Raw genomic sequence first — 57,671 nt, forward strand, 5'->3', positions numbered from 1 at the left:
TGGGCGAACTAAATGTATATTGTCGGAAGATTTTTCAGATTAATTTAATTTAATTGTCACGAGATATGGTATATATAAAAATTACGGTAATCCTAGCAATTAGCCGTAGTTAGAGTTGCAGAGGTGCAGAACTTGTGGGCATAGTAGTTGAAAATGTATCCAAGCAGTTCGGAAGTTTTAAAGCTGTTGATCAAGTCAGCTTAGAAATCAAAAGTGGGTCATTAGTCGCTTTATTGGGGCCTTCTGGTTCTGGAAAGTCTACCTTACTGCGTCTAATTGCTGGTTTAGAAATGCCGGATAGTGGCAAAATCTTACTGACAGGTAAAGATGCCACCCATCAAAGCGTACAAGAACGAAATATAGGCTTTGTATTTCAACACTATGCCCTGTTTAAGCATCTGACAGTCAGACAAAATATTGCATTTGGTTTAGAAATCCGCAAAGCACCCGCGAAAAAAATTAAGGGTCGGGTAGAACAGTTGCTAGAATTGGTGCAATTGAGTGGATTAGGCGATCGCTATCCCTCACAACTCTCTGGTGGACAAAGACAACGGGTAGCTTTAGCTAGAGCCTTAGCAGTAGAACCCAGCGTCTTACTATTAGATGAACCCTTTGGCGCGTTAGATGCCAAAGTCCGCAAAGACTTACGAGCTTGGTTACGTCGTTTACATGATGAAGTTCATGTGACTACCGTTTTCGTCACCCATGACCAAGAAGAAGCAATGGAAGTTTCCGATGAAGTGGTGGTGATGAATCAAGGACGGGTTGAGCAGGTGGGGACACCAGCAGAAATTTATGATAATCCTGCCACGGCTTTTGTGATGAGCTTCATCGGCCCGGTGAATGTCTTACCTAGCACCTCCAAGATTTTCCAAAGTGCTGGCTTTGATTCAGCACACCCAGAGGTATTTTTACGACCCCAGGATGTGCAGATAGAAAAACAAGCAAACGGTACTACTGCGCCGGCGACAGTCACCAGATTAATACATTTGGGTTGGGAGATTCAGGTAGAATTAACCTTAGATGATGGGCAAGTTGTGACTGCTCATTTAACCCGCGATCGCTTCAATGAGTTGCAGTTAGAAGCACAGCAAAAAGTATATGTAAAACCAAAGGATGCAAAATCCTTTCCCTTGTACTATTCCATCTAGGAGAGCTAGGTAGGGAATCGCAATACATTAAAACCACATTTTTGTCAATATCTGAGGATATATATTAGCTTTTGCTGGTTTGTAGTAGGGGCGGGTTAAGCGATATCCGCGTTAGTAATGAATGATATCTGTGAACCCGCCCCTACTTTAGTCCTGAGACAATAAGGACTAAAGTCCTTACTACGAACTGGTTCTTCCTTCCCTTGTATATTCTGAATTGGTTGATGAAGAAGCGGGTAGGGTAGTCAACAATAAAAATCCCTCAGCAGTGAACTGAGAGACTAAAACGTTTTTATTATTTTTCACACGAAAAATATCCCACTTCCATAGGATAGCTATACTTTTCAATTCGAGTGTGCCAAAATGCCTAATTGTTGATGGTTGACGGTTGACGGTTGACTGGGGAATGGGTAAAAGTTATCCTCCCTCCGCTCCTTCCTCATTTCCCAAGCATTCTTGAATTTTGAATTTTGAATTTTGAATTTTGAATTCGGAGCGCAGCGACGTGAATTGGCTACCTGCACCTACAGATTTAAGCTTATTACCAGATGAGGTTCATGTTTGGCGAATTCACCTGGATATAGCAGAATCACAATTAGAAGAATTTGCCGCAACTTTATCTAGTGATGAACTGACTCGCGCTAACAGATTTTATTTTCCAGAACACCGAAAGCGTTTTATTGCGGGTCGTGGTAGTCTTAGAAGTATATTAGGTGGCTACTTGGGGATTGAAGCGCAACAAGTCAAATTTGATTATCAACCCCGTGGTAAACCAGTATTAGCAGAGGGTTTACAGCACAGTGGGTTATTGTTTAACTTGTCGCACTCGCAAAATTTAGCTTTGTGTGCGGTGAATTATCATCGGCTGATTGGGGTAGACTTGGAATATTTGCGTGATATTTCTGATGTAGAAGCCCTTGCTAAAAGGTTTTTTTTACCACAAGAATATGATGTAGTGCGATCGCTTCCTGAAAACCAAAAACAAAAAACTTTCTCTCGCTACTGGACTTGTAAAGAAGCGTATTTAAAAGCAACTGGTGATGGCATATCTCAGTTAGAACAAATTGAAATAGCACTAACTCCCACAGAACCCGCTAGGTTAAAAACATTACCCGATTGGAGTCTTTTAGAGTTAGTGCCTGATCATAACTATGTTGCTGCTCTTGCCGTAGCGGGTTGTGGCTGGCAGTTAAAATGTTGGCAGTATTAACCATCTAAGCCGCATCCCCAAATCAGCCGACTATTATTAGTAATAGCGTCCAACAGCTGCATCCTTGAGATTGGCTCTATTTTCCGAGCGTCTGTGGTTGAAATTGACTATTCCTAACCAGCGATACAGAGAATCAACCGAAGTGGGAGAAAATTGTCCCATAGCCAACATAAATTTTGTCAAACCTTCCGTAATTGGATTTTGATTGACAATGATTTCGGCTTTGTTACCTTTAATAGCACGCATCACAGCGTTGGTGATACCTTTAGGTGTAGTCATACCTGCTAATTTAGGTGCAGGTAAACGAGGATCGACAGTCATGCCAGTGTTAGAGACATATCCCGGACAAACCACCGAAATATTGACATTACTACCAGCTAATTCTTGACGGACGGCATCAGTCCACATAATCAAACCTGCTTTACTGGCGGAATAAATGCTATTAAAAGCAATACCCTTTTTACCAGCCAGAGAAGCAATGTTAACAATGCGGCCACTACCTCGTTCCATCATGTTGGGGAGGAGTAAACGAGTTAATTCCATAGCAGCCAATAAGTTAGTGTTGAAGACAGATTGAATTTCCGCGAGAGAGTAATTGGCAAACGCACTATTAATTTCGATGCCAGCATTGTTGATTAAAACATCAACGGGGCCGACAGTTGCGTGAACCTGCTCAGTGAGAGCCGATAATTGCGCTACATTAGCGATATCGAAAGGAATAGCGACAGCTCTACCACCTGCTGCTGTAATTGCATGACAAGTTTGCTCTAATCCTGAACGGGAACGCGAAACACATACGATAGTTGCTTGCTCTTTAGCTAAAGCACGAGCAATGTATACACCTAGACCGCGTGAGGCACCGGTCAACAGCACTGTCTTATCTGTGAGAGTTCTCATTGTAACCTGCTAATACCTGTATTCTGAACGGCAGGATTCACGCATCATACAGTTGGTAAACTCTGTGTAGCCTAATTCAGACCCCAGACAGTTCAAACCATCAAACTACCCACCTATCCGCAACTCAATGCGATAAAGACAGCTACATTACACACTTGCTTACATAAATTAAGCAGTAGACTGCACTGGTTGAAACAAAATTAGGAAAAATGACTCATAAAAGCGTTAATCGCCTTCCGTTGCAGAACAGGCATGAAGTCAAGGATTTGTTCAGAGAGGTTCGACTTTACGTCAACTTCATTTATAGCATTGATTGTATGAAGCTAGTGTTAATAGTAAACCTAATTTAATGTATGGAGACTGGGGACTGGGGACTGGGAAAGAGAAATGTCAGGAACTATCACAAGAAAGACCCAGCTTCTCAAAGAAACTGGGTGAATTGGACGCATAAAGCCAAACCTTGTTAAACTCTCCGCGTACCTCCGCGCTTCCTCCGCGTACCTCTGCGTTTAAACTCTTCTAACCCAAACTCAAAAAACCACTTTGAATTAAGTAAGCTGTATAAGTCATAAATAACTTGGCATCAATTGGCGCACAAGTCACACCACTACCAGCAAGAGCCTTAACAGTGGCTTCACAACTAATGTGAGGTCTTTTAGCCTTGAGATACAAATCAGGAATAGTGAGTTGTTCATCAGACCAACGTTCAAGGAGGAAAGGCCGCAAAGTGTATAAAGGATTATCAGTAGAAGTGGCACTTTCAATTAACTTAGCTTGCCATTCTTCATAGGGTATAATGTTAACTTCATAACCAAAAGAGCGCACCCAATCAACTAAAACACTTAAAGCAACTGGTTGGGGATGTTGTAAGTTAAAAGCCTTACCTAGAGATGCTTGTTGCATCGAGAGATAAACGATCGCTTTGCTGACATAATCTACAGGAGACATATCCAACATATATTCTACTGCCGGGAAATAGCCCATTTGCAGACAACCCTTAACCATCAAATTGATAAAGTCGTGGGTGTTACCGATACCTGTTTGACTGTCACCGGAGATTAAAGGGGGTCTATGAATAGTAACAGGCAGACCGCGATCGCGTGCAATCTTCACTAACTTTTCTGCTACCCATTTAGTTTGGGAGTAACCCAAATAAATACCTTCCCAGTGGCTAAAATCATCATCCTCTTTTACCACTTTACCAGCATAAAAAGGAGATTCAAACACCGCCACACTAGAAACATAATGCAGAGGCTTAACTTTCACTTGACAAGCCAAACGCAAAACCTCTTGAGTTCCTAAAACATTAGCCGCTTTCAGTGCCGAATAAGGAAACACATAATTTAACAAAGCAGCACTGTGATAAATAGTGTCAACTTCTGCGGCTAAAGTTTGAAACTGAGTAGAACTTAGACCTAACAATGGTTCAGATAAATCACCAAGAACAGGAATAAGACGAGATTCATACTCATCCTGCCAAATAGCATAACCAGCTAAATTCTTTTGCAGCTTGCTTTTACCTTCTTCCAAGTTAGCAGCACGCACCAAACAATAGATATCAGCCTGAGTCTGTTGGAGTAATTCCCGAATAATAAAAGCACCTAAAAAACCAGTACCACCAGTTACAAATACCTTTTTCGGTTGAGTGATAGGTAAAGCAACAGGAATAGCACCACCAGGGTGAATAGTGGGATCAAGAACAGCCTCAGCCTGTAAATCCAAAATAGGGGTATCAATGTTGACACTAGAAGTATTTGTTGGACGTACAGCACCAGTATCTTTTACCTCTGCTTTCTCCTCTAATTCCTCAGCCAAACGCTGAGATAATGATTCAATTGTGGGATAATGCCACAATAACAAAGGCGATGGTTGAAAGCCTAACAATTTTTCTAGTTGACTCACCATAGTCATCGCTTGGGCAGAGTCCAAACCATAACTTTCTAAATTCACACTGGGGTCAATTTCATCAGCATCTACACTCAGTAATTCAGCTAGGTGAGACACCATCCAAGCTTGAATATCTGCCGCACTATAAGATTGTGTTAGATTCATTTTGAAAACTCCAAATATTTACCGAACTCACGGTTAAAACTCAACAGTCAGCAATTTCCTAACGAACTGGGCGATATTGCAGGTAATAATCAGGGATTTGCATTCCTTGAATTTTCAAACTTTGAACGCGATATAAAAACGCTGCGCCCGTCATAATGTGATTAGCAACATCAACAACATGACGATTATTTGCATCTGCTAAATAAGAACCCCGCACCCAGTCATTAAAACTTCCCATTGCTGGGCCGCACCAAATTTGATAATCAACTTCTCGACCTTTTTCAGCAGCAGTAGACCAACGAGAAGATAATCCTAAATACCACCGGAAAATTAAAGCCATTTTCAACTTAGGATTATTAACAGCCTTACCTAACTTTTCAGGATTTTTTTGTGATAAATAAGCAGCCGTTCCTTCCCAGACTTCAGCAATAGTTTTCCGAAAAACTTGTTTTTCTAACTTCTCCCTTTCCGCCGCCGGAATTTCTTCAATAGAGTTATAACTGCGATACAATTCATATAGTTTTTGCGCCCGCATGGGGAACATAGTACCCCGTTTTAGAACCTGTACTTTTACCCCCATTTCAAACATATCACCGGCGGGGGCCATAGTCACATCAGCCATTTCCGCTTGTGCTAATAATTTTTTGGTATGTTCACAAGCACCAGATTCAAGACAAGCTTGATTCACTGAACCAGTAACTACATAAGCAGCACCCATCATAAAAGCTGCTAAAGCTGATTCTGGGGTAGCAATTCCCCCAGCCGCACCGACTCTAATCGGTTGATACCCCGCCCTTAAGGGCGAGGTTTTATATTGAGCTTGAATTTCATCCCTCAAAGCAATGATAGAAGAAAGCAAACAAACCAAGGGACGATTATCAGTATGTCCCCCAGAATCAGCTTCTACAGTAATATCATCAGCGATTGGAACTTGAGCAGCAAGTTTAGCTTGCAACTCAGTAATTAAACCTTGTTGCAACAATTCTTGGAGAATTCTTGGTGGTGCTGGCTGCATAAATTTACTCGCTACTTCTCGGCGAGAAATTTTGGCAATTACTTTATTTTTGATTTCAATTTGATTCGCATCATTTAAACTTAGCCCCGCAACTCGATAATAAACAATGTTAGGTGTTAAATCTAAAAATGCGGAAGCTTCAACAATTCGCACACCATATTTTAAATATAAATCCACAGCCCGGCGTTCAACTGCCATATCATTAGGGCTGTGAATTAAATTAAAAGCGTAGGGATGATGAGGTAAAGCTTGTTGAATTTTTTGAATAGCTGCTTCTAGTCTCTCAGGAGTTAAACCACCTGCACCAAAAGAACTTAAAATCTTTTCTCTACCCAATGCAATGACCATTTCTTCGGAAGCAATACCGCCAGCCATTGCACCAGTCATATAGGCATATTTCACACCATAACATGAGAGAAAACTGGAGTCGCCTAGTTGTTGGCTGGTGATGGGTGCAATTGATGTTAATAGTTCTAATTGTCCGACTGTAGCACTATCAGCAGTAGTTAAAAAACCATCATTAGTTACGCCAACTTTTTCTGCTACTTTGACAAAGTAACAAGGTTTATCTACAGCCAGTAATTTATTTTTGATAGCTGTTTTTTCAAAAGCTACACAATCTAAATTACCTTTCCAAACTAGATTGTGATTGTTGGTGTGGTTGGGAAAGCCCAGACCATTATCAGATTTATTTATAAGCGTATCCACAGTCGTCACAGTCGTTTCCTCGCACGATATGCAATAAATTATTAATGTTCGTAGTAAGGACTTCAGTCCTTCTTTTCTAAGGACTAAAGTCCTTACTACAAACTTGAATTACTTCGCCTCTTCATTCAATAAATCTGCGGCGCAAACCATTTGTAATTGAATGATTTCGCTCAGTTGTTTACTAAAATCTTGTCTGGCTTTTAAGAAGTCTGTGTGATTTTTAGTTATGCGTGCGTTGTTTGCGTTCAGTTTTTGATACTGAACTTTGTTTAGTTCCAACATATTGATGATGGTGGCAAATTCGTCGTCGGTTTCAGGTGAATTTAAAACTCTCTGAGGCGTTGCAGAGTCAGAAGTATTTGACTCAGAAAATTCTACTGGTTCTTCTATTTTAAAATTGTGTTCCATGATATCTTTCATGGAATCTTTTTCTGAGTCAACTGTGGGAGTAGGAATTTCTACAGTCGGGTTTTCACTATTAGTAACATCCTGAGATAAGTTCAGGGAATTTATACTCAGGTAATCACCAAATACTGGTTGTTTTGGCTGTCGTTTTTCTGCTATCTCTTGGAAGAGTTTACGGTTTTCTTCCGTTAAAATTTTGCTAGTAATTGAGTCACCACCAACTGTGACAGTCCGCAGCATGGCTTTATTTTGCTTGCTGGTTGTAACTGGGCTGTAAAGTGGTGATAAGTCTAAATTCACCCGATGACTAACGAGTTTACCTAACGCTTTGACAATGGAACTGTGATCATCCATCCCGCGACGGTTCAGGGATACTGTGATGTGTTCTTTGTCTTCGAGGATTTTGTCTATCCAGCGAGAACAAACACTACCAGCACCAGCTTCTATAAAGATTTTTGTTCCGTCGTCGTAGATGCGGTTAACTAATTTGGGAAAGTCTAATTCTTGAGATAACCCTGTGGCGATGCTATGAGCAATTATCTCACTTTCTAATTTGATGGTTTGATACTCAGCCGCCGAATAAAATACAATTCCGGGTATTTCCTGACTTGGTAGTGTATTTAATTTGACTAGCTCATCAAACTCCGATCGCATGGCTTGACAATGAATCACATGATCGAAGGGAGCAGGGAAAGCATTACAACCAATGGTTTTAATTACCCTTTGACAAGCTGCTGGTTCACCTGCAATTAATACTTCTTCGGGGGTATTAATCTGTGTCAAATAAACATGGGGTTCGTTTCTAATGGCATCCCGTACTTGTACAGGACTCGCCATTAACACATAATTACCCCATAAATTATCCTCTGAAGTTGTGGTAGATTTTGGTAATCCCCAATACTCACGCACAGCATTTTTTGGGCCTGATAAGCGATCGCCAAATAATGCTGATGAGTTGAAAGAACTACTACCTTCATAAAAATTGCTCCACACCCCCTGAGCAACCATCATACTGGTTTCACCCAAGCTATAGCCAAACACATATTTCGGTTTGACTTGAAAATCATCCCGAATCACGGTGGTTAGCAGTCTGGTGCAGAACATTTCCGCCTCAAACATGGCTAGAGAATCATCTAACAATTCCCTCTCTAGCTTTTCTAGTTGTCTGGTAGTTAACTTGCTCAAACTACGCGGAAATACCCGACGTTCCACATCAGCAGCCCGTTTGTAGATACTCTTGACGAAGGGGTTGTCATGCAGTTTGGGGAAGAGGCGGAACAGATTACGACCAATACCTATATAAGAATTTACCGCCGCCGGATACACATAAGCCACCTCGCCTTTTTTACCCAAGGGGTTGGCTGTAAAGTAACTACCTGTGGGTGTTTGCCAATCTGTTCCTTTATCAAAGGCTGCATTAATACCTTTCCGGGCTGATTCTAGTTCTCGAAGAAGTTCTTTTTTATTGCGTCCGGTAATTGATACAGCGTACTGTGCGGTGGTTTGTTGCTGATATCTATTAAACGCTTGGCTAGCAGTCTCAGATAGAGAATCACTCTCTTCAATACTCTTTTGTAGACTATCCAAAGCCGTCATCAAACTAGAACGGTCATCAGCCGCTATGGGGAACAGATAGAAAGGCGTTTGCTGTAAATATCTATTCGGACGTTCTGGTTGATTGACTTCTTCCGACAAAATTACATGGGCGTAACTCCCATCAGAACCCATACCATTAACGGCGGCGATACGTCGCGGGGCGTTCTTGCTGAGAAACCAAGGACGGGATTCTGTCGCCACATAGAAAGGACTACCTTCAAAAGCTTCCGGTGTTTTGACACCAGACCAGTTAGGGGTGGCTGGGATGTATCTGTAATACAGACATAAAGCCGTTTTAATTAAGCTAGCGATTCCAGAGGCGACACAGGTATGACCGATATTAGCTTTGACGCTGCCAATAGCACAGTGTAAACCATTACCTACAGGCGGATAGGCTTGGACTAAACCAGCAATTTCCGCTTCGTCTTCTTGGGGAATTCCACTACCGCAAACCTCGACATAGTTAACTTGGTCGGGTTGAATACCTGCGGTTTGTAGGGCTTGCTGACAAGCTTGGTTAATGCTTGCGCCGTCTAGATTTGAGTAGGTTTGACCGATACTAACGGCATCAATTACGGCATAAATGCGATCGCCATTTTCGAGTGCTTGGTCATGACGCTTGAGAACTACAACCCCCGCACCTTCTCCCGGTGTCCAACCGTTGGCTTTTTGGTCATAGCTCAAGGTGTTAACACCAGTATTAATGTTAGCTGATTGACCGCGTAATAATACGTTCTCAACACCGCCAGCTAAATCGACCGCACCGACAACTACAGCATCAACTTCTTCAGTCAACAGTAGCATTTGTGCCACTTCCAACGCCTTGAATGTGGAAGTTTCTACAGCCGTGAGAGTGAAAGAAGGCCCGGTAAAATTCCACAGCGAAGAAATGCGACTCGCCATAATGTTGCCGATGTAGCTTAAATACTCACCAATCTCGACTTGATGGTGAACGCTATCTTTAACAATGGTTTCTAGTTGGGCAATTTTTTCTGATGGTAGCGTAATTTCTGCCGCATTCAGACCGTCTTTGACTTGCCAAGACGAATCCCAGCGTTGTTGTAGTTGATGGACAGATAACTCGGTTTCTGTGGCGATAATGACAGCTACATTGCCACCTTCTGGAATTTTCGCATCTTTGAGGGCGCGATCGGCTACTGTCAGTAGTAGCAGTTGTTGAGGGTTGAGTTTTTCGACTTCGTTGGGAGGAATCTTATAAGTGAGGGTATCAACATCAAACTCTTTGATATATGCGCCTACGGGGGCTTTACCTTCTACTAAGCCGTACTTTTGTAGTAGTTCTTTTTGTGTTTCGATACCGTACCATCTCTTAGGCGGTAGGGGGATGAAGTGCTGTTTACCGTCGTAGATACTACGTTCAAATGCGTCTAAGGTGTTGCATTCACCGAAGAAGGCATCCATGCCTACAATAGCGATTTTTTGTTCTGACATCTCTTTAGTATTGTCAATGTTGAATTTATTAGACTTCTTGCATCAATACTTTGGTGTTGCTGCGTAATTCTTTTAAAAGTTCGCGCATACCGCTAAAGCGGAACCCGCAGGGTAGGCGCAAAGACGCAAAGGTAAGAGCGCAAATTTTTGCAAGAGGTCTAGTGAAGTTGTAGGTTGGGTTGACGTAAGGAAACCCAACACCCTCAACTATGTTGGGTTTCACTTTGTTCAACCCAACCTACAGTGCTTCAGAAAGGGCTGAAGCCCTTACTACAAACTTTTTTATTTCTCTAGAATCAGATGGGAGTTTGTACCACCGAAGCCAAAGGCACTTAAGGCTATGTGTTTGGTTGGGTTGGTTTGCGGCCAAGGTGTGGGAGTTCGGACGATGTTGTTGGAGGGAATGACTTTGTTTTCTGATTTGATCGGGTTGTTGATGTTGATGGTGGGTGGAATTACACCTTGATTTAGGCTATAAATTGCTTTCGTTAAACTTACCATCCCAGCAGCTACTAATAAGTGACCGACGTTAGCTTTGGCTGAACCAACTAAAGGTTTTGCTTGATGTTGTCCAAAAAAGGATTCTATGGAGGTGAGTTCGGTGGTGTCTCCGAGTAATGTGCCGGTAGCGTGACACTCCATATAATCAATAGCTTTGGGGTTAAGTCGAGCTTCTTGATAGGCTCTCTCAAAGGCTAGGATTTGTCCTTTGGTATTGGGGCTGACTAAATGCTTACCTTTGCCATCGTTAGAAAGTCCATTACCGCAAACCGTTGCTAGGATTTTATCTCTATCTCTGACAGCATCACTGTAGCGTTTTAACATTACCATGCCGATACCTTCAGAGGTAATTAAGCCTCGTGAAGCTTGATCTAGAGGTGCGCTAATGCCGTTTTCTGGATAGGCTTGAATACCGGAGAATAGCATCCTTAAGAATAGAGGATCTGAGGAACTGATAGCTCCGGCTAGCATGACATCAGCTTTGCCTGACTGTAAGTAATGGGATGCTAATTTGATGGCATAGAAGGAGGAAGAACAAGCTGCATCTATACAAAAATGAGTAGCTGAAAGAGAGAAAGCTTTAGCAATTAATGCAGCCGGTAAACCGGAAATCATCGCGTTTTGCGTAGCGGCTTTAGTAGTTGTAGGGATAGCCGCTAGATGGAAATCTTGATTTTGTAAAAGTTCTGCGATCGCTGGCTCGATGGTTTGCCGATAAATTGGTGCAATTAGTTGATTAGAAAGTTTTGTGGGTAAGGAAAGTGTTCCTAAAATTACGCCACATTTAGATAGGACTTGTTTATTTCCCCAATAACCACTATTTTGTATTGCTTGTTTGGCTGCGTATAGTGACCATTTGAAGGTGTTATCTAAGCTTTCCACAAATTCCGATGGCAGATTGTATTCACTGGCATCAAATTTAAAATTGCGGATAAATCCACCTTTGAGGAAGTAAAATTTTTCCGGCTTGCCTTTTACTGGTTCGTAAAATATTGTGGGGTCTAAGCCCATTTCTTCGACTCTAATTGATGATGTCGAATCTTTCTGCTCAGTGAGATTCTGCCAAAATTGATCGGGATTGTTAGCATCAGGAAAGAGGCATGATAATCCGATGATGGCGATTTTTTCCACTGTTTATTCCTCGTTTGGGTATTAAGCGATAAGAGCAGTTTCAGGTAAGGTTTTCGCTTCCTGAATTTGACAGTATTTAAACTGTTTTCTAAACTCGCAAGGATTTACGCTATTCCCGAACTTGAGATTAATAAATGGTTTACTATTGCCATCCTAGTTCATTTAGGATGTTTTGAGGGGTTTTAAGTTAAGATTTGTCTCACGCAGAGGCGCAGAGGAGGACACTTGCGTGGGCGGCTTTGCCGACTTGAGCAAAGTGTCCGTCGCGCAGAGGGAGGGGATGAGGGGGAATTTATTCTTAATACCCAGTCCCCAATCACCAGTCGCTCCTACTTCGGTTTGTGTAGGTTCATGGGTGCAATTATGGCTTTTGCTCCCAGGATGCGGGAGTATAGTTTTCCTTCGGTGTCGTGAAGCATGAAGTTGGCGGTTAAGCCGGTTGCGGTTTTGCTGATGATTTCACAAGAAACGTAGAAGGGGGCGTTACATGGAATGGGTCTAAATTGTTCTGAATTTGTTAGTTGTCCGGGTAAGCATACTTCTTGGTGATAGTGGCTTAACCATACCCATAAGGGTTGGGTACTTAAGTCTGTGGCGTAAGGGTTATACCATCTGATGGGAAATTGTCCTTGGGTTTCTGGTGAGATTTCTGACCAGAAACATTCAACAGTAATTTTCTCTGGGCTGATGTTGATAACTCTGGTAATTTGTTGGAATGCTGCACCATGAAAGAGGGAGCAATCTCCATTTTGATAGAAGTCTTTACCAGTTGTGGTGATGATATTATCTTCTGTCAAATTTACAGATTCATATATCGGTGCTTCTGGTGTTTGCCGCACAGTTGTAATGTTAGCGCGGAAATGATAATGGGTTTTTCCTTCGGGGGTTTTACTCAAAATTGTGGTCTGAAATTCGATTGATTCAGCACCATTTTTAGCGAGTTCTTGAATTTCGAGAATGTATTCTTTTGATGTTTGATTGAAGGTAATCCCCTTTAAAACTTTGAAGTCTTTACATCTTAAATAGCGATAACCTGGATAGCATTCTTCACAAGCATGAATCATCCAAGACATGGCACAGGTGGCTGGTAGTACGGGAGTCCCAGCAATGACATGATCCATTAAAAAGGGATTTGCATCTACACTTAGGCGGCGACGGATGCGATAGCTGCGGAGTTGGGGGTCTAGTGTGCCGGCTGGGGGGATAATGGGGCTACCAATGACTACTTGTGTAGAGTCACGATGGCTGGGATGGAGTTCATTGACTAGCATTTGTGTTCCGACATCCACAGGAATGATATCAATTCCTCTTTCTGCGAAAGCTTTTTTGAGTTCTGGTGTCACCATACCGCTATCCCAACCGCCCCAGTTGATAGCGACAACGTGACAGTTAGGGTTGTATTGCTTAATCAAGTGGGCTGACTTATTGAGAATTTCATTAGCGATCGCATAATCGGATTGTCCAATATTCCCATAAAATCCCGCCACGGAAGAAAACAACACTAAATGTTCTAATTCTTTAGCATCCACACAAGACAGCAGATTTTCCAAACCTTGCACCTTAGCAGTGTAAACCTTCTCAAAATCTTGGTCTGTCTTCTTCTCAATCAACTTATCAGCTAAGTTACCCGCACCGTGAATAATCCCTGTAATTTTCCCCACTCGTGCCGACACAGCCGCTAATTTTTGCTGTAACTCCGCCACATTAGTGACATCAACACTGATATATTCAGCCTTTGCGCCAGCCTTTTGAATTTCCGCCAGAGTTTGTTTAATCTCCCGACTAGAAACAATTTTGTTATAAACTTTCTGTACACTCATCGGTGTAGGCTTCTCCCCTTGGGAGATAAGATGCTGCATAATCCGTTTTTTTAACACAGCCTCTTCAAAACAATCCTGAGCGAAATCAGGCTCATTTTCCATCACCTGCGAACGCCCCAGCAGAATAAACTGACAAGGCTGGTGCTGCGCTAATCGAGTCACACATTGCGCCGTAATTCCCTTAGCACCACCACTAACAACAAAAACCGAAGAAGAACGAACCTGAGTCAGTGTAGTCATCTTATTAAAAATCTTAGCTTTGAATAAATAGGGATTAGGGACTAGGGACTGGGGACTGGGGACTAGGTAAATTCTCTCCGCGTACCTCTGCGTTTACCTTCTGGAGCGAGACGCTACGCGAATATGCGCCCCTCTGCGTTTTTAAACTCCTCCTCAATCCCCAAACCCTCTACTCGAAAGAACTAATCAAAGTAACACGCCCCTGAGAACCATAAGCAACCTCAGAGATGCAAAGATTAGAATCATGCAACTCATCAACAATATGTTGTGCTGAAGTTTGCGGATTTAAACTCGGACTGAGGTCAATACCTCTAGTAAACACATTCGACCATTCCCATCTCAGAGTCTTAACTAACCCGAATAACCCAGCACCAACTGCGCCAAAGTTCACATTATGCTCCAACCCAAAACTGCCATCTAAGCGAGTTACAGTAAAGAAGCAACTACGTTGATACCGTCCGGCTTCCGTCAAGGATTTTTTCAGGTGCTTCGCCATAAAGAAAACGTGCTTTACAATGGCTTTTTCTGCTGGGAGGAAGGGAATTTTCCCGGTGTTATCTACCTGAAATGCTGGGTGGAGGTGGAGGAAAGCCCCAATCGTGCCGTAGTGGGTAGCGATCGCAGATAATTTTTCTTGTAGTAGTTCTTCACTCATATCTGCAAGGGTGACTTGATTCACACCTGCGGGTAAAGGCGATCGCTGGGGTACAATCGATTGGGGGAAGCTCAAAACTACCACTTTCCAACCCCGTTCTGTTAAGGCTTGCGCTACTTGGGAGGTAGTCAGAGAGCCATCATCAGTAATTAAACAGATGTGTCCCTCTGGTAATGTGAACTCTAAACTATCCGGTGCTGGCAGGTATTTGAGTTTGGCTGGACGGCGTTGTACACCGTCAATGATTTTTACTGCTTCCCAGTCAAACTCAGGCTGAGGCTTTTTTTTTTCACCTCCCACCAACTTCTGGAGGTAGTCAACAATTTGACCGATTGTACGCAATTCGCCTAATTCTTCGACGTTGGGTTTAGGCAGGTTGGGATACAATTCCTGTAATCCGCCTAAGATTTCTACCCGTTTGATGGAGTCAATCCCTAAGTCAGCCTCCATATCCATTTCTAATTCCAGCATTTCCACTGGGTAGCCAGTCTTATCACTGATAATGTTAATCAGGTTTTGACCGATGTCTGCGTAATCTGTGGTGTCTGCAACTGCCGTCTCTGCAATGGTTTCTACAACTGCCACTGGCTCAGGTGCAGGGGGAGCAACTACGGGTGCAGGTGCAGGTACTTCTACTACTTGTTCTACAGGCTGTGTTACAACTGCTACAGTTTGACCGCTAGCTGCATTGCCTTGAAGAAACTCGATAATTTGCCCAATGGTGCGTTTTTCTGCTAGTTCTTCTAAGTTTGGCTTGGGTAAATCAGGATACAATTCTTGTAATCCGCCTAAGATTTCTACCCGTTTGATGGAGTCAATTCCTAAGTCTGCCTCCATGTCCATTTCCAATTCCAGCATTTCAACTGGGTAGCCAGTCTTATCACTGATAATTGCTAGTAGGTTGTTACCCAACTCAGCCACATCTACGACGGGTGCAGCTACAGGTGCAGGTGCAGGAGTTACTTCAACTTCTGGGACTGGGGGCGCGATGACTTGAGCCACAGGTTCGGGTGCTGCAACGGGTGTCTCAACTACAGGTTCAGGCTGAATTTGCCAAGCTGTGGGTGCAGGTGCAACAGGTGCATCAGCAATGGTGAATTCGGGTTTAGCTACAGGCTCAACTACAGGCTGAGGCTGGGGTTCTACTTTGGCGGTGACAGGTGCGGGTGCTTCAACAACGGGGGTGTCAATGCTGAAAGCGGGGATGGGTTTGGTAACTTCTTCTTTAACTGGTGTTTCGGTGGCTGGTGCAGTTACGCCACTGGAAAGAACTAAGGAATATTGTTGTTGAATCAGGTCGAAGAAGTTTTTCGCGTAAGCTACTTGTTCCTGAAGATATTTTTCATGAATGCGGAGGGTTTCACTTTGTTGAGAGTGAAACTGTGTCATGCTGCGTTCCAAGCTTTCCGTCACTACTAGCTTAAGCTGGGCTGCTTCTTGGGAAGTCTTGGCGTTAGCAAACAAAGCATTTTGCTGTTGCATCAGTTGGAAGAAGGCTTTAGTGTATTCCATCTGATGGTTGAGGTAAGTACCATGTACTTGCAGGTTCTCAGCTTGGTTTTGCTGGAATTGAGTCATTAGGTACTCTAGGCTTTCTAGCACTCGCTGGAAGTTTTCCAGTGTTTCTGGTGTTTGCATCTTCTTTTCTTCGGCTAGTTGAGGTGCAAGGATCGCAGAGTTCATTTCGGGTTTTGCTTCGGTGGTGATAGTAGAGTTATTGGTAATTTTGGGGGCGCGTCCGTTACCGTTACCGTTGGTTTCTTTGACTGCTGCAAAGATGGCGGGTGTCATTGGTTGGGGGGTGACGGTAGCCGCAGGTGCAGAGATGGCGGGTGTTTCTTGCACTGGGGTAGCGGTAACATTGACTGTGGGTGCAGGTGTTAAGGATATTTTGTGTCCATTATTCAACGCTTGCACGAAGGCGTTTTTGGTTTTTTCGGACACGTAGTTGATACCGTTTAACTTAACACTCAGACCTTTTTTGGTGTTGGTTGGGGGTAGGGTTGGCTGGGTTTGGTATGGGTCGAGGTTTTTCAACTGCATACCCAGGACGCGCATTTGTACTACGGCTTCTCGCAGAGAGCGATCGCTGTTTTTCTGGGCGCTGGGGTTCAAAGCTACGGTAACATGGGGGCGATCGCCTAAAATTTCTTTGACTAAGTTAGTCAGTATTCTCTTCGGCCCGAATTCCACGAAGCAATAACCACCAGCAGCATAAATATTTTCAATTTCCTGTTTGAACAGCACCGAGTTAGCGAGGTGAGTTTCTAGGATTTTTTGAATGGCTGGGGATTCTGTGGGATATTGCTTACCTGTAACGTTGCTGAATACGGGCAGCTTAGGTTGATTAAATGTAACTGATTTGGTAGCGATCGCAAAGGATTTCTGAGCGAAAGCAATCAGTGAGGTGTGGAAAGCGGCGGATACTGGTAAAGGTATGGCTGCATAACCTTTATCTTGTAAAACCTGACGGACTTTCGCAATTTCGGCGGTTGACCCTGCCAAAACAAACTGAGTAGGAGAATTATAATTAGCGATCGTTACCTGTGGAAACTGCTTGAGAATCGGTTCAATTTTATTAATATCTTCTTTCACCGCCAACATCGTACCCGCATCATGATCAGGGTCTTTTGGTGCAGCCATTGCTTGACCCCTAGCTTTGACTAGGTACATATAATCTTGGTCACTCAACACCCCCGCAGCCCATAAAGCGGTGATTTCCCCAAAACTGTGTCCAGCTACAAAGTCAGACTTAAACCCAGCTTGTTTGAGGATGGAATATAACCCCGCACTAAATGCACCTATCGCTGGTTGTGCGTATTCTGTGCGTTGCAGTGCAGCAATTTGAGCCTTTTTCTCAGCCTCATCAAATACCGGATGGGGGAACACAATTTCTGAGAGGGGACGCAAGTTATCTTGCAGCAACAACCCATCCATATAACCGTAGAGACGGCGGAAGGTGGGGAAGTTCATCACCAGTTCTTTACCCATTTCCAGGTATTGAGAACCTTGACCGGAGAACAACGCCACTACTTTACCGCCTAACTCCATCCCAGAAGCACGGTAATAAATTCCTTGGGGATGTTCCCAATTAGTAACAGTACCTTTGTGTTTCAACCAGTCAATGCTAATTTGCATCAACTTGCAAGCTTCTTGCAGATTTTCCGCGACAAAACCAACTCTAGCTGCATTCTGGGGAATTTCTAGAGACTGACAATCTTGCGCTAATTGGGCGAAGTGTCTATCACCAGCTTCTGACTGCAAGTTATTCAAAACTTGTTCACAGTTTTTCAGCAATTCCGCCGGGGTAGCAGCAAACAGCAGGATTTCGCGGGGGGTGCTGTGCAGACGGTAGGGGCGATTTTGTTCGCTGTCGTATTCTTCCAAAACTACGTGGTAGTTTGTTCCACCGAAACCGAAGGAACTCACACCCGCACGTCTTGGTGCTTCACCTTCCGCCCGAATCCACGGACGAGTATCAGTGTTGAGATAAAATGAGGAGTTGTTAATATTGAGCTTGGGATTCGGCTCAGTGATGTTAATTGTCGGTGGTAAGATTTTGTGATGCAATGCCAAGGCAGTTTTAACTAAACTGACTGCACCTGCTGCTGCTTTGGTGTGTCCGATTTGAGATTTCACACTACCCAAAGCGATATGTTGCTTTTTGTTGTCGTGTTCAGCGAAAAAGTCTCTTAAAGAACCGAATTCGGTGGGGTCGCCAGCCATTGTTCCCGTACCGTGGGCTTCAATTAAACCAACGGTAGCAGGAGAGAAACCAGCATCTTCGTAAGCACGACGTAAGGCGTTGATTTGACCTTCTTTGCGGGGTGCATAAATACTCTTGTAGCGTCCATCGCTGGAAGTACCTATACCTTTGATGACTGCATAGATTCTATCGTCGTCGCGGACTGCATCTTCCAGACGCTTCAACACCAGCATACAAACACCTTCACCTAGCATCATCCCATCAGATTTAGCATCGAAGGGTTTAACGTTTTCGCTGGGGGAAACGGCTGGGGTTTTGCTGAAGGAGATGTAAGCCATGATGGTGTTGTCGGTGTCTACACCACCAGTCAGCATCATGTCAGCCCGATATTCCACCAGTTCGCTAATTGCCATTTTCAACGCACCGAAGGAACTAGCACAAGCTGCATCAACAACACAGTTCATTGCACCAAAGTTCAAGCGGTTGGCAATGCGTCCAGCAACGACGTTAGCTAACATCCCTGGGAAAGCGTTTTCATCCCATTTGACGTAAGCACTTTTAATTTTTTCAACGATTTTGTCGGTGTCTTCGTCGGAAAGTCCACTGCTTTTGAGGACTTTTTTCCAAATAGGATATTCTAAACGCGCAGACAGGGGCATCCCCAATTGCTTCGCCATTGCTACCCCTAAAATTACGCCTACCATCTCGCGGTTAAAGTCACGAGATTCGCCATAACCAGCATCTTCCATTGCTTCTTTTGCAACTACGAGACTTAATAGTTGCGAAACATCGGTAACTTCTAAAATGCTGGGAGGAATACCGAATTCCATCGGGTTAAAATCCACCTCTGGAATAAACCCGCCACGTTTACAGTAGGTTTTATCTTCGGGTGTTCTGGGGTTGGGGTCGTAATAATCTTCTACACTCCAATGGGTGGCAGGAATATCGGTAATGCAATCAACTTTATTAATGATATTTTGCCAATATTCCCGCAAGTTTCTAGCTTGAGGAACTAGAGAAGCCATGCCAATAATGGCTATAGGATTTTGTTGTAGTTGTCTGTTAATTTTGTTAATTGACATTGGTTGTTCCAAGTTCATCTTTTTGTCCTCAATACACCGCAACAAAGCCTTTTCGCAGTTACTAATTTGGCTTTCTAACTCCGCCAAGGCAGCATCAATTGAATTAGCAGACATAGTAAATATTCTCTTCTGGGGTACTGTGGATTTTGTAGCTACAGTAATTTCTGTTGCTTACCCTGAGAAGTGTTCTTTCTTGTTAGCAAATGGGCATTGGGAATAGGGCATTGGGCATTGATGCACAGGGCATTGGATTTTCCTCCCCTGCTTCCCCAGCTTCCCCTGCCCCCCTGCCTCTTCCTAGCCTCTCCTCCCACTTCACCCTGATGAATGGACGCTGTTGGCGTTTCTAGGCTATTGCAAAATCATGTTATCTCACGCTCGACTCTTGATATTGTGGTAACAGGTCGATGACGTTATTGAAGCTGGTAAAATAATCTTGAAGCGCGGTAGCTGCTTGACCAGTAAATTCAATCCATTCGTAATGGTAGAAATTGTGAGTAGTTGTATCCAAATTGGACAATGGCAATTTAGGTGTAGCTATGAGAACTGAAACGCTTTTTTCTCCCAAACTCGTTTGATGATCTAGCTTCACCGCAGCCACATAGTTGGTATTAATGACAACGTTCTGTATCTTGATGAATGCCATAGCCAGTTTCAGCGTCCAGGATAATATATGTTATGGGATTTAACCCAGAAAAGTTGACAAGTTCGTTACAGAAGAAACATCACCTTGACTCGGAATTACACAGTTATTTACACGAACCAGCAACCATTTAAAGGTGATAACCATGCAGCTAGGTTTAGTCATTATTTACTGTTCCACGCGCACATAAATAACTAATTTTCCTCGCTGCTTTTAAGTATTGAATTAATACAAAGAATAGCACAATTCATAGAAACTAAATCATTGGTTTAAATGAATTTTATAAAAAAGCCGGGTGTTAGTTGATGAAACTCTCAATTTTTGCATAATACACAAGTATAATTGAAAACTCATAATTCTTGGCTAGTAAGTAGCTTGATGTCGGCTATAAAGTTCACTTTATCTAGAAAGATATGACAGCATCAGTTGATTTTCCAGCCCGTAAACATTCCCTGCATACACAAATCAGATTACATAGCATTGATAATTTATTTCTCAGCACTACATCATAATCAAGGTTTGTTTTTTGATGAATTTTTAATATAAATGACTTATGGGGCTGAAAGAGTATTTATTAAGCAAAAATTTCTTTGATATATTGTGCAGTTTAAACAAAATAGGGAATAGGCAAAGAATGTATGACTCTTATTTGGTTCTTGAGCAAATTCAAGACTAATCTAAAAGCTGATTCCCTATTGCTGTAGGGGTTTAGCAATGCTAAACCCCTACAGACTACTGCCAGCCGACTATGTGAGTTAATTATGTCTGAGTATTTAACACCAAAAATCATGCAAAATTACTAAGACATCAAGCCTTTAGTCAAAATACAACAATTACGACTAAGATATACCGAATATGTTTGAGCAATGTCTAGAAATGATGATTTTACTCACATAATCACAGAGAATGTCTGATCAACAACTGTTGCGATCGCCATTCCTCGATAATCTCAGAGACACATCACAAAAGGATTAGGGGGATGAGGGAGCGGCAAAGAAAAGCTCATAACTAATGACCAATGACCAATGACTAATGACTAATCCCCCATCAATTGACAAAATCACATTTTTTTGCAATGATTGAACACGTCTACTAAAAAATTATGCCCTGAATTTCCACTCGTCACTTCGGATTAATTGGGATTGAAGTTTTTTAAAAAAGCAAACGTATTTTTCGCTACTGGATACGAATTCTAATTAAGGTAGAACTGAAGAAAGATTTGTAGTTAATTAACCATCATTAATGTTGCAATCAGATGGTTACTGTGCGAGAGTAGCCAAGCTATCAAACCAGTCAGATAAACTTAATTAGAACTGCTTGCTCATTGATATAAATACAGGGAAAAATTACTCATACTAGCCGTTACAAAATGCGTATACCAACCGCAGAAAAAACTTCTCTTTCCTTCTGCTACGTGTTACCTGTCTTTTTCCAGTTAGTTTGCAGATAAATATTGAGCAGTTGATTCATAAAGATGTTTTAGATATTACTGGCTGATCACACCTCAAATTGGAAATGAAAATATGGAAGTAAATAAGGAACGGCTGCGCCAGTTATTCATAAAACCCCAAGGTCGGTGGCGGTTAATTTTAGCAGCATCAATTACTTTAGCTACTGGCTTAGTTGCTTTCTACAGTTTTTTGCCGCCAAAGCTTCGTACTCCAGAACAGACTCCCACCGCTAACCCTCCCAAGGCTGCACCAGTCAAAGTTGCGGTTACAGCCTTGGGAAGATTACAACCAGAAGGCGAAGTCACCACTTTGTCTGCACCTAGTTCCACCAACGGTATCAGAGTAGAAAAACTGCTCGTCAAAGAAGGAAACGAGGTAAAAGCCGGGCAAGTATTGGCATATCTGGAAGATTATAACCGTGCTACAGCAGCCTTAGAACAAGCATTAAATAAACTGCAAATAGCCAAATCCCAACTAGCACAGGTAAAAGCTGGAGCTAAACCTGGAGACATTGAAGCCCAAAAAGCTACCATAGCTCGTTTAGAGTCGCAATTAAAAGGAGAAGTCGCGGCACAACAAGCAACAATCAACCGTATTCAGGCCGAACTCAACAATGCTCAAACCGAGAACAATCGTTATCAAAAATTATTCAAAGAAGGTGCTGTTCCTGCTTCCATAGCGGATTCTAAAGCTTTACAAGTTAAGACAATACAGCAACAACTCACAGAAGCCAAAGCCAATCTCAGCCGCACTCAAAACACCCTCGCCGACCAAATCAAAGAAGCCAAAGCTAGACTCAACAGTATTCGAGAAGTACGGACTGTAGATGTAGAGTTAGCACAAAATGAAGTGAAAAGTGCTGTAACAGCCGTCAAACAAGCGAAAGCAGACCAGGAGTTAACTTATATTAAAGCTCCTATGGACGGCAAAATCTTGAAAATTCATGCTAAAAGTGGGGAAGCGATCGCCACTAATGGATTTGCGGATATCGGTCAGACATCTCAAATGTATGTGATTGCAGAAGTGTATCAAACCGATATTCAAAAAGTCCGTTTAGGTCAAAAAGCGATCATCACTAGCCCGGCATTTAGTGGGAAATTGCACGGCACAGTTAGGGAAATTGGTCTGCAAGTAGACAAACAAAGCATTTTTAGTATTAACCCCGCCTCGGATACAGACCGCAGAATCATTGAAGTCAAAATCTCTATTGATGACCCCGCAGAAAATCAACGGGTGTCTCGGTTAACTAATTTACAGGTGGATGTGGCTATTCAGATTTAGTCATTGGTCATTAGTCATGAATTATTAGTCATGAGTTATTAGTCATTAGGGTTTCTCCCCTACTCCTATCTATTCCCTAGTAAAAAAGCCATGAATTTTAAGATTCCTTTGGCATGGCTACAGCTAGTCCAACAAAAACTCAGGTTTTTGGTTGCTGTCGCCGGGATAGCCTTCATTGTCTTGCTGATGTTTGTGCAACTTGGTTTCCAAGACGCACTTTATTCTAGTGCAACCGCCGTACACCAGAGTCTTAGAGGTGACTTATTTTTAGTCAGTTCTCAATATAAATCTTTGACCTCAAATCAGAGCTTTTCTCGCACTCGTTTGTACCAAACTTTAGGGTTTGATGGCGTAGAATCAGTTAACGCCTTGTATTTGCAATTTGCCAAATTGAAAAACCCGGCCACTGGTGAGAAATATTCAATATATGTGATGGGTTTCGACCCTGGTCAATCTGTATTAAATATTCCTGGAGTTGAGCATAATTTAGATAAGCTCAAAATTCCCGATATCATGTTATTTGATAGAGATTCCCGACCAGAATTTGGCCCCATCGCTGCGAATTTTGAGAAAGGAGATACCGAACAGACAATTGAAATCTTTCCCTTTGATGGCCCTAAAGGCTACAAAGTCCGAGTCGGTGGTTTATTCAGCTTAGGCCCTTCCTTTGGTGTGGATGGTAACTTAATTGTCAGTGACTCAACTTTTCTTCGCATCAATCCCAATACTCGCCCATCCGAGAGAATAGATATAGGTATCCTCACCCTCAGCCCTGATGCTGATCAAGAACAGGTTTTAGCAAATTTGCGAGCTAATTTACCTAATGATGTCAGGCTTTTTACTCGTCAAGGTTTTATTGATTTTGAAAAACAATATTGGTCTGCTAGAACGCCAATAGGTTTTATTCTCAACCTGATGCTGACAATGGCTTCGGTTGTCGGTGTGGTGATTGTCTATCAAATTCTCTACAGTAACATTGCTACACAATTTGTTGCCTATGCCACATTAAAAGCTATTGGTTATCCCAATTCTTATCTTTTAAATGTGGTATTTCAACAAGCTTTAATTCTGGCATTCTTTGCTTATATTCCCGGATTTATAGTGTCTGTAGCACTGTATGATTTTGCAATGGAAGCCACAAAATTACCGATTGTCATGACTGCGAATAATGCCATGATTGTTCTGATATCCGCAGTGTTAATGTGTATCACTTCTGGCGCACTTGCGATTAACAAACTTCGTTCCGCAGACCCGGCTGATATTTTTTAGGGAATGGGGAATAGGGAAGAGTCCATCAAACAATTCAAAAGTCAAGAATTCTAGGAAAAATTAACTTAATTTTGAATTTTGTAGCTTGCTTCGACCTAGGAGTATTTTGAATTTTGAATTGATTTGTCCCTCCTGCCTCCCCTAGGTTTGGAAAACTTTAGTAAGAATATAAAGGCTGTACTATGAACTTGCAAAATAAGACGCTGCTGATTACTGGAATTGATGAATTTATCGGGTTGCGTGCAGCCGAGTTAGCTATAGCACAGGGCTTGAAGGTGCGTGGACTGCAAAGTTCTAAGAATTCCGATGCTGCCCAAAAGTTGGGGGCTGAGGTGATTGTTGGTAGTATTACTGATGCGGCTGTTGCCAAAAAAGCTTGTCAGGGGGTAGACATTGTTTTACATACTGCCCAAATTACCGAAGAAGCTGGCCCTATCAAACAGTTTCAGGAAGTGAATGTTGACGGTGCTGTGAATATAGCTAAAGCTGCCAAAAGTTCTGGTGTGAAGACTTTTGTGCATCTTTCTAGTATTTTGGTGTATGGATTTGATTATAGCGATCGCATCACTGAATCTGGACAACTCTCCGGTAGCAATAACCCCTACTGTCAAACCAAAATCGCCGCCGAAGCCGAACTGTTACCCCTCAATTCTCCCCCAGATTTTGGCTTGATTATCATTCGTGCTGGCGATGTTTACGGGCCTGGAAGTCTACCTTGGGTAGCCAAACCCATTCACTTCATGCGCCAAAAGTTATTTGCCTACCCCAATGATGGGCAAGGAGTTATTAACCATCTCTATGTAGACAACCTGATTGATGCCATCTTTTTGGCAATAGAAAAACAGACCTACGGTGAAATCTTCAATATCACCGACGGAGAAGCAACTTCCTGGAAAGAATATTTTATGCGCCTAGCAGCAATGGAAGGTTTACCTGCTCCGATGTCTGTACCTAAAGATGAAATGAAGCTGTTTTTAAAAGTGCGTCTACAGGGACAAAAACTCTTTCGTAAAAAAGCCGATATTCTGCCAGAATCGGTAGATTTTATGACTCGTCCATATCCCTGTTCAATTGCTAAAGCTCAAAGTTTATTAGATTACAAACCCAAAATTGATTTAGAAACAGGGTTGCGCCATACCAAACAATGGATAGACAAGACTGACATCCAAAAGCTACTGAAATAAAAATGCAAAGGGGCAGAAGTTATTCAAGTTTGAATTTTGAATTTTGAATTTTGTAGGCGCAAGCCTTCCCTACGGGACGCTACGCGATGCCGCAGGCTATTTTGAATTTTGAATTTTGAATTTTGAATTGATTAATGCCCCATTCCCACTATTATGATCAAAACTTCGCCAAGATTGAGTATTGGTTTACCTGTATATAATGGCGATAAATTTATTCCAGCAGCCCTAGATTCTTTGTTGGCTCAAACATTTACTGATTTTGAATTAATTATTTCAGATAACGCATCTACAGATAATACTGAAGAAATTTGTCGAGCCTACGCTGCTAAAGATAACCGCATCCGCTACTACAGGAATAACGAAAATATTGGTTGCGCCCGCAATTTTAACCGCGTCTTTGAATTAGCGACAGGTGAGTATTTTAAATGGGCTGCTCATGATGATTTACACGCACATGATTTTATCATGAAATGTATTGAGGTATTAGATAAAGACCCTACAGTTATCTTATGCCACTCTCATGTATATTTCATTGATGAACAGGGTGAATTTTTGCAAAACTACGACATTCAACTGAAGGCAGATTCACCTAAAAATTATCAGCGTTTTCATGAATTGCTGACTAAGCATCTTTGCTATCCCATTTATGGTGTAATTCGCTCTGATGCCCTGAGAAAAATCCCACCAATGGGTAGTTATGGTAATGCGGACGGCATTTTTTTATTAAGGCTGGGTCTAGTCGGGCGATTTTATGAAATACCCGAATACTTATTTTTTGCCCGCAGCCATCCGCAACAATCAATGAGTATGTTTTTCCCTGATTATTTGTTGTTTACTAACAACAATCCGCAATACTCATTAGATAAGTTACCAGATTATCACGCCTATACAGTGTGGTTTGATTCATCCAAACAGGGAAAAATATTGTTCCCTCATTGGCGAATGTTATGGGAGTATATCGCTTCTATACACCTGTTGCGACTGAATTTATATGACCAAATACGTTGCGCTATCAGTTTACACCAGCAATTAAACGGCAATGAGTCTTTATTACTTCAAGATGTGCTGATAGCAGGACAAAAAATTTGGCAACGTTGGCATGACAAACCATTAACAAACCAGGAAGTAGAGACGCGACTAATAGCGTCTGTACAGGATTAGGGAGTTACAAATGACCTTTTCAGGAGAAATACAATATGTTGAAAATTGCTCATTTGCATCATGTTTTTTTGGCTACTTTATTGAGCTTCACTTGTATTAAACCATTGCGTGCAGAACCGACAGCTAAATTGTCTGTTGTAGTCAACGGTATCCGGCATCAAAAAGGGCAAATTTGCTTTAGAGTTTACGATAGTGCCAAAGGATTTCCTATGAGTGATACCAGTGAAGTGCAAAGTGGCTGTACCCGAATTACAGGTAAGTCGGTTACTAAACATTTCTATGGCTTGAAGCCTGGGACTTATGCTGTAGCCATCGTAGATGATCAGAATGGCAATCAAAAACTTGATTCTGATTTTTTTGGTATCCCCAAGGAAGGTTTTGGGATTTCTAATAATCCTACAGTATCTATTCAAACAGGTACGCCTAAGTTTAGTAAGTCAAGTTTTTTTGTCTACAAAAATACAACCATCAATATTAGTTTGAAATACTCACTTGACCCCTAGAAATTGCAAAATTTTTGCGGGTTGGTAGTAAGAACTTTAGTGCTGAAAAATCAGGACTAAAGTCCTTACTACGAAATTGAATTAAACATTACCTCTCAACTATTGATGGCGCAATTTGCCGGAGACTCATAGATGTGATCAGAGAATTGGCAGCATTTTTGTTTCAGTCTTTGCTGGGATGGTTGGGTATTCAGGTGTTTCTGTCTCTGATTTTTTTGTTGTATGTGCGATTATCGCGGACAAAAATTTTACCTGATGAACATTTACCCAAAGCGGCGGTCATTCTTTGCTTGCGGGGGGCTGATCCGTTTTTACCCAATTGTATTGAAGCACTGTTACAGCAGAATTACCCCAACTACGATTTAAAGCTAATTATTGACAATGAAGCTGATCCAGCTTGGGAGATTGCTAATGATACTATCAACGAATTAGGGGTAACTAATGCCCATATCGCTCATTTGAGGATTATTCGCCACAATTGTAGTCTCAAATGTAGTTCTTTAATTCAAGCTATTTCTGATTTAGATGATTCTTACGAAGTGGTGGCTTTAGTTGATGCTGATACCATAGTACATTCTCATTGGTTAAGGGAATTAGTTAGTCCTTTAGATGATCCTCAAGTTGGAGTTACTACAGGTCATCGTTGGTATCTACCTACTAGCAAATATTGGGGTTCTTTGGTACGTTACACAGGGAATATCGCCGCAGTTGTGCAGATGTTTCTATTTGGTATTCCCTGGGGTGGAAGTCTGGCAATGAAAACAGAGGTACTGCGCCAAACGGGAATTGTTGAACAATGGGCGCAAGCTTTCGGTGAAGATTTGATGATGCCTAATATCCTCAAACAACATGGTTTAAAGGTGAAGTTTGTACCTTCGCTGATTATGGTGAATCGTGAAGAGTGCGATTTGTTGGGGATAATTGAATATCTGCAACGTCTGATTCTTTATTCGCGTTTGTATCATCCCCGGTGGTTAGCTATCGTTAGTGAGGCTGTTTCTAGCATTCTGTTTCCCACTTTAGTAATTTTATTGTTTTTATTTTCGTTGGGTGATGCTCAGTGGGAAGTGGCAGATTTATTGTTTAAATCTTACAGTATCTATACTCTGGGTTTACTATCTTTGATGCTGTTTGTGGAGATGCAATTGCAACCAGTGATTCGCGCTCAAGGTAAACCAGGGACGAGATTATCATTGGCAATGATGGGTAGAATGTTGCTGGCGATTCCGTTAACACAGTGGATATATGGGTTAGCGATGCTGTCTTCTGTGTGGATATCAACGGTGAAATGGCGGGGGGTTTTGTATCGTATTCAAGGGCGTTGGAATGTTCGTTTAGTTGAATACCATCCCTACGATTTTTTGGATCAGCCTGTGGATAGCAAAATATCTCTTTGAGATTGTGGTTGGTTGCCAGATTAATTTTTGAAGATGGTTTGGTGTATTTGATGCGATAAATCGCGTCTCGACAAAAAAAAATCGGATATTGCTTTAAAAAACACAGTTTTTTGTTACCGATTAATTCTGAGTATATCCAAAATTTAATTGTTGGGAAAATGAGGAAATTATTTTCATATATTTCAGCATAATCAATCAGTATATGTGGGTATTGTCAACAATCGAAAAATGAGTTTAGTAGCAACTTGTAAGCAATGCCCACCCTACATAAATCTCACATTAGTTCTGTGAAAGATTGTTGTGTATAGGTCATAAATAATGAATGATTTGGCGATATTGATATCAAAGTTTTTGGTGGGTTGGTTAGGAATTCAGGTGTGTTCGGTATTACTATTTTTATGGTGTCTGAATTCTCGTCCTCAAAATTTACCGGATGAACAGTTACCCAAAACAGCAGTTTTGTTGTGTTTACGGGGTGCTGATCCTTTTCTAAGTGATTGTTTGCGATCGCTCCTCAAGCAAAACTATCCACAGTATGATTTAAAGTTGCTCATTGATAGTGAACAAGACCCAGCTTGGCAAGTTGTCAGCGATACCATCAATGAGTTACGTGCAACTAATTTTCAAATTAGTCATTTGCGGACAGTTCGCCCAACTTGTAGTCTCAAATGCAGTTCCTTAATCCAAGCTGTTTCAGAATTAGACGAGTCTTACAAGGTTGTCGCTTTGGTAGATGCTGATACAATTGTTCACCCTAATTGGTTGCGGGAATTAGTCTCTCCTTTAACTCATCCCAAGGTGGGAGCAACTACCGGAAATCGTTGGTATGTCCCGACGGGTAAATATTGGGGTTCGTTAGTCCGTTATATCTGGAATGTGTCGGCGATTGTGCAGATGTACCTATATGGGATTCCTTGGGGTGGAACTTTGGCTGTGAAAACAGAGGTAATACAGCAAACGGGACTTTTAGAGAAGTGGGGGCAAGCCTTGGGCGAAGACACGATGATTCGCAGTGTGTTGAGTAAACATAACCTACGGGTGAAGTTTGTGCCTTCTTTGATGATGCTGAATCAGGAAGAAACAGATTTGCCAAGTTTAAGGTATTGGCTGCAACGTCAATTAATGGCTTCTCGACTTTATCATCCTTTGTGGCCGGCGGTAGTGATTGACACAGTGTTTACTATTGTGATGCCGCATCTGTTAATTGTGGTGTTTGTGCTGGCTGGGTTAGTGGGAGAAGGAAATACAGCAGCGATCGCCTTAATTTGGTATCTCATTTATATGCTGGCGTTAGTGATGCTCATGTTGTTTTTGGAGATGGGCATACAACCAGTAATTCGTTCTCAGGGTAAGCCAGTCACACAATTATCTTGGCAGTTAATATTGAAGATGATTGTGGGAATGCCTTTCACACAATGGATTTATGCTATCGCTATGTTGCGCTCTTTGAATATGCCGACAGTACATTGGCGTGGTGTGACGTATGAAGTCAAAGGGGCTTGGAAAATTCGCCTCAAAGAATATCGCCCTTATCTGGTAGAAAATCAACCAAGCGATCGCCAAATTTCTCTTTAATAGGACTTACGCAAGTGTCACATTCCAGATGTCTTGTAGGGTGCGTCAGACTGTTTAAATGCTGTCAATAAACGTCTTTCTGATATCTGACGCACCCTACTAATATATCAGTTGCGTAAGTCCTGTTTCAGCTAGCGTTAACTAGGCGTAAATCCTAACTTTGGGTGCTTCAGCTTTCAAAAACCAGTTTTTCTAAACAATACACAAATTCACTAAAATTATGCACCAGTCAAAGCTTCGCATCGCTTTGTTTACAGGCTTATATGCTCCTTTTTTAACTGGGGTTTCCGTGGCAGTGCATCAGAGGGTGCGTTGGTTGCTACAACAAGGACATGAGGTATTTTTAGTCCATCCCCAATTTAATCAGCAGTATCCTAAAAAAGTAGGCGATCGCCCCATGCCTGGGTTAGATGAGTTAAAATCTTATCCTAATTTCTCTGCCTACTCATTCCCCACAAAACCACTCATATTCTACAAATCTCTACCCCAACCTTTGAGTTATCGCCATTGGAGCGACACCCAATTATTGGCTGACTTTCAACCTGATATCATCGTAGTGGAAGAAGCCGCCCAAATGCGAGGTATATACTCAGCCTTAATTCAAGGGTATGGTCGTCCTGTAGGTGTAGAATATGCCCAACGCACTCAAACCCCAATTATCTCAGTCTTCCACACAGACATCGTTGCTTATATCAGATATTATTTAGGCGATGTATTGTTTAACTTGCTGCGTCCCATCATTCCTTACATGGTGAAGCAGTTTAGTCAAGACTACAATCTCAATATCTTTTCTTCTCGTGAACAACTGGTTAAATACCAAAATTTAGGATGTCATCCTAGTGAATATGTCCCCTATCAGGGGATTGATTGCGAAAAATTCCATCCTCGCAATATCTGTTACAACCCCATCCCCGATGACAATAGACCAACTATTCTGTTTGTGGGACGTATCACTGCTGAGAAGAATGTACCCCAATTAATCGATGCCTATCCCTTAATTGCGGCTCAAATTCCCAATGTGCATTTAGTCATTGTCGGTAGTGGCCCCTTAGATGCCGAAATTCGCAAACGTGCGGAAAAATTCGGCTCAGGTATTACAATCTGGGGTGAGTCTCACGGTACAGAATTATTAGGTTGGTTTGCGCGTGCGGATGTATTTGTCAATCCCTCCGTCACAGAAAACTTCTGCACCACCACAAACGAAGCCTTGGCTTCTGGTACTCCTGTAGTTGCAGCCTTAGCACCATCCACTACTGAACAAGTAACTCCTGGTAAAAACGGCTTTTTAGCTCAACCCAACAACCCAACAGACTTTGCTCAAAAAGTGATAGAAATTCTTTCTCAGCCGGAACTGAAAGCAGCTATGGCTGAACAAGCTCGTCCTTCCATTGTGCAGTATGATTGGTCAGCTTGTATGGAAAAATTTGAAACTAAACTCTATGAGTTGGTGCAAACATCCCATCAGGTAGAACCTACTGACATGGCGAAATTATAAATTATGTAGAGACGTTATATATAACGTCTCTACATTCAGGAATAAGCAGTTTAACCTTGATGACGTGGAGTGTTGAAGGCTTCCCAACCGACTTTGATAGCATTTTGGAGCCGGCTAGAGAAATCTACAAACTCTTTCATCATTAAGTGCCAGTTTTTTTCTAGTTCTTCTTGAAATACCATCCAGAAATATTCTAGGCGATCGCTTCGCCTGTCGTAGGCATCGCGCTGAAAAATCCTACCCCCTTCAATTGCTGCCCGTGCCTTGCGTACTGCATTGAGATAAGTTTCACGGGTGAAAGTTCCGGCTGATTCTGCTTCAGTTTTAGCACGGTTTCTGAGTGCTTCAATCAGTGCTTTAGTTTCCCGCTTCACTTCATCACTTTCGCCAGCCATTTCTTTCTCCACAATTTCATGAGTTTGAGGGCTAATTTCTATCACTGTTATCGATTCGACGATTTCAAAATCATTAGTATTCATAGTTGATACATCCTTTTAGTCATTGGTCATTAGTTATTGGTCATTAGTTTAGTTTTTCTGCTCCGCTCCTCCGCTTCCCTACTCCCTACTGCCTATTTCCCTACAAACTGTTGCTCTAACTTCAGTAATTGTTCAACTCGTGCTTCCGTAGCCGGGTGACTAGAGAACAAGTTACCGAGAAATTGCCCAGAGATAGGATTGATAATTAATAGCGGTTCAAAAGCGGGATTAGCATTTAAAGGTAGTTGTCGCGCTGTGGCTTCTAATCTTTGCAATGCACGCGCTAAAGCACGGGGATTTTTAGTTAATTTAGCCGCACCAGCATCAGCCGAAAATTCCCTTGTGCGTGAAATAGCTAACTGGATAATAGTGGCAGCTATAGGCGCAAGAATAACTGTTAGCAAAACTCCTAAAGGATTTCCGCCTCTTTCGTTATCTCGTCCACCGACACCGCCAAACCATAAGCTATAACTCAGCATTTGTGCTAAGAAAGAGATAGCACCGGCAACGGTAGCAGCTACGGCTTGTGTGAGGGTGTCACGATTAATAATATGAGTCAGTTCGTGAGCGATGACACCTTCTAACTCATCTTCTGGCAAAATATTCAAAATACCTTCAGTAACAGCCACAGCCGCGTGTTCTGGATCGCGTCCTGTAGCAAAGGCATTAGCAGTTTGGCTGGGAACAATATAAACTCCCGGCATAGGAATATTAGCGCGTTGCGATAATCGCTGCACCATCCGATAAAGTCCTGGTGCTTCACTTTCACTTACAGGCTGGGCGTGGTAAACAGCCAGAGCAATTTTATCAGACTGATACCAAGAAAACAGATTAGTTACTGCGGCTAAACCAATACCGATAATCAAGCCGCTAGTACCACCAATTACCCAGTAACTAATAGCTATCAATAAGCCACTAAGGGCAGCTAACAAAGCCAGAGTTTTAAATTGATTGCCCATATTTTCACTCTCCTGCTAATGCTGTCTTGATTTTTCAGCTTTTCTACACAACAGCATTACTTAAGCCACACCTTTATCGTAGCTATTTAAATCTAGATTTATCAGGTAGCAATTGCGCGGCAATCTATGTACGGTTTTCCGGCTTTAAATTTGAGTTTTCCAGGACTTTCAGAGTAACAAATATTCAATACTGTCAGATAACACTTGGCATTAACAAGAAATTATTCGTTATGACGCACCCTACTAGCTAGATGAATTTTTCAACTTGATACAGGTAAAAATGCAAATTCAAAATTATTCATTTTAGTTGATTTTAAAATGTAGTAAAAAATTTGATATTTTAGAAATCCAATTTTCGGGATAGTTAACACACATCTTGCACTTGTTACTTAATGACAATTTTTGTAGGGTGGGCATTGCTGGTAACTTGCTCAAACCCTTAGTTTTAAGTTGTTGGCAATGCCCACATAACGCTTATTGAGAATACTGCAAGATATATAGCTGTAAATATCTATGAGTAATGGGCAATTACCACTTACCCATTACTCATTACTGATTTAGAAGCAGATAACGTTATTAACCAGCGTTGAGATTACTGGTAAATAGTATTTCTGTACCTCTAATATCTTTTTATTGTTGACGAGTAGCTTCCAAAATACGGGAGAAGTAAAAGCGAGTTTTAGTAAAAGCCTGTCTTTGGATAGCAAAGCCATTCTTTTCTAAAATTTTAACTACATCAGCCTCACGATGCAGATAGGCGCGAGTAGTTTTACTAGGCCCAGGAAAGAAACTGCCAATTTTCTTGAGTAAAGCCAAGGCGCAGGTTTTAGGCGCAAAACTCAAAATAATTCTCGACTGCGCCAAAGAACAGAGGTGAGAAATCATCTCATCGGCTTTGTCTTGGGGATAGTGAATCAGGACATCCAAGCAAATAACAGTGTGATAACTGCCGCTCAAAGATTCTAAATCCTGTACAGCAAAGGTAGGATTGTCAGCATTACCCAAAGCTGCTAAGGCTCTTTGTTTGCCTTCTTCCACCATTTTTTCAGAAATATCGCTGGCATAAACCTTAGCACCTGCTGTTGCTAGGGGAATGCTGAGACTACCCACACCACACCCAGCATCGCAGATTGATAACTCTGCTAAATTGCCATCATTTTTCAGCCAGTCGATCACTGTATCCACAGTTTGCTGGTGGCCGTTGCGGATGTCTAGCTGGACTTTGTTGACTTCGCCATCGCCATAAATCCGTCTCCATCGATCAAATCCCGTGGAATTGAAATATTCGCGAACAATGGTTTTATCGTCGGCTGCGTTCATAAATCTCGATTTTTAAGGCTTCCCAATCCTTAAAATTATCATTTCTAGCCAAGATCAAGAACACCCTGATCAATTTTTCTGCAATGATTTCCTATAAACTGACCATTCCAAACAGTTAAACAGCCTATTATATCAGTCTTTTGGCGGATACGCCAGGTAGTCAATGAAAGCATCTCTAACTTTTGACTTACGCGTAGCGGTACTAGCCTCTGTAATGACTGATGAGTGAGAATACTTGAGTATATCTACACCAAATTAATTTGAGTAGTAATTTAAACTTACGTTACTAATTAGTTATTGAGTCTGTCAATGCTATCAATCAATATGGTTTATCTAGGGGCTATGGGTGTAAAAATTCCTCTGTATAGACGCGAATAATCGCGTCTATAAATGTGGGTTTTGAGGTAATTTTCACGGGATTAATATCAATAGGTATGTTTAATCTCGATGATGGCGATCGCATCTGGAAATAGTCAGCAATGCCAATAAATTATACATTCAAAAATTTACTCATCAAAAGTGAATAAGTTTGTTATTATTAGCCTGTTCATGTTTTAATTATTGCAACTTTATTAGGAGTATAGTAACCAACTTCTGGTAAAAAATCTTTGTTGAGACAGATTGTAAACATCTACACAATCGTATTAATATATGGCTTCAGAGTTCCTCACCGATTCTCCTATTATTGCCTTTACAATCCTTCTGACAGTAATATTTACTGTACCACCAATCTTTGAACGCTTAAGATTACCCGGACTGGTAGGATTACTGTTAGCCGGCGTAATCTTAGGACAAAATGGCTTAAAACTTTTAGATTCTGATTCCGAAACCGTCAAACTACTTTCAGATATCGGTAAAGTTTATTTAATGTTTGTCGCCGGATTAGAGATTGACCTAGACCAGTTTCGCAAAACCAAAAATCGTTCAATTGGATTTGGCTTTTTAACATTTATCTTCCCCATGCTTGCCGGGATTTTAGTCGGACGTTTTTTTAATTTCGGCTGGAATTCATCAGTATTAATTGGTTCTTTATTAGCTTCTCATACCCTCTTGGCATATCCGATTGTAAGTCGCCTGGGAGTAGTGATGAATGAAGCGGTAACAGTAACAATTGGCGCGACCATTTTTACTGATACAGGTGCTTTGTTAGTATTAGCAATTTGTGTAGGAATTCATAGCGGAGAATTTACAACTTTAAGTCTGTTAACTTTATTAGGCGGATTAATCATCTACTCAATTGCAGTTCTGTTTGGTTTTGACTGGTTAGGTAAAGAATTTTTCCGCCGTTCTGGGGATGAACAAAGTAATCAGTTTTTGTTTATTTTACTAGCCTTATTTTTAGCATCTGTAGGGGCGCAGGTCATTGGAGTTGAAAAAATTGTTGGTGCGTTTCTAGCTGGTTTAGCTGTCAATGATGTTTTAGGACGTAGCCCTGTTAAAGAGAAAATTGAGTTTATTGGTAGTGTGTTATTTATCCCTTGTTTTTTTGTAGACATGGGATTGTTGATTAACATTCCTGCCTTTCTCAAAACCCTCTCTTCATTTTGGCTGACATTGTTGATTATTGTAGCTTTGATTGGTAGTAAATTTTTAGCAGCCTTCTTCACCAAATTGCTTTACCGCTATAACACTGCGGAACTGCTAACAATGTGGTCATTATCCCTTCCACAAGTAGCGGCTACATTAGCAGCAACATTAGTTGCCTATCAAACTGTCAACTCTGCTGGCGAAAGGTTAATTAGTGAAGGTGTCTTAAATAGTGTGATTGTTTTGATGTTGGTGACTGCAATTTTGGGGCCAATCACCACAGCTAGGTTTGCTACTACATTACAGGTTTCCCAAGCAGAACTAGACACAGATAGTCTATCAATATGGTGGGGGAATACTGAGGAAAAACTGCTAGAAGAAAACCACTATCCTTTCACGGTATTAGTACCAATATATAACCCACAAACCCAGCGATATCTCATAGAAATGGCGGCACTACTGGCGCAGCATGAATCAGGGAGAATTGTGACTTTAGCTATTGCTAAATCTCATGTACACATGGATGATCCCCAGTTAGGAATTGCCCTAGAACAAAGTCAGCAAAGATTGAGATTAGCTAAAGATATCAGTCAAGAATTTGATGTAGAAGTGCAAACTGCCATTCGGATTGATGATGATGTGGCTTTAGGAATTAGCCGCACCAGTCGAGAACAAAACGCTAATTTAGTGGTGATGGGTTGGTCTAAGACAACAGGTTTACGCGCCCGGTTATTTGGTAGTGTAATTGATAGCGTTTTTTGGTCATCTCATTGTCCGGTAGCAGTAACACGCCTCTTAAATAGCCCCAGCACAATCCGCCGAATTTTGTTACCAGTTGGTGATTTGATGCCGCAAACTATAGGGGCTTTAAGATTTGCTCAAATTTTGGCTTATCATAATCAGGGGGAAATAGTGTTATTACACGTGTGTGACCCTAATACACCAACACCTATGGTAGAACAATTTACCGGGCAATTATCTGAGATTATTAATAATAGTAAATTGCAGGTGAATACAGAGATTCAAACAATTAGAAATGATGATGTTGCTAAGGTAATTATTCGCGAAGCCCCTGGTTTTGATTTAGCAGTTTTACGTGCTGTTCGTTATCGCACAACCGGCGGATTGGCTGTGAGCCAAGTAACAACCCAAGTCATTAAAGAATTGACTTGCTCAATTGTCTTGCTGGGCGCACCTCATTCATAATTAAATACGCTTCAGTTAAGAAAATATAGTATTGGTAAGGCTGGTTTGTAGTCAGCATTTTATGTCTCAGAAAATCAGGACTAAAGTCCTGACTACGAACTGATTATTACTTCACAACTTAAAGCTTTTCGCCTTAACTGAACTGTATTGTGATATGTGGGATTAACTAATTTTCAATTGAAATAAAAAAGTTTAGATTATAGCGTTACAAAACTTGAGCAAATCTAAGTTTGAATCAGCAAATTTCCCATCATGCCTAAGTCTTCATGATCGAGAATATGGCAATGATAAACTGTCTTACCTGGGAAATCTCTAAAAGGAATACGAATGCGAACTGTTTCGCCTCTAGGAACTAAAACTGTATCTTTCCAGGCGCGATAGGGTTCGGGTTGATCATTGCGACTAATAACTTGAAAATGATTAACGTGGAGATGAAAGGGATGATCCATCATTCCTGTATTCACAATCTCCCAGTCTTCTACTGTATCTAATTTAACTTGTGTATCAATGCGCTGGTGTTCAAAAGGCTGACCATTAATCAGAAATACCATACCCATACCAGCAGCCATTCCGTGATTCAATTCCAAGCGACGTACTTGTTGAGGTGTTGGTAAAGCTGGTATGGCAGCGAGTTTTTTGGGTAAAGCAGCAGGTTTTACAGGTGAGTCATAGTTAACGGTGGCTAAAACTGTTGGTGTGTTGCGATTTCCTCCCATCATACCCCGACTGCCCATCATCCCCATACCTATTGCACCTCGATTGTACGGCAGATTGAGCAAGCGATATTGTCCGGGTTGGCGATCGCCTTTCACTAACACTTCTACCCTTTGCCCTGGTGTCAGTAATAACTCACTAACTTCTACAGGTTGTTCTAATGCACCTCCCTCAGTAGCAATCAGGTAAAAAGGGTGTTTTTCCAACGCCAGCCGATAAAAGCGAGAAGTAGAAGCATTCAGAATCCGCCATCTGACTAAACCCTCAGCCGGAAGTGACAAAGAGGGATTAGACTCACCATTCACTGTAATCACATCCCCTTCCCGTCCTGTCATAATTGACATCCGTGCTGAAGACATCAGCCTTCCCTCACCATCAAAAGCAAAATCTTGCAATACCAAAAATTCCTCTTTAGCGGCTTTAATTTCGGGAATTTCATCTAACTCACCCCGCACCACAAACAAACCAGCCAAACCCCCAAATAACTGTTCTGCTACCAAACCATGAAGATGGGGATGATACCAAAACGTACCCGCCGGATGATTAGCAGGTATAGTAAACTCATAATTAAAACTCTCTCCTGGGTCAATACTGAGAAAAACATTATCAGCATTACCTGTAGGTGGAATGTGTAGCCCGTGGTAATGCAGGTTAGTTGGTTGAGCAAGGTTATTAATAAAACGGATGCGAACAGTGTCCCCTGGTTTAGCTTCCAAGCGAGGCGCAGGTATTTGTCCGTTATAAGTTAATAGATATGCTTGTTGATCACCCAATTTCACAGCACGGTTACTAGCTTCGAGGTTAATTTCCAATAAACCATCAGTGCTTTTGTGCCACTTGGGTAGTTCAATTGCTGGCTGCACTGAAATTTGAGCAGAATTAAATTTTTGCCATCCCCAACTAGCAGCCAAAGCTGTGCCAGCACTAGCCGCAGTTAAGGTAATGAATTGACGGCGATTCAACTTTTTCATCATCGTAATTTTTCATGAATCTGGTTGTTTAACTCCTCACTCCTATTTGCGACTTATACCAATTATCTATGAAGTTGCATCAAATAAATCATGTAGAGACGTTGCATGCAACGTCTCTACAGTGCAGAATAAAGTGCATCTTCATCAGGAAAGAGCAGTGGCAAACGAGACAGGAAGCCAACACTTACCGCTTGCGGAAGTGTTGGTACTTCATTAAGATTGATACTCTTTAAACGCTGCAACTGCACCGGATTGATCAAATGTCATGATTGTAAATGGCTGTTTTCTATCTCCTGATTCCATCCCTGGAGTTCCTAAAGGCATCCCTGGAACAGCTAAACCTGCAACTTCAGGTTTTTGTTTAAGAAAACGCTTGATATCATCGGCGGGAATATGCCCTTCCATGACATAGCCATCAATAATTGCTGTGTGACAAGATGCTAACTCTTGAGGCAAGTTGTACTTTTGTTTAATTGCCTCCATGTCATCGGTTTTGATATCTGCTTTGATGTTAAACCCGTGCTTTTGTATATGTTCCATCCAAGCACCACAGCAACCACAAGAGGGACTTCGATAAACTGTAATATCTCGCACTCCTGAATAGGATTCTGTTTGCTTATCCCAAACACTGACGTTAAGCAGTGCAGTAGAATTATTCGCTAATACTTGTGGATGATTGCTAGCTGTAACACTCTCTTCTTTGCTCAATACATTGAATGTTACAGAAGCAGTTGCGACAACTCCAGTGGTAACAATCACTGCTAATAAATAACGAGACCATTGATTAATCCAAGCGGAAAAGCGTTTGTTCATTGTTCACACCTTATAAGCGTTTTTTGGGATTGAGATGTTGAACATATTCCTGTTAGTTTATACTCTCCATCTAACTGGAGAGTCAACTGTCTAGTTTTGAGAAGTAAAGAAGTATTTACTATGTAATCAAAAAATATTGCCTAAGTTTTAGCTAAACATCCAAAAATGAAAATCAGATGAAATTTAGACTCTGACATCAGACATAAATTTTTTTATCTCATTTGGAAGATGTGAAACCAATAGGAAATTTTTAACTTAGAGCCTAGAGGTAAGGTAACTTGAAACTTCAAGAAGTGAGCCAGTTATCCCCAGATGTTGGTTGAAAATTTTGCTAGTTACCTAACACCTGTTTTATGTGATTATGCCAACGTTACCGCTATCTCTAAATTTGAATGAGTAACACCGTATTTCACAAGTAGTAATTATGGCTAAGATAGGGTTATTTTTTGGTACTCAAACAGGCAACACTCAAACTGAATCAGAAATTATTCAAAAAGAGTTAGGTGGGGAAAATACGGTGGAATTACATGATGTTTCCCAAGTAGAGCCTAGTGATTTTAATGACTACAGTTATATTATTATTGGTTGCCCTACCTGGAATATTGGAGAACTACAAAGCGACTGGGAAGTTTTTTATGATGAACTAGATAATGTTGATTTTTCTGGGAAAAAAGTTGCATATTTTGGTGCGGGAGATCAGGTTGGTTATCCTGATACATTTCAAGATGCAATGGGCATTTTGGAAGAAAAGATTGCAGAACTAGGTGGTGAAACTGTTGGTTATTGGCCTACAGATAACTATGAGTTTACTGAGTCTAAGGCTCTCCGTGATGGTAAATTTGTCGGACTTGCTCTGGATGAGGATAATCAATCTGATTTGACAGAGGAACGAATCAAAACTTGGGTTACTCAACTCAAGCAGGAGTTTGGTTTGTAGAATAGTGCATTATTGGTTGAGCTAGATTGAAGTTCAATTATAGAATTGAAAAAGTGAGCAAAAAAATGATACTAAAAAATACAACTGTTGCTCAATATTTTGCCATTGTTATTACTATCTTAGGATTAGGTGCTGTCCCGTCAATTGCTCAAACTAACCCTGATCAGCAAAGCTCAGAAATCAACTTGCAACAGATGAAGCAGCATCATCGAGAAATGATGTTACAGATGGGGCAGATGCAGCAAATGATGGGACAAATGCAAATGAATATGGGTCGAATGCACCAGAGAATGTCTCAGATGACACCAGAAAAGATGCAGCAAATGATGCAGAGGATGACTCCACAGCAAAGAGAACAGCACCATCAAAAAATGATGAGACAAATGCAAGAAACGATGAGAAATATGCAGCAGATGAATCAAATGATGGAACAGATGAATCAAATGATGGGAAATGGTGGTGAGATGCCAAAAAAATAATGATGAGTGCTAATAATTATGACAAAAAGTAATAGGAAAACAGCTACACGTCCAATTCATGAACATCACGAAAATGAACAGCATTCTGAGCATCAACCAGGGCATTTACAACATGGTAGCTCAACTTAAAAGTTTTCTTAAAATTAATAATGGCTAAAATAGGGCTATGTTTTGAGATTCAAACAGTCAATTTACTTATTTATTTAGAATATTGGACTCTGGACAAGACAAGTATATTCGCGTATTCTTTTAAAGATGGCTTAAGGATTAATAAAATCCAAGTCTTCTGTAGCTTGCTTCAGGAAATTTTCTCTAGAACAGTTATATTTCAGTTTTCCTTCTTCTAGTAAAACGATCCAATCGGCTCGCTCGATAACTTTAGGGCGATGGCTAATTAAGATTGTGGTTTTTCCCTGGCGATGGGTAAGTAAATTTTCTAATACCTCTCTTTCGCTAATGGGATCAAGATTAGAAGTAGATTCGTCTAGAATCATTACGGGAGGGTGGTTAAGAATGGCTCTAGCGATCGCTAGTCTTTGCTTTTGTCCACCGGAAATATTAGCAGCAACTGCCCCCAAAACGGTATCATATTTTTCTGGGAATTTACTGACAAACTCGTGGGCATGAGAAACTTTACAAGCGGCGATAATCTCGTCTAAAGTTGCATCAGGCGACCCTAAGCGAAAGTTATCGGCAATGGAGCGATGTAAGAAAAAAGTCTCTTGGGGTATATGTATCACTTGCTGGCGCAAACAATCGAGGGGTAAGTCTTGAATGCAGTGATCGCCGATATAAATTTTACCTGATTGCAGGGGATACAGTCCAGTTAGTAATTTAGCTAGGGTACTTTTACCGCAACCAGACCTCCCAATAAGTGCAATAACTTTTCCGCCTGGAATTGTTAGGGATAAATTCTCTAGGAGTTTTATCCGACCTGGATAATAGAAATTGAGTTCTTCACATCTTATGCTGGCATCATCCTTCAGTTTCACAGGAACTTTACTACTGTCGTGGCGATTTTCTGGTTCAAATTCAAATAACTCTGCTAAAAGTTGGGTGATGGCTCTAATTTCAGTCCATTCAATTACCGTCTGCATGAGGCTAGTCACCAATTGCCAGAAACTGAACTTTAAACCATAAATAGCAAGCAATTGCCCAATCGTTAATTCTGCTTGAAAAACCAGATAGCTGCCGTACCAAAGGATACTAACAGTACCAATTCCAGCTAATAAGCTTGAGATGATATTGTTAGCAACTTTTATCCGAGCGGTATGCAAATTCAACTTGTATTCGTGGTCAAATCTTTGTTGGATTTCTTGCCATAACTGGGGTGCAGCAACTGTAGTTTTAATGGTTAAAGCTCCCCTAAACATTTCAGCTAAAACGCCAGAGTTTTTTCCAGCTACAGCAAAAGACCGAAAAGTAGTTTGTCTAACGAGGGGTTTAAAAGTCAGGGTAAATGCCGCCATCACCCCACCCACCGCCAAGGTTAATAAAGCCAGTTTGGGACTATAATAAAAGATGACTGCTGCTGCCACTAAACCGATAAATATTTGAATCGGTAACTGGATAATTAAGCGAGAAACAACTATCTGAATTTGTTGAATATCCGCCAGACGACGGACAGCAGTGCCACTACGACGAGCTTCGTGATAGGACACAGGCAAATGTAAAACCTGTTGTGCGAATTCTAATTTTAGTCCTTGTTGCAGTCTTTCGGCAAAGGACAGCACCAGATTGGATTGCAACCAGGATAAAAAACCATTGGCAAATATCAGTCCCATTACCCCCAAAGCGACTGCGGTTAATTTTTGGCGATCGCCTTCTACTAAAATAGTGTCAGTTAAAAACTGCAACAGTAACGGGTTCGCCAATGCCAAAAGCCCGATCACTAAATTGAGAGGAATTACTTTCCAGAGGAGTTGTCGTTGCTGCCAGAGCCTCTGCAATAAACTATCTAGAGGATTAACGACATCTTCTTCATCCTCTGTGGCAAAAAAACGCTCCTCTGGCTCTAGCAAAAGCATTATTTGTCCTTGCCAGTCCGCGAGCAATTCTTGACGGGAAAGATGGCAAATCCCCATTGCGGGGTCAGAAATAATGTACTTATTGTTTTTTTTTCCATATAAGACGACGAAATGATAGCCTTTCCAAAAGATAATCGCAGGTAGGGTAAACTGATCAAGTTCGTCTAGAATTTCTGGAGAGGCTTTAATCGCTTGAGCAGCAAAACCCAGGGCTTGTGCGCCATATTTTAACCCCAACATGGTGGTTCCACCCTCGTTGGTTCCAACTAGCTCACGGATACGATTGATTCTCAGTTTACGTCCATAATGTTGAGCAACAATCGCCAGACTTGCTGCTGCACAATCTTCACCACTATGTTGTTTTACCCATTGATACTTCATGATTAAGTTTCGCTCTTAATGATTAGTATCGAGAAGCTTAGTGACCAATCGGGCTTCGCGGATTTCGTATAAATAAGGAGCCAATCGACGATGGACGAATTTCACCATAGGTTCGTTGTCAATTGCCACTCGGAACGTGGCTTTTGTCGTTGCTCCCTGATATTGAAAATGGATTGCTTTTGCTAATAACAAAGTGCTTCTGCTTAAAGGCTGGTTCTCTGGATGGACAAACATTTGAGTGTAGCGAATGGTATCAGGAGCAATGCGATGGGTTATTACCCAGCCGACAACTCTATCTCGATAGCGTAAACCTAAACTGTTACTCGGTTCTAACTCATTTTCCTCCACAAAAGGATTGAACCTTCTTACCAAGGAATCAGTTGCCATCTGAGCTTCAATGATTTGACGCTCTCGAAGGCGTAAGTCCTTCCAAAAGAAAATTTCGTAATCTTGAGGTAACTTTGCAGTAAGTTTGTCAATATATTTGACTAAATGTCGAGATTTAGTTTGGTCAACATTTATTTTAGAACCGTAACATATTAAAGCCGTTGTTTTTGGAGATGACCAATTTTGTTGTGCAAGAACTTCCTCCAGTGCGATTGTACTGGGACTAGAAAGATACCTTAATTCCACTTCAGCACATCGTTTCATCTTGAGTGCTGTTTCCATACGCCTAAGTAGCTCTTTCCCTAACCCTTGATGGCGATGTTCAGGAACTACAAAAAGAGATAGGATTTGTCCGTAAGCTTGATCAGAGTTGTCAGAGCTACTAACATAATAAGCAAGTATTAATCCTACAGGGCTTGTATCTAACTCTGCACCTATGGCAACTGTAGAAGAGTCACCCGTTAAATTTTCAAGAAATTTGACGTAACTTGGATAAGTTAGGTGAGTGTACTGAGACGCATTTTCACCGTTTAATTCAGAAAAGTTATACACAATGATAATACATCTGGTGCAGTTAACTTAAGCACTTGTATAGGTAGGGTTGGACTGGGTGAAATGTTTACCAAGAAAGGACTTTCCAGGGTTACGTCCCTACCAACCCACACTAGAATTTATCTCTTCAAACCATTTTAAATGGTTATACTTTGGCTCGGTAGCTATTTTTGCAGCCAACTAGGACGTTTATCATCTGGACTTACTAGTTTGCAACTGTTTCCAGTACAGCTAATCTCATAACGCTCACTTTCCGGGAATATATAACCACCACCACAGATGACTTCTAGCTCTTGGTCATTAAGCTCTGGGTAGCAAACAGAGGGCTTTTGAGCAGACTTGTTGTTTGACTGGTTCATTGTAACTTGTTCTTTTGAATTAAATAAGTGACTGAAATAGGTTTTTGATGAGATGTAACTAATCCCAAAGGATTGATAAGCCTAGTAATCAAGGCAGGCCAGCAGCCCCCAATGATTATATTAACTAGACAGGTTTTGGCAAATTTTTAACATCTCTTACTGTATATATACACTATTTTTTAGTCTTCGACAAGCGACCGCTCTTTCTCACTTTATATGCCACACAGGAGTTTAGACTAAATAGCCGAGTTCAAAGAAAAAAATAAGGGGGTGTGATTGAACACATTCCCCGTATTAGCAGAAACTGAGAGCAGAACCACCAACTCTCATCAAAAAATAATGTAGAGACTAAGCATGGCTAGTCTCTACATTTGCTGTTCGGACGTTTGGAGAGGGGTTTTTAGTATTCTTCACGACTTGACAAACATCCTCTAAGACAGTGCGTTTTAATTTGCTTTCCCCCACTGTTGAATGTTACCTGTTCCCTATCCCTTGGAGATAGGGAACTTATAAATAAATGCAAAATATTTAATAAGTATAATTATTTACATTAACTATTTAAATCTGAAGAGAAAATTTAAAAATTCATCTTAATTTCATTTTTAACCTCCAACATAAAAAATAGCTTGATTTCATCATAGATTCCATCTTATGGGTAATACTCAAAAAACTTATCAGTTTGCTATTGATGCAACCTGATGGACATTTACTATTGGGACACATTTAAAAAAGTTGATTGTCATAATTTTTACATAAATTCGTCCATGTAATTTGTATCGACAATCAAACTATGCAGAGCAATACAACCTGATTACAGAAGCAATTTAAGGAAAACAGAGTAGTTCCATTGATTTTTCATGTTTTCACACGGTTAATATGAAACAACTTACAAAATATTCACCCTTAGAGAATGTTTTTCCCAGTCCAAATCATAGTCAATGGCAAAAAACTACTGCTGATGATGTTACCGAGGCGATAGGAAATGTACCGATTGTCAAACTCAAGCATATTTCTCCTGTCTGTCGTGTCTCGGAATGTTTATTAAAGTTGGAAAGTTGTAATCCTGGCGGTTCGATTAAAGAGAAAAATGCAGTTTACCTGGTGACACGCGCCGAGGAGGAAGGGCTGCTTGTACCTGGTGGTACGATTATAGAGTCAAGCTCAGGAAATTTTGGCGTTGGGTTGGCGATGGTGGGAGCAGTCAGAGGTTATCGAGTGATGATTGTTGTCGATGCTAAAACTCCGCCACCGTTTAGACGAATGCTGAAAGCTTATGGTGCTGAACTTGTGGATGTACCACTGCATGAGGCTGATGAGTCAGGCTCTATGCAAAAGGCACGAATGAAAAAAGCCAAGGAACTGGCAGCAACTATACCTAATTCTTGGTATCCGTGTCAACACCTAAATCCTTTGAATACTGAGGCACATTCATATTACACCGCCCGTGAGATTGCAGCGCATTTTGGTTCTGATCTTGATGCTGTGGTGGTTGGTGTTAGCACTGCCGGACAGATAATGGGAATAGCTCGTTATTTACGTTCGCAATTCCCCAAAATACGCATTGTGGGCGTTGATGTACTGGGTTCAGTGATTATGGGAACACCAGCCAAAGCATACAAAATGACGGGTATCGGCTTGTCTTTCTTTCCCCCAAATTTGGATTTGTCACTGCTTGATAGGGCTTATGTAGTCCCTGAAGATTTAGCTTACTCAGTTTGTCACGTTCTGGCGCGTCGTGAAGGTTTGCTTCTAGGTGCTTCAACAGGGGCAATTGTAGCAGGAGGCTTACATCTGGCGCGTGAACTGGGTGCAGGTGCGCGGATTTTAATGATTAATCCCGATAGAGGCGATAGATACCTTGAGACAGTGTATGATTCCGATTGGCTTGAGCGTCATGGATTTACCCTCAAGCAAGGGGAACATCTTGATGATGCTATCAGTTCGCTCATACCAATTTACCCGAATCAAGCACAAGTCTGAATTTTGAATTTTGAATTGTTATGTATTTTGAGTAGTGCTAAAAAATATCATGAACACCTCACCCCAACAACAGGAAGGTCATAAAATAAATTCCGGGCGATCGCTCCTCACACTACTCACACAGTTTATCCCACTTTCCCTGTCTGATGTGGCCATGACTCTCGGAGATCCACTTCAGACATCTGCACTCAGTCGTCTACCCTTTCCTCAAGAAACATTAGCCGGAGTCGGGGTTGTCAAAGGGGTGGCGGTATTTCTGGAAAGCCCCATTATCATGATTCTTCATGCTTCAACCGCACTAGGAGGGCAAGCCAAATCTCGCCGCGCACTTTGGCAGTTTACACTGATAGCGGGACTAACTCTAAGTGCTATCTTTCTTGTACTCACTTGGCAACCTTTGTATAACTGGTTACTACTTGATGTCTTCGGCGTAAGCTCATCAATTGCTGCACGAGGAAGAACTACTTTTTTATTAATGTTCCTCTGGCCTTTTGTGATTGCTTGGCGGCGATTTTTTCAAGGTTTACTCATCCGCGCTAAAAAGAGCATAGCTGTAGGTTGGGCAAGTATAGCACGATTGACTTGGGTAATTGTGGCGTTGGCTGTGGGAGTAAGTTTGAGGTTAGATGGAGCATTGCTAGCAGGTATCACCATGATGGGAGCAATACTCATTGAGGCGGTACTCGTTACATGGTTTTGTCTGCGTCTTGGTGCAATTTCTATTCTGAACCAACAAGTACATTCAGAAACTAAGAAACTACCTCAAACCTTTGCCGGAGTCAGCTTTTATTATTTTCCTTTAGCCTCAACCATGCTTTTAGTTTGGGGTGCAAGAGCTATACTTTTAAGTCTGATTGCTCGCTCATTCGATGGTAACATTGCACTTGCTGTATGGCCTGCGGCTTGGGGGTTACTGCTTTCCATTGCTAACGGTACGCGCATGATTCAACAAGTGGTAATTTCTGCTTACGAAGAAACTAACAAGCGAACACTTGGGACTTTTGTGATTATTGTCGGGTTGACTTTTACTTTGATACCGTTTTTTCTGGGGTTTACAGAGCAAGGTTTATTTTTACTGCGTCAGTTTTTGGGAAATAATCCCGCGCTTGTAGAAGCATCTCGTCCCGTTATACAAATACTCTCATGTTTCCCTCTGTTGGTGGCTTTGCAAAATACTTTTCAAGGCTTACTTATTCACAAGGGTAAGAACTGGTTTATTAATATAGCAACAGTCGTTGCTGCAAGTTTTACATTAGTAGTATGTGGAAGTCTGATTTTTACCAGACATGGCGGAGCGACTTCAGCAGCTTATGGAATGCTTGCAGGTGTGATTAGTGAAATTATTGTGCTGGGTTTCGCACTTCAACGCCGTTCACACTCAGGTTTGTAGTCAGGACTAAAGTCCTGAGAAAATAAGGACTAAAGTCCTTACTACGAACTTAGCCTTAACTGAACTTTAATCAGGTGAAGAAAGGATATTATTAAATCTTCTATCAGTTGGTTGATGACAATTACAGTGTGGTGGGCAATGCGGAAACTGTGTTTAAACTTCGATGTTTACTTTGATAGCATTGTCCACCCTAAGATTGTTGAGCATGGTGCAAGATATTAGTATTACTAGATGGGAAAAATAATTTTATGCGCGTGTTATTAGTCGAGGATGAACCAGATTTAGGTTCTGCTATTAAACGAACTCTTACCCAACATAAATACGTGGTTGATTGGGTGATGAATGGTAATGAGGCTTGGGAATATTTAGAAAGTAGTTGGACACAATACACGTTAGCTATATTTGATTGGATGATTCCGGGGCTTTCTGGTGTGGAATTATGTAAAAAATTGCGTTATCGTCATAATCATTTGCCTGTGTTGATGCTGACAGCTAAAGACAGTATGGAAGATAAAGTTACGGGTTTAGATGCGGGTGCTGATGATTATTTAGTCAAACCCTTTGGTATGGCGGAATTATTAGCAAGATTGCGGGCTTTGCAAAGGCGATCGCCACAATTTCAGCCTCAAGAATTAACTTTAGGAAATCTGACTCTAGATTATAGCAATAGCAAAGTTATCAGTAAAGATGCGGCAGGAAATCAACAAGAAATTTCCTTAACTAATAAAGAGTTTCAACTGTTAGAATATTTTATGAAACATCCCAATCACATCGTTACTTCTGAACAACTTCGTAACCAACTATGGGAAGTCAACGCCGAGCCTGTTAGTAATGTAGTGGCAGCACAAGTCAGGTTATTACGTCGTAAATTAGCTAATAGTGGTTGTGAAAATATCATTGAAACTTTACATGGTATGGGATATAGGCTAAATCTCACTCATGAAGCAAAATAGATTATTTCAGCGCACCCGTTTACGTTTGGCAGTGTGGTATGCTCTGGTGATGGCTCTGATTTTAACTCTGTGTGGCATTGGGATTTATAAAGCTGTGTCTCATGCTCATTGGATGACATTAGACCAGGAAATAGAATCAGTCGCCGGAACACTACATGATAGTATTGAATTAAAGTTACAACAACCCGGTCAATTAGAACCAGTTATATATGGACTTTTACCCAAAATTTGCATAGTAGGAAAAACTTGTATTTCTGAACCAATAAATTATCATCGTCATACCCTAAGTGCGATTCACCAAGAGCATTATTATGTGCGTTTTTATGATAATTCTGGACGTTTATTTGCTATAGCCGGAGCTTATCCAGAAGGAATATCATCAAAATTTAACCCTGAATTATGGCAAACTCTCAAAGATAGTCAAGGGAAGATTTATCACCAAATTTCTCGGACATTGCATACCCAAGATAATCTTGATTGGGGTTATATTCAAGTCGGGCGGAGTATTGAAGATTTTAGTAATTATTTAGATGCGGTGAAACTAACTTTAGCTTTTGGTTCGCCAATTGTGATTAGTTTAGTGGGTTTTGCTAGTTGGTGGTTAGCAGGTTTAGCAATGCAACCAATTTATAAATCATACAGACAAATTCAACAATTTACAGCAGATGCAGCCCATGAGTTACGCACGCCTTTAGCAGCAACTCAAGCAACTGTAGAATCAGCACTTTTGATGTCACAATTGGATGAATTAGAAGCAAGGGAGCTTTTACAAACTATACAACGCCAAAATCAACGTCTGACTAATCTGGTAGCTGATTTATTATTACTGTCTCGCTTAGACCGTCAACCAGTGACAATCAGTTATGATATTTGTTGTTTAAATGATATTATTAGCGATTTAATTGAGGAGTTTGCCGCCTTAGCAATTGCAGCAAATATCACCCTCAAATCTGAGTTTATGGTGACAAAGCCTGTAAATATTATTGGTAATCAAGACCAAATTTATCGATTGATTTCTAATTTAATCATTAATGCCATTCAATACACACCATCAGGTGGTAAAGTAATAGTTAGTTTAGACCGTAGTGAACAGTATGCTGTGATTCAAGTTCAAGACACAGGTATTGGTATTCCTCAGTTAGAATTATCGCGGATTTTTGACCGCTTTTATCGTGTAAATAGCGATCGCTCTCGTAGCACTGGCGGTTCTGGATTAGGACTAGCGATCGCTCAAGCAATTGTTCAAGCACATCATGGTAGTATAGATGTGCAGAGTCAATTGGATCAAGGCAGTATTTTTACGATTAAGTTACCCGTTGACTCGCTCCGGCTGGAAAACCGAAAATTCAAACGCTGGTGATAGTCGCACCCAGTTAAGTGATTTTGTCTTCTCATCCCAATGCCAACGCAATAAGTTAGCTGTTTGCTGGGGTGCAATTCCTGGTAAACTAATCGCCTGTCTGGGTGCATCAGTAGCTAAAGCGATCGCAGTTTCGACATCACAAATTCCCCACTTCACCAAGTTTTCTACTCCCACCAACAACGGTAAAGTCGTACCTGATAAAGTCCCATCTGGTAGTCGTGCCGTACCATTTTTTACCTCTATCTCTCGACTATCCCAAGGATAAAACCCATCAGGTAGCCCCAAAGGTGACAGCGCATCACTAACCAAAAACAAGCCTTGGCTAGCACGGAGGAGAATTTGCAACATCGTCGGTGTAATATGTTGCCCATCGGCAATAAAACCACACATCACCCCAGGATGGGTAATTGCTGCACCTAATAATCCTGGTTCGCGGTGGTGTAGGGATGGCATAGCATTAAAAGCATGAGTTACCATTGTTGCACCAAGTTCAAAGGCGTGTTGAGCTTGTGCTGCTGTCGCTTGAGAATGTCCTAAACTGACGGTAATACCTAAATCACGTAAATAAGGGATAACTTCGCCAGTAGTATCTAACTCTGGTGCTAAGGTAATGACTTTGACAACATCAGCATAATCACCCAAAACCCGCTTGACTTCCTCAATGGTGAGGGGTAATAGATACTCGGCGGGATGTGCGCCACGCTTGTGATAATTTAAAAATGGCCCTTCCAGGTGTACACCTAAAATCTCAGCACCTGTTTTGGAAGTCGAGATAAAATCTGCAATCACAGCAAGCGATCGCTGTATATTCTCTACAGAAGTTGTTACCAATGTCGGTAAATATCCATCTACTCCCACATCCCAGAGAAACTGAGAGATTTTCGGCAGTAAATGAGCATTTTCCACCGATAAATCAGGAAATGCCAACCCTAAAGCCCCGTTAATCTGTAAATCAATGCCTCCTAAAGAAATCCAATCTCCACCTACATCTAATATTTGTAAATCTGGTGGTGTAACTCGTTGTAAAACTGTCCCCATTGGTAGAATTTGCTCAATTATCCCCTGTTGATTGATTAAGAGCATTTGCAAATCTTGATAGCCTGGGACTCTAGCATTAATAATGTATATAGGTTTGTGTATAGTCATTGGTTATTAGTCATTAGTCATTAGTCATTAGTCATTAGTCATTAGTTATTAGTTATTAGTTTTTCTCCTCCGCTCCCTCATCCCCAATCCCCAGTCACCGCAGAATATGAGATGATAATTACAGCCTCAGCTTGCTGTGTGGGCAAAAATTTTGAATTTTGAATTTTGAATTGTTATGGCTCCTGTTGTTGGCATTATTATGGGTAGTGATTCCGATCTGCCCACTATGAAAGATGCGATCGCTGTTTGCAATGAGTTTGGCATAGAGAACGAAGTAGCGATCGTCTCTGCCCATCGTACCCCAGAACGCATGGTGCAGTATGCCCAACAAGCTCACCAAAGAGGTATTAAGGTAATCATTGCTGGTGCTGGTGGTGCGGCTCATCTTCCGGGGATGGTAGCGTCTTTAACACCATTGCCTGTGATTGGTGTTCCTGTAGCTACGCGCAATTTACAAGGGGTTGATTCTTTATATTCTATCGTCCAGATGCCAGCAGGTATCCCAGTGGCTACAGTCGCTATCGGTAATGCGAAAAACGCCGGACTTTTAGCAGTACAAATCCTGGCTACTCACCAGCCAGAATTACTAGAGAAAGTGCAACAGTACCGTCAAAGCCTAGCTGAATTAGTGATGACAAAGCAAGCAAAACTCGAACAACTAGGCTATGAACAATATTTAAACGATTGATGCGACTGGCATATTAGTAGGGTGCGTCATATCATGTCCGTTTGAATAGTTATCATATCTGTTGGGGTAGGGAACAGGGAACAGGGAACAGGGAAAAAGAAAAGATCAGCATCAAAAACTTATCATAAGTAATGAGCCGGACATGATATCAGATATGAAAAATACGTTGATTGACGGCATTGAAACAGTCTGACGCACTCTACAAGACACATGTAAGGTGGGCATTGCCAAAACGTAAAGTTATGAGTTTTACCAACTGGCAAGCAATGCCCACCCTACGAAAATGTGATCCTTCATCAGCCTGAAGCATACAAAAATTTAATAAGCTTAATATAACTTAATAATTTTCTGAGCAATCATATCTAGCCAAGATGAAATGCTGATAGGACAAAGGCTGTGAGTAATTTATTTAACTATTCACAGCCTCATGATTATTGCTCAATTCTGGTAAATTGTATCAAAACCTACAGAATTAAAACTTCAGTAAATAGACTATTAATCAACTTATTTGTGGATTTGTTGACACCAGAAATGTGCTGATGTTTAGGTAAAATTTTTCGCCGTGGTTAAGTTTGCTCCCGTTGTCAGTCATCGCTTTTCCATCTGGAAAAAATCACCATTGAATAAGCGTATTCAAACTTGGCAACGCTTATTGGCGGTGGCGATTAGCTCAATGATATTTGTAGTTGCGGTGTCGGCGGTTGTGCAAGCAGCAGAACCGCCAAATATGCAGTCTTTATCAGAGACTACAATCAGACTGCAAATTTCGATTGATACTACATGGGTATTACTCACCGGGTTTTTAGTCTTTTTTATGCAAACTGGCTTTGCCATGCTAGAAGCAGGTTTTGTGGAACAAACAAGTGTAGTCAACGTTTTACTAGAAAACTTTGTTGATGCGGCTGTCACAATCTTGGTATGGTGGGCGGTGGGTTTTGGTGTGGCGTTTGGTAGTAGTGCCGGTGGGTTGTTAGGTGTAGATACATTCTTTCTGAGCCTGATGCCTGCGGCTGATGGTAGCTTTCCAATGGGTGCGCCTGGTTCGACAGCTGCGATTAACACCTATACATTGTTCTTTTTTCAGTTTGCCTTTGCAGCCACCGCCAGCACAATTACTACAGGTGCGATGGCTGGCAGAACTGATTTTATTGGGAACTTAATTTATACCGCCGTGATGGGAGCCATTAGCTACCCAATCATCGTCCATTGGGCTTGGAATGCTGAAGGTTGGTTAGCCAAACTCGGTTATCATGACTTTGCTGGTGGTTCCATTGTGCATTGTGTAGGTGGTTGGACGGCGGTAGTAGGTGCTTATTTGTTAGGGCATCGTTCTGGACGTTGTGATTGGGGAACACCACCCCCAGCCCATAATTTAAGCTTGGCGACGTTGGGAACTATGATTTTGTGGTTGGGTTGGTATGGGTTTAATCCTGGTTCAACCCTCGGTGTGGGTAATCCCGGCTTAATAGGGCTAGTGACGATTAATACCACATTGGCGGCGGGTGCTGCGGCACTGTCAGCGATGATTTGGCAATACATCCGCACTGGTAAGTGGAGTTTAGTCTATTGTCTGAATGGTTCTTTAGCTGGGTTAGTGGGGATTACAGCAGCTTGCGCTTATGTTGCGCCTTGGGCTGCGGTGTTGATTGGGTTAACAGGTGGCATTTTATTAGTGTGGGGGATGGATGTCATTGAATCATTACAGATTGATGATCCGGTAGGGGCTTTTTCCGTACATGGGATTAATGGCATGATGGGTACTTTGTCTGTGGGGTTTTTAGGACAAGCAGAACTTACCTTAAACAAAAAAGCCGGGCTATTGTTAGGCGGTGGCATGGAATTATTGGGGATTCAGCTTTTAGGTGTGGTAGCGATCGCCGTGTTTACAGTTGTGTTTAGCTTTGTCATGTTTGGTAGTCTCAAAGCCCTTGGACGCTTGCGTGTCCATCCCGAAGGCGATCGCCTGGGGATTGATGTCTATGAACATGGTGCATCAGTCTGGCCTGATGTTTATACAATTGAAACTTTGATTGCAGCAGACAAAAACCATCCTCAAACTTCCGATACTAATACTTTAGAGAAGGAATAAAACAGTGAAACTTATCAATTGACAAAAGTCAGTAAAAAGTAGTAGTGTATTTCACAAATTTTTTATTCATCTTGACTCTAATTGTTCACCGAAATCAGATTGACAATTTGAGGTGATTTCCCTGTGCATAGTTATTGGTTTCTTCATTAAAGATTCAATGAAGAAGATGTACAAGTAAAAAAAATACATAATAATTTTTGAAGAATAACATCGAAAAATATTTACAAAAGTGCCATTAATTTTCTAAACTTCTATTTATGTTAATTGATGTAATACTGTACAAACAGCCTACAAGTGATTTCATCAAAAATAATGCAAATACACAGTTTTTAACTGTAGAAATTAGGTTTTTTCATTAAATTGTACTTCCTGTTAAACATAGCCGGAAGCTGAGGAGTCCTACTGATGTACAAACAAAAATCGAAATTAAAAAATAGGCGAATTTCCGCAAGAAAATCCGCTAAAACCATTCAATTCAACTCAAAAAGTAAGTTATTCAATTTAGTTAAGCGACTTTCTCCGAGTTGGCAAGCTTGCTTACCAATAGCTTGTTTAATTGTGTTGGGATGGGGTTATGCGGCGGTTGCACAAAGTCCAGCAGCCGAGCAAACCACAGCAGAATTGAAAACAGAATTGAAAGTTGCCCTAGACACGCTTTGGGTAGCGATCGCCGCCTTTTTGGTATTCTTCATGAATGCTGGTTTTGGAATGTTAGAAACCGGCTTCTGTCGCCAGAAAAACGCCGTTAACGTCCTCGCCAAAAACCTGATTGTCTTTGCTCTCGCCACCGTGGCTTTTTGGGCAATTGGTTTTGGTTTCATGTTTGGCGATGGCAATGACTTTATTGGTTTAAACGGCTTTTTCCTAACAGGAGCCGATAACAGTCCTACCACGGGAGATGCTTATCAAGGTGTCTTTAGTGCATTAAGTTGGGCTGGTGTACCACTAGCTGCCAAATTTTTATTTCAGTTAGTGTTTGCGGGAACAGCAGCCACAATCGTTTCTGGTGCAGTTGCAGAAAGAATCAAGTTTGTTGATTTCTTAATTTTCAGCATTTTACTTGTAGGTATCGCTTACCCGATTACCGGACACTGGATTTGGGGGGCTGGTTGGTTAGCAGACAAAGGCTTTTGGGATTTTGCGGGTTCTACAGTAGTTCACTCAGTCGGTGGCTGGGCGGCTTTGATGGGTGCAGCATTTCTTGGCCCCCGTATCGGTAAATATCAAGATGGTAAAGTTGTGGCTCTACCCGGTCACAATATGAGTATTGCCACTCTCGGCTGTTTAATTCTGTGGTTAGGTTGGTTTGGTTTTAACCCCGGTTCGACAATGGCAGCTGATCCCAATGCCATTACTCACATCGCCTTAACAACTAACATGGCTGGTGCAGTTGGTGGTATTGCTGCGACTGCGACAGCTTGGTGGTATTTAGGCAAACCAGACTTGTCGATGATTATCAACGGTATTCTGGCAGGTTTAGTAGCGATTACAGCCCCTTGTGCTTATGTCAGCATTCCTAGTGCTGTGATTATTGGTTTGATTGCTGGTGTATTAGTAGTTTTTGCAGTCACAGTCTTTGACAAACTCGGTATTGATGATCCAGTAGGTGCTACCTCCGTTCACCTGGTTTGTGGTGTTTGGGGGACTCTGGCAGTTGGTTTATGGGCTGTTGGGCCTGGTGTTTATTCCTGGTATGGTGAAGGTGCTGGGCCTGTTAAGGGCTTATTTGCTGGTGGTGGCTTAGAACAGTTAGGCATCCAGTTTTTAGGCGTGATTTCTGTCGGTGGTATGACTGTGCTAATTAGCAGTATCTTTTGGTTAGTGCTGAAGGCGACTTTAGGTATCAGAGTCACCAGAGAAGAAGAATTGGAAGGTTTAGATATCGGTGAACACGGTATGGAAGCCTACAGTGGATTCCTCAAAGAAGCTAGCCCTGGCGGATTTGCAGACGGTGGTAAATTTGGCGGCTACTCATCAGGTGAGGATTTGTCCAAAACAATTTAACAGAGTAGAACAGTTTGTATATCTGGCTTGTGATCACAACCCGCTCCTCCAACTTTTGGTGTTTTTAGAGGTGGCGGGTTTTTCTTGAGCAAATCCACCGAGGAATTACGTATATTAGGGTATAGCAGTAGCCTCACTGCCAACAGCCAGACAGTAAAGCGCAGCATGACGTTGACCATCAATACCTAAAATATGATTGACGCTCATATCGTGGAATCCACCGATACAAAGACTACCAAGCCCTAATTCCACAGCCATCAGACAGATATTCTCAGCTTGATGACCGGCTTCCAGCAGAATAAAACGATAGCCGCGTGTACTATATTTGCAGAGCGATCGCATGAAAACGCCAGTCAGAATCAACAGGGCATTGGCATTAGCAATATAATCCTGTTGTAATAAGGGCGTAACAAAATCTTGAGGTGTAGACTCATTCACCCAATGCAACCCATGATGGCGCGGCTCATAGTGGTATAGTCCATCAGATAAATCTGACACTGCCCGTGTAGAGACAAATAGCTCAATCGGAAACAGTCCACCAGCAGACGGAGCATTTCGCCCTTCGTAAGCATAGCCTTCTACCTGACGCAACCCATTAATACCACAGGCTGCATCCAATAATTGAGCCAAATAAATCAATGGCATCTGGGTATTTTGAAAATCCCTTACCGAATGACGTTTTCTTAATAGATTGGTGAGGTAGTTATCTGATGGTACTGCTGGCAACTCCCGAATAGGTGCCTCTGGCATATACCGCATTTCCGTAGCCGGAACCTGTTTGGTATGACCTCCTGGTGGTGGAGAATTTAAATGATAGAGAAGAGTTAGTTCCAGAGGCTCATTAGCTTTGTACATTGCTGCAATTTCCTAATTTTACGCGATGGGATGGGGGCAGGGATTGAGGTCAGCTTCAGTACGACGACCACCATAACCCAACCGTTCTGGAACTTCAAACAAACGCCGTGAGCCTAATGGCTCTTGCCCAAGTCCAAAATATATCGGCACTAATTCAGTTGCTAAAGTCCTGACTACTCGAAAACCCACCGATGCAATGTCAGGGGTGGTAATATCAACTAAATATGCTTCCACACCCACTGAGTTTAATTTTGTCACCACTGTTTGCAACTTCTCAACTTCTGATTGAGATGTGTCAGTAGGTAAATCTTCGACTTTGAGCGATTGGTCATGTTTCAAGAGAAAGTCTAACTCACCCAGCCGTGCTGTTGTATAGAAAAAAGCACTATGATCATCCATACTTTGGACATCATCATATTTGTGGAGATGAGAACCAGCACCGTTAGCCATCCGTTCCAAATCACCAGGGCGGGCTTGACAAATTTCAAATATTGCTTTGCGTAGTGCCGTTT

The 57,671-nt window shown here is 41.5% G+C and carries 39 protein-coding genes (1 of these 39 only partly in view); 20 read left to right on the top strand and 19 right to left on the bottom strand.

Going from position 1 to position 57,671, the window contains the following annotated elements:
* Positions 1-134: 134 nt before the first annotated feature.
* Complete coding sequence (locus AACS98_RS13915) at positions 135-1,151, top strand: sulfate/molybdate ABC transporter ATP-binding protein (protein WP_066380739.1); 1,017 nt, start codon at positions 135-137, stop codon at positions 1,149-1,151.
* A gap of 505 nt (positions 1,152-1,656) precedes the next feature.
* Positions 1,657-2,361, top strand: coding sequence for a 4'-phosphopantetheinyl transferase HetI (hetI, locus tag AACS98_RS13920; protein WP_066380740.1), 705 nt, complete (start codon positions 1,657-1,659; stop codon positions 2,359-2,361).
* A 36-nt stretch (positions 2,362-2,397) separates the two neighbouring features.
* On the opposite strand, the gene AACS98_RS13925 is transcribed toward hetI, so the two are convergent.
* The 9 genes from AACS98_RS13925 to AACS98_RS13965 form a co-directional block, all read right to left on the bottom strand.
* Positions 2,398-3,258: an SDR family NAD(P)-dependent oxidoreductase gene (locus AACS98_RS13925; RefSeq protein ID WP_066380742.1), complete on the bottom strand. Its 861-nt coding sequence runs from the start codon at positions 3,256-3,258 to the stop codon at positions 2,398-2,400.
* A gap of 519 nt (positions 3,259-3,777) precedes the next feature.
* A complete protein-coding gene (locus AACS98_RS13930; RefSeq protein WP_066380744.1) occupies positions 3,778-5,310 on the bottom strand; it encodes a thioester reductase domain-containing protein in 1,533 nt (510 codons plus the stop codon).
* 58 nt (positions 5,311-5,368) lie between these two features.
* Complete coding sequence (locus tag AACS98_RS13935; RefSeq protein ID WP_066380746.1) at positions 5,369-7,042, bottom strand: PfaD family polyunsaturated fatty acid/polyketide biosynthesis protein; 1,674 nt, start codon at positions 7,040-7,042, stop codon at positions 5,369-5,371.
* 99 nt (positions 7,043-7,141) lie between these two features.
* Positions 7,142-10,486 carry a PfaB family protein gene (locus AACS98_RS13940; RefSeq protein ID WP_066380748.1) on the bottom strand — a complete coding sequence of 1,115 codons (3,345 nt, stop codon included), beginning with the start codon at positions 10,484-10,486 and terminating at the stop codon, positions 7,142-7,144.
* Between the two features lie 28 nt (positions 10,487-10,514).
* Positions 10,515-10,709, bottom strand: coding sequence for a hypothetical protein (locus tag AACS98_RS13945; RefSeq protein WP_157087519.1), 195 nt, complete (start codon positions 10,707-10,709; stop codon positions 10,515-10,517).
* A gap of 59 nt (positions 10,710-10,768) precedes the next feature.
* Positions 10,769-12,118 carry a beta-ketoacyl [acyl carrier protein] synthase domain-containing protein gene (locus AACS98_RS13950; RefSeq protein WP_066380750.1) on the bottom strand — a complete coding sequence of 450 codons (1,350 nt, stop codon included), beginning with the start codon at positions 12,116-12,118 and terminating at the stop codon, positions 10,769-10,771.
* A 329-nt stretch (positions 12,119-12,447) separates the two neighbouring features.
* A complete protein-coding gene (locus AACS98_RS13955) occupies positions 12,448-14,178 on the bottom strand; it encodes an SDR family NAD(P)-dependent oxidoreductase (RefSeq protein ID WP_066380752.1) in 1,731 nt (576 codons plus the stop codon).
* 169 nt (positions 14,179-14,347) lie between these two features.
* Positions 14,348-19,735, bottom strand: coding sequence for a type I polyketide synthase (locus tag AACS98_RS13960; protein ID WP_066380754.1), 5,388 nt, complete (start codon positions 19,733-19,735; stop codon positions 14,348-14,350).
* Between the two features lie 253 nt (positions 19,736-19,988).
* Positions 19,989-20,267, bottom strand: a complete 279-nt coding sequence (locus AACS98_RS13965; protein WP_066380756.1) for a hypothetical protein — start codon at positions 20,265-20,267, stop codon at positions 19,989-19,991.
* A 1,520-nt stretch (positions 20,268-21,787) separates the two neighbouring features.
* Between AACS98_RS13965 and AACS98_RS13970 the strand changes: the two genes are divergently transcribed.
* From AACS98_RS13970 to AACS98_RS14005, 8 genes are all read left to right on the top strand, one after another.
* Complete coding sequence (locus AACS98_RS13970; protein ID WP_066380758.1) at positions 21,788-22,996, top strand: ABC exporter membrane fusion protein; 1,209 nt, start codon at positions 21,788-21,790, stop codon at positions 22,994-22,996.
* 90 nt (positions 22,997-23,086) lie between these two features.
* Positions 23,087-24,265: an ABC transporter permease DevC gene (gene devC / locus AACS98_RS13975; RefSeq protein ID WP_066380763.1), complete on the top strand. Its 1,179-nt coding sequence runs from the start codon at positions 23,087-23,089 to the stop codon at positions 24,263-24,265.
* Positions 24,266-24,447: 182 nt separating this feature from the next.
* The gene (locus tag AACS98_RS13980; protein WP_066380765.1) at positions 24,448-25,449 is read left to right on the top strand and encodes an NAD-dependent epimerase/dehydratase family protein; all 1,002 of its coding nucleotides are present in this window, start codon (positions 24,448-24,450) and stop codon (positions 25,447-25,449) included.
* Positions 25,450-25,602: 153 nt separating this feature from the next.
* Complete coding sequence (locus tag AACS98_RS13985; RefSeq protein WP_066380768.1) at positions 25,603-26,610, top strand: glycosyltransferase family 2 protein; 1,008 nt, start codon at positions 25,603-25,605, stop codon at positions 26,608-26,610.
* A 35-nt stretch (positions 26,611-26,645) separates the two neighbouring features.
* Positions 26,646-27,113: a DUF2141 domain-containing protein gene (locus tag AACS98_RS13990; protein ID WP_066380770.1), complete on the top strand. Its 468-nt coding sequence runs from the start codon at positions 26,646-26,648 to the stop codon at positions 27,111-27,113.
* Positions 27,114-27,250: 137 nt separating this feature from the next.
* On the top strand, positions 27,251-28,510 hold the full coding sequence (locus AACS98_RS13995; protein WP_066381022.1) for a glycosyltransferase: 1,260 nt from the start codon (positions 27,251-27,253) through the stop codon (positions 28,508-28,510).
* A 318-nt stretch (positions 28,511-28,828) separates the two neighbouring features.
* On the top strand, positions 28,829-30,085 hold the full coding sequence (locus AACS98_RS14000; protein WP_066380771.1) for a glycosyltransferase: 1,257 nt from the start codon (positions 28,829-28,831) through the stop codon (positions 30,083-30,085).
* Between the two features lie 220 nt (positions 30,086-30,305).
* The gene (locus tag AACS98_RS14005; RefSeq protein WP_066380772.1) at positions 30,306-31,580 is read left to right on the top strand and encodes a glycosyltransferase; all 1,275 of its coding nucleotides are present in this window, start codon (positions 30,306-30,308) and stop codon (positions 31,578-31,580) included.
* 50 nt (positions 31,581-31,630) lie between these two features.
* On the opposite strand, the gene AACS98_RS14010 is transcribed toward AACS98_RS14005, so the two are convergent.
* The 3 genes from AACS98_RS14010 to bchM form a co-directional block, all read right to left on the bottom strand.
* Positions 31,631-32,059, bottom strand: coding sequence for a hypothetical protein (locus AACS98_RS14010; protein WP_066380774.1), 429 nt, complete (start codon positions 32,057-32,059; stop codon positions 31,631-31,633).
* Between the two features lie 92 nt (positions 32,060-32,151).
* On the bottom strand, positions 32,152-33,018 hold the full coding sequence (locus tag AACS98_RS14015) for a zinc metalloprotease HtpX (protein ID WP_066380776.1): 867 nt from the start codon (positions 33,016-33,018) through the stop codon (positions 32,152-32,154).
* Between the two features lie 630 nt (positions 33,019-33,648).
* Positions 33,649-34,338 carry a magnesium protoporphyrin IX methyltransferase gene (gene bchM / locus AACS98_RS14020; protein ID WP_066380778.1) on the bottom strand — a complete coding sequence of 230 codons (690 nt, stop codon included), beginning with the start codon at positions 34,336-34,338 and terminating at the stop codon, positions 33,649-33,651.
* Positions 34,339-34,989: 651 nt separating this feature from the next.
* On the opposite strand from bchM, the gene AACS98_RS14030 reads away from it, so the two are divergent.
* A complete protein-coding gene (locus AACS98_RS14030) occupies positions 34,990-37,071 on the top strand; it encodes a cation:proton antiporter (protein WP_066380780.1) in 2,082 nt (693 codons plus the stop codon).
* Between the two features lie 224 nt (positions 37,072-37,295).
* Here the strand turns inward: AACS98_RS14030 and AACS98_RS14035 are convergent, their stop codons facing one another.
* Both AACS98_RS14035 and AACS98_RS14040 read right to left on the bottom strand, forming a co-directional pair.
* Positions 37,296-38,759, bottom strand: a complete 1,464-nt coding sequence (locus AACS98_RS14035) for a multicopper oxidase family protein (protein ID WP_082803668.1) — start codon at positions 38,757-38,759, stop codon at positions 37,296-37,298.
* A gap of 210 nt (positions 38,760-38,969) precedes the next feature.
* Positions 38,970-39,569, bottom strand: a complete 600-nt coding sequence (locus AACS98_RS14040; protein WP_066380784.1) for a DUF411 domain-containing protein — start codon at positions 39,567-39,569, stop codon at positions 38,970-38,972.
* Positions 39,570-39,993: 424 nt separating this feature from the next.
* On the opposite strand from AACS98_RS14040, the gene fldA reads away from it, so the two are divergent.
* Complete coding sequence (gene fldA, locus AACS98_RS14045; RefSeq protein ID WP_066380787.1) at positions 39,994-40,506, top strand: flavodoxin FldA; 513 nt, start codon at positions 39,994-39,996, stop codon at positions 40,504-40,506.
* Between the two features lie 65 nt (positions 40,507-40,571).
* Positions 40,572-40,985 (top strand): hypothetical protein, encoded by a 414-nt coding sequence (locus tag AACS98_RS14050; RefSeq protein WP_066380789.1) that lies wholly within the window; start codon positions 40,572-40,574, stop codon positions 40,983-40,985.
* A gap of 260 nt (positions 40,986-41,245) precedes the next feature.
* Here the strand turns inward: AACS98_RS14050 and AACS98_RS14055 are convergent, their stop codons facing one another.
* Together AACS98_RS14055 and AACS98_RS14060 are read right to left on the bottom strand one after the other, a co-directional pair.
* Positions 41,246-43,393: a peptidase domain-containing ABC transporter gene (locus AACS98_RS14055; protein ID WP_066380791.1), complete on the bottom strand. Its 2,148-nt coding sequence runs from the start codon at positions 43,391-43,393 to the stop codon at positions 41,246-41,248.
* A 15-nt stretch (positions 43,394-43,408) separates the two neighbouring features.
* Positions 43,409-44,332 carry a GNAT family N-acetyltransferase gene (locus tag AACS98_RS14060; protein ID WP_066380793.1) on the bottom strand — a complete coding sequence of 308 codons (924 nt, stop codon included), beginning with the start codon at positions 44,330-44,332 and terminating at the stop codon, positions 43,409-43,411.
* 1,235 nt (positions 44,333-45,567) lie between these two features.
* Between AACS98_RS14060 and AACS98_RS14065 the strand changes: the two genes are divergently transcribed.
* From AACS98_RS14065 to rppB, 4 genes are all read left to right on the top strand, one after another.
* Complete coding sequence (locus tag AACS98_RS14065) at positions 45,568-46,671, top strand: cysteine synthase family protein (RefSeq protein WP_066380797.1); 1,104 nt, start codon at positions 45,568-45,570, stop codon at positions 46,669-46,671.
* Between the two features lie 49 nt (positions 46,672-46,720).
* Positions 46,721-48,061, top strand: coding sequence for a hypothetical protein (locus AACS98_RS14070; protein ID WP_066380799.1), 1,341 nt, complete (start codon positions 46,721-46,723; stop codon positions 48,059-48,061).
* Positions 48,062-48,309: 248 nt separating this feature from the next.
* Positions 48,310-49,014, top strand: coding sequence for a two-component system response regulator RppA (rppA, locus tag AACS98_RS14075; protein WP_066380801.1), 705 nt, complete (start codon positions 48,310-48,312; stop codon positions 49,012-49,014).
* Positions 49,001-50,374, top strand: a complete 1,374-nt coding sequence (gene rppB, locus AACS98_RS14080) for a two-component system sensor histidine kinase RppB (RefSeq protein WP_066380805.1) — start codon at positions 49,001-49,003, stop codon at positions 50,372-50,374. The genes rppA and rppB overlap by 14 nt, the downstream gene beginning before the upstream one ends.
* On the opposite strand, the gene nagA is transcribed toward rppB, so the two are convergent.
* Entirely contained in the window at positions 50,324-51,523 is a 1,200-nt protein-coding gene (nagA, locus tag AACS98_RS14085) for an N-acetylglucosamine-6-phosphate deacetylase (protein WP_066380807.1), read from the bottom strand. The two genes, rppB and nagA, sit on opposite strands and share 51 nt — an antisense overlap.
* 175 nt (positions 51,524-51,698) lie before the next feature.
* On the opposite strand from nagA, the gene purE reads away from it, so the two are divergent.
* The 3 genes from purE (at position 51,699) to AACS98_RS14100 (ending at position 56,304) form a co-directional block, all read left to right on the top strand.
* Entirely contained in the window at positions 51,699-52,211 is a 513-nt protein-coding gene (gene purE / locus AACS98_RS14090; RefSeq protein WP_066380808.1) for a 5-(carboxyamino)imidazole ribonucleotide mutase, read from the top strand.
* A 619-nt stretch (positions 52,212-52,830) separates the two neighbouring features.
* Positions 52,831-54,300 (top strand): ammonium transporter, encoded by a 1,470-nt coding sequence (locus AACS98_RS14095; protein ID WP_066381023.1) that lies wholly within the window; start codon positions 52,831-52,833, stop codon positions 54,298-54,300.
* A gap of 405 nt (positions 54,301-54,705) precedes the next feature.
* Positions 54,706-56,304, top strand: coding sequence for an ammonium transporter (locus AACS98_RS14100; RefSeq protein ID WP_066380810.1), 1,599 nt, complete (start codon positions 54,706-54,708; stop codon positions 56,302-56,304).
* 114 nt (positions 56,305-56,418) lie between these two features.
* Here the strand turns inward: AACS98_RS14100 and AACS98_RS14105 are convergent, their stop codons facing one another.
* Together AACS98_RS14105 and AACS98_RS14110 are read right to left on the bottom strand one after the other, a co-directional pair.
* Complete coding sequence (locus AACS98_RS14105) at positions 56,419-57,159, bottom strand: SagB/ThcOx family dehydrogenase (protein WP_066380812.1); 741 nt, start codon at positions 57,157-57,159, stop codon at positions 56,419-56,421.
* Positions 57,160-57,177: 18 nt separating this feature from the next.
* On the bottom strand, positions 57,178-57,671 hold the end of the coding sequence (locus tag AACS98_RS14110) for a YcaO-like family protein (RefSeq protein ID WP_066380814.1). It continues 820 nt past the right edge of the window; only the last 494 of its 1,314 coding nucleotides appear in the window; the start codon falls outside the window, past its right edge — the gene reads right to left on this strand; its stop codon occupies positions 57,178-57,180.

The organism is Anabaena sp. CA = ATCC 33047 (assembly GCF_963870205.1).
In the GTDB taxonomy this organism is placed as follows: Bacteria; Cyanobacteriota; Cyanobacteriia; order Cyanobacteriales; family Nostocaceae; genus Trichormus.

Excerpts from the sequence above, each read along its gene's own strand:
- AACS98_RS13955 (WP_066380752.1), bottom strand. The coding sequence starts at position 14,178 with ATGACTACACTGACTCAGGTTCGTTCTTCTTCGGTTTTTGTTGTTAGT.
- AACS98_RS14030 (WP_066380780.1), top strand. The coding sequence starts at position 34,990 with ATGGCTTCAGAGTTCCTCACCGATTCTCCTATTATTGCCTTTACAATC.
- devC (WP_066380763.1), top strand. The coding sequence starts at position 23,087 with ATGAATTTTAAGATTCCTTTGGCATGGCTACAGCTAGTCCAACAAAAA.
- purE (WP_066380808.1), top strand. The coding sequence starts at position 51,699 with ATGGCTCCTGTTGTTGGCATTATTATGGGTAGTGATTCCGATCTGCCC.
- AACS98_RS14005 (WP_066380772.1), top strand. The coding sequence starts at position 30,306 with ATGCACCAGTCAAAGCTTCGCATCGCTTTGTTTACAGGCTTATATGCT.
- AACS98_RS14100 (WP_066380810.1), top strand. The coding sequence starts at position 54,706 with ATGTACAAACAAAAATCGAAATTAAAAAATAGGCGAATTTCCGCAAGA.
- rppA (WP_066380801.1), top strand. The coding sequence starts at position 48,310 with ATGCGCGTGTTATTAGTCGAGGATGAACCAGATTTAGGTTCTGCTATT.
- AACS98_RS14015 (WP_066380776.1), bottom strand. The coding sequence starts at position 33,018 with ATGGGCAATCAATTTAAAACTCTGGCTTTGTTAGCTGCCCTTAGTGGC.
- AACS98_RS13930 (WP_066380744.1), bottom strand. The coding sequence starts at position 5,310 with ATGAATCTAACACAATCTTATAGTGCGGCAGATATTCAAGCTTGGATG.
- AACS98_RS14070 (WP_066380799.1), top strand. The coding sequence starts at position 46,721 with ATGAACACCTCACCCCAACAACAGGAAGGTCATAAAATAAATTCCGGG.
- nagA (WP_066380807.1), bottom strand. The coding sequence starts at position 51,523 with ATGACTATACACAAACCTATATACATTATTAATGCTAGAGTCCCAGGC.
- AACS98_RS14010 (WP_066380774.1), bottom strand. The coding sequence starts at position 32,059 with ATGAATACTAATGATTTTGAAATCGTCGAATCGATAACAGTGATAGAA.
- rppB (WP_066380805.1), top strand. The coding sequence starts at position 49,001 with ATGAAGCAAAATAGATTATTTCAGCGCACCCGTTTACGTTTGGCAGTG.
- AACS98_RS13940 (WP_066380748.1), bottom strand. The coding sequence starts at position 10,486 with ATGTCAGAACAAAAAATCGCTATTGTAGGCATGGATGCCTTCTTCGGT.
- AACS98_RS14000 (WP_066380771.1), top strand. The coding sequence starts at position 28,829 with ATGAATGATTTGGCGATATTGATATCAAAGTTTTTGGTGGGTTGGTTA.
- AACS98_RS13970 (WP_066380758.1), top strand. The coding sequence starts at position 21,788 with ATGGAAGTAAATAAGGAACGGCTGCGCCAGTTATTCATAAAACCCCAA.
- AACS98_RS14035 (WP_082803668.1), bottom strand. The coding sequence starts at position 38,759 with ATGATGAAAAAGTTGAATCGCCGTCAATTCATTACCTTAACTGCGGCT.
- AACS98_RS13990 (WP_066380770.1), top strand. The coding sequence starts at position 26,646 with ATGTTGAAAATTGCTCATTTGCATCATGTTTTTTTGGCTACTTTATTG.
- AACS98_RS13980 (WP_066380765.1), top strand. The coding sequence starts at position 24,448 with ATGAACTTGCAAAATAAGACGCTGCTGATTACTGGAATTGATGAATTT.
- AACS98_RS14105 (WP_066380812.1), bottom strand. The coding sequence starts at position 57,159 with ATGTACAAAGCTAATGAGCCTCTGGAACTAACTCTTCTCTATCATTTA.
- AACS98_RS14055 (WP_066380791.1), bottom strand. The coding sequence starts at position 43,393 with ATGAAGTATCAATGGGTAAAACAACATAGTGGTGAAGATTGTGCAGCA.
- bchM (WP_066380778.1), bottom strand. The coding sequence starts at position 34,338 with ATGAACGCAGCCGACGATAAAACCATTGTTCGCGAATATTTCAATTCC.
- fldA (WP_066380787.1), top strand. The coding sequence starts at position 39,994 with ATGGCTAAGATAGGGTTATTTTTTGGTACTCAAACAGGCAACACTCAA.
- AACS98_RS13985 (WP_066380768.1), top strand. The coding sequence starts at position 25,603 with ATGATCAAAACTTCGCCAAGATTGAGTATTGGTTTACCTGTATATAAT.
- AACS98_RS13925 (WP_066380742.1), bottom strand. The coding sequence starts at position 3,258 with ATGAGAACTCTCACAGATAAGACAGTGCTGTTGACCGGTGCCTCACGC.
- AACS98_RS14050 (WP_066380789.1), top strand. The coding sequence starts at position 40,572 with ATGATACTAAAAAATACAACTGTTGCTCAATATTTTGCCATTGTTATT.
- AACS98_RS13960 (WP_066380754.1), bottom strand. The coding sequence starts at position 19,735 with ATGTCTGCTAATTCAATTGATGCTGCCTTGGCGGAGTTAGAAAGCCAA.
- AACS98_RS14065 (WP_066380797.1), top strand. The coding sequence starts at position 45,568 with ATGAAACAACTTACAAAATATTCACCCTTAGAGAATGTTTTTCCCAGT.
- AACS98_RS13965 (WP_066380756.1), bottom strand. The coding sequence starts at position 20,267 with ATGGCATTCATCAAGATACAGAACGTTGTCATTAATACCAACTATGTG.
- AACS98_RS14040 (WP_066380784.1), bottom strand. The coding sequence starts at position 39,569 with ATGAACAAACGCTTTTCCGCTTGGATTAATCAATGGTCTCGTTATTTA.